Source organism: Rhodoplanes sp. P11 (assembly GCF_964266735.1).
Lineage (GTDB): Bacteria > Pseudomonadota > Alphaproteobacteria > Rhizobiales > Xanthobacteraceae > Rhodoplanes > Rhodoplanes serenus.
In genome coordinates, this window is the sequence record NZ_CAXWGY010000001.1 from 1130593 (window position 1) to 1188263 (window position 57671).

Annotated in this window: 43 protein-coding genes, 2 pseudogenes, 1 CRISPR repeat array and 1 riboswitch (2 of these 47 only partly in view); of the genes and pseudogenes, 17 read left to right on the top strand and 28 right to left on the bottom strand. The window is 70.3% G+C overall.

Features of this window, described 5'->3' with window-relative positions; translation table 11 throughout:
• Positions 1-414, top strand: the 3' end of a protein-coding gene (locus ACFQUV_RS05010; protein ID WP_129610987.1) for an NAD(P)/FAD-dependent oxidoreductase. It extends 594 nt beyond the left edge of the window; 414 of the gene's 1008 nt are visible here — the last part of the coding sequence; its start codon lies off the left edge, out of view; its stop codon occupies positions 412-414.
• 7 nt (positions 415-421) lie between these two features.
• On the opposite strand, the gene ACFQUV_RS05015 is transcribed toward ACFQUV_RS05010, so the two are convergent.
• From ACFQUV_RS05015 to ACFQUV_RS05040, 6 genes are all read right to left on the bottom strand, one after another.
• Positions 422-1204, bottom strand: coding sequence for a phosphatase PAP2 family protein (locus ACFQUV_RS05015; protein WP_244601716.1), 783 nt, complete (start codon positions 1202-1204; stop codon positions 422-424).
• A gap of 6 nt (positions 1205-1210) precedes the next feature.
• Entirely contained in the window at positions 1211-1456 is a 246-nt protein-coding gene (locus ACFQUV_RS05020; RefSeq protein ID WP_129610986.1) for a hypothetical protein, read from the bottom strand.
• 39 nt (positions 1457-1495) lie between these two features.
• Positions 1496-1978: an NUDIX hydrolase gene (locus tag ACFQUV_RS05025; RefSeq protein ID WP_129610985.1), complete on the bottom strand. Its 483-nt coding sequence runs from the start codon at positions 1976-1978 to the stop codon at positions 1496-1498.
• A gap of 92 nt (positions 1979-2070) precedes the next feature.
• Complete coding sequence (locus ACFQUV_RS05030; protein WP_165364147.1) at positions 2071-2646, bottom strand: NUDIX hydrolase; 576 nt, start codon at positions 2644-2646, stop codon at positions 2071-2073.
• 102 nt (positions 2647-2748) lie between these two features.
• Complete coding sequence (locus tag ACFQUV_RS05035; RefSeq protein WP_165364146.1) at positions 2749-3279, bottom strand: CvpA family protein; 531 nt, start codon at positions 3277-3279, stop codon at positions 2749-2751.
• Between the two features lie 109 nt (positions 3280-3388).
• The gene (locus tag ACFQUV_RS05040; protein WP_129610982.1) at positions 3389-3802 is read right to left on the bottom strand and encodes a hypothetical protein; all 414 of its coding nucleotides are present in this window, start codon (positions 3800-3802) and stop codon (positions 3389-3391) included.
• Positions 3803-4118: 316 nt separating this feature from the next.
• On the opposite strand from ACFQUV_RS05040, the gene ACFQUV_RS05045 reads away from it, so the two are divergent.
• The 3 genes from ACFQUV_RS05045 (at position 4119) to ACFQUV_RS05055 (ending at position 6818) form a co-directional block, all read left to right on the top strand.
• Complete coding sequence (locus tag ACFQUV_RS05045; protein ID WP_129610981.1) at positions 4119-4553, top strand: hypothetical protein; 435 nt, start codon at positions 4119-4121, stop codon at positions 4551-4553.
• A 75-nt stretch (positions 4554-4628) separates the two neighbouring features.
• Entirely contained in the window at positions 4629-5318 is a 690-nt protein-coding gene (locus ACFQUV_RS05050; RefSeq protein WP_129610980.1) for an ankyrin repeat domain-containing protein, read from the top strand.
• 234 nt (positions 5319-5552) lie between these two features.
• The gene (locus ACFQUV_RS05055; RefSeq protein ID WP_129610979.1) at positions 5553-6818 is read left to right on the top strand and encodes a tetratricopeptide repeat protein; all 1266 of its coding nucleotides are present in this window, start codon (positions 5553-5555) and stop codon (positions 6816-6818) included.
• A gap of 418 nt (positions 6819-7236) precedes the next feature.
• Here ACFQUV_RS05055 and thiC read toward each other — a convergent pair whose 3' ends face one another.
• The 4 genes from thiC to tsaA form a co-directional block, all read right to left on the bottom strand.
• Positions 7237-9117, bottom strand: coding sequence for a phosphomethylpyrimidine synthase ThiC (thiC, locus tag ACFQUV_RS05060; protein ID WP_129610978.1), 1881 nt, complete (start codon positions 9115-9117; stop codon positions 7237-7239).
• A gap of 40 nt (positions 9118-9157) precedes the next feature.
• Positions 9158-9289: riboswitch (TPP riboswitch) on the bottom strand.
• Positions 9290-9463: 174 nt separating this feature from the next.
• Entirely contained in the window at positions 9464-12190 is a 2727-nt protein-coding gene (locus ACFQUV_RS05065) for an EAL domain-containing protein (RefSeq protein WP_207211573.1), read from the bottom strand.
• 342 nt (positions 12191-12532) lie between these two features.
• Positions 12533-13192: a L,D-transpeptidase gene (locus ACFQUV_RS05070; RefSeq protein ID WP_207211572.1), complete on the bottom strand. Its 660-nt coding sequence runs from the start codon at positions 13190-13192 to the stop codon at positions 12533-12535.
• A 317-nt stretch (positions 13193-13509) separates the two neighbouring features.
• Positions 13510-14064, bottom strand: coding sequence for a tRNA (N6-threonylcarbamoyladenosine(37)-N6)-methyltransferase TrmO (tsaA, locus tag ACFQUV_RS05075; protein WP_378394295.1), 555 nt, complete (start codon positions 14062-14064; stop codon positions 13510-13512).
• Positions 14065-14369: 305 nt separating this feature from the next.
• On the opposite strand from tsaA, the gene ACFQUV_RS05080 reads away from it, so the two are divergent.
• From ACFQUV_RS05080 to metH, 3 genes are all read left to right on the top strand, one after another.
• Complete coding sequence (locus ACFQUV_RS05080; protein ID WP_129609733.1) at positions 14370-15365, top strand: metalloregulator ArsR/SmtB family transcription factor; 996 nt, start codon at positions 14370-14372, stop codon at positions 15363-15365.
• A complete protein-coding gene (metF, locus tag ACFQUV_RS05085) occupies positions 15365-16324 on the top strand; it encodes a methylenetetrahydrofolate reductase [NAD(P)H] (RefSeq protein WP_244601631.1) in 960 nt (319 codons plus the stop codon). The genes ACFQUV_RS05080 and metF overlap by 1 nt, the downstream gene beginning before the upstream one ends.
• Before the next feature lie 175 nt (positions 16325-16499).
• Positions 16500-20240, top strand: a complete 3741-nt coding sequence (metH, locus tag ACFQUV_RS05090; RefSeq protein WP_129609731.1) for a methionine synthase — start codon at positions 16500-16502, stop codon at positions 20238-20240.
• Positions 20241-20529: 289 nt separating this feature from the next.
• On the opposite strand, the gene ACFQUV_RS05095 is transcribed toward metH, so the two are convergent.
• The 3 genes from ACFQUV_RS05095 to dxs form a co-directional block, all read right to left on the bottom strand.
• Positions 20530-21768 (bottom strand): class I SAM-dependent RNA methyltransferase, encoded by a 1239-nt coding sequence (locus ACFQUV_RS05095; RefSeq protein ID WP_129609729.1) that lies wholly within the window; start codon positions 21766-21768, stop codon positions 20530-20532.
• Positions 21765-22544: a TlyA family RNA methyltransferase gene (locus ACFQUV_RS05100; protein ID WP_129609727.1), complete on the bottom strand. Its 780-nt coding sequence runs from the start codon at positions 22542-22544 to the stop codon at positions 21765-21767. Before ACFQUV_RS05100 ends, ACFQUV_RS05095 begins: the two co-directional genes overlap by 4 nt.
• A gap of 221 nt (positions 22545-22765) precedes the next feature.
• Positions 22766-24697, bottom strand: a complete 1932-nt coding sequence (gene dxs / locus ACFQUV_RS05105) for a 1-deoxy-D-xylulose-5-phosphate synthase (protein WP_111387600.1) — start codon at positions 24695-24697, stop codon at positions 22766-22768.
• Positions 24698-25333: 636 nt separating this feature from the next.
• Between dxs and ACFQUV_RS05110 the strand changes: the two are divergent.
• Positions 25334-25744 (top strand): annotated as a pseudogene (locus tag ACFQUV_RS05110) (DNA polymerase ligase N-terminal domain-containing protein); the annotation flags it as partial.
• Positions 25745-25797: 53 nt separating this feature from the next.
• Here ACFQUV_RS05110 and ACFQUV_RS05115 read toward each other — a convergent pair.
• Positions 25798-26028: a hypothetical protein gene (locus tag ACFQUV_RS05115; RefSeq protein WP_378394299.1), complete on the bottom strand. Its 231-nt coding sequence runs from the start codon at positions 26026-26028 to the stop codon at positions 25798-25800.
• A gap of 136 nt (positions 26029-26164) precedes the next feature.
• Between ACFQUV_RS05115 and ligD (ACFQUV_RS05120) the strand changes: the two are divergent.
• Positions 26165-26947: pseudogene (gene ligD, locus ACFQUV_RS05120) on the top strand (non-homologous end-joining DNA ligase); the annotation flags it as partial.
• Between the two features lie 325 nt (positions 26948-27272).
• Positions 27273-28367 (top strand): non-homologous end-joining DNA ligase, encoded by a 1095-nt coding sequence (ligD, locus tag ACFQUV_RS05125; protein ID WP_378394597.1) that lies wholly within the window; start codon positions 27273-27275, stop codon positions 28365-28367.
• Between the two features lie 13 nt (positions 28368-28380).
• Here ligD (ACFQUV_RS05125) and ACFQUV_RS05130 read toward each other — a convergent pair whose 3' ends face one another.
• The 7 genes from ACFQUV_RS05130 to ACFQUV_RS05160 form a co-directional block, all read right to left on the bottom strand.
• On the bottom strand, positions 28381-28632 hold the full coding sequence (locus ACFQUV_RS05130) for an exodeoxyribonuclease VII small subunit (protein WP_129609725.1): 252 nt from the start codon (positions 28630-28632) through the stop codon (positions 28381-28383).
• 133 nt (positions 28633-28765) lie between these two features.
• The gene (locus tag ACFQUV_RS05135) at positions 28766-30211 is read right to left on the bottom strand and encodes a cation diffusion facilitator family transporter (RefSeq protein ID WP_129609724.1); all 1446 of its coding nucleotides are present in this window, start codon (positions 30209-30211) and stop codon (positions 28766-28768) included.
• A 414-nt stretch (positions 30212-30625) separates the two neighbouring features.
• Positions 30626-31483: an aldo/keto reductase gene (locus tag ACFQUV_RS05140; RefSeq protein ID WP_244601630.1), complete on the bottom strand. Its 858-nt coding sequence runs from the start codon at positions 31481-31483 to the stop codon at positions 30626-30628.
• A gap of 249 nt (positions 31484-31732) precedes the next feature.
• Positions 31733-33115, bottom strand: coding sequence for an MFS transporter (locus tag ACFQUV_RS05145; RefSeq protein WP_129609722.1), 1383 nt, complete (start codon positions 33113-33115; stop codon positions 31733-31735).
• Positions 33116-33230: 115 nt separating this feature from the next.
• Positions 33231-34433 (bottom strand): 3-oxoadipyl-CoA thiolase, encoded by a 1203-nt coding sequence (gene pcaF, locus ACFQUV_RS05150; protein WP_129609720.1) that lies wholly within the window; start codon positions 34431-34433, stop codon positions 33231-33233.
• Positions 34434-34453: 20 nt separating this feature from the next.
• Positions 34454-35107, bottom strand: a complete 654-nt coding sequence (locus ACFQUV_RS05155; RefSeq protein ID WP_129609718.1) for a 3-oxoacid CoA-transferase subunit B — start codon at positions 35105-35107, stop codon at positions 34454-34456.
• A 26-nt stretch (positions 35108-35133) separates the two neighbouring features.
• Positions 35134-35811 carry a 3-oxoacid CoA-transferase subunit A gene (locus ACFQUV_RS05160; protein ID WP_129609716.1) on the bottom strand — a complete coding sequence of 226 codons (678 nt, stop codon included), beginning with the start codon at positions 35809-35811 and terminating at the stop codon, positions 35134-35136.
• A gap of 251 nt (positions 35812-36062) precedes the next feature.
• Between ACFQUV_RS05160 and ACFQUV_RS05165 the strand changes: the two genes are divergently transcribed.
• Together ACFQUV_RS05165 and ACFQUV_RS05170 are read left to right on the top strand one after the other, a co-directional pair.
• A complete protein-coding gene (locus ACFQUV_RS05165; RefSeq protein ID WP_129609714.1) occupies positions 36063-36923 on the top strand; it encodes an IclR family transcriptional regulator C-terminal domain-containing protein in 861 nt (286 codons plus the stop codon).
• A 184-nt stretch (positions 36924-37107) separates the two neighbouring features.
• The gene (locus ACFQUV_RS05170; RefSeq protein WP_129609712.1) at positions 37108-38046 is read left to right on the top strand and encodes a dihydrodipicolinate synthase family protein; all 939 of its coding nucleotides are present in this window, start codon (positions 37108-37110) and stop codon (positions 38044-38046) included.
• A gap of 280 nt (positions 38047-38326) precedes the next feature.
• Here the strand turns inward: ACFQUV_RS05170 and murD are convergent, their stop codons facing one another.
• Genes murD through ACFQUV_RS05190 form a run of 4 tightly spaced genes read right to left on the bottom strand, consistent with a single transcriptional unit; the run spans position 38327 to position 43713 of the window.
• A complete protein-coding gene (murD, locus tag ACFQUV_RS05175; RefSeq protein WP_129609711.1) occupies positions 38327-39718 on the bottom strand; it encodes a UDP-N-acetylmuramoyl-L-alanine--D-glutamate ligase in 1392 nt (463 codons plus the stop codon).
• A gap of 4 nt (positions 39719-39722) precedes the next feature.
• Complete coding sequence (mraY, locus tag ACFQUV_RS05180) at positions 39723-40808, bottom strand: phospho-N-acetylmuramoyl-pentapeptide-transferase (protein WP_111388600.1); 1086 nt, start codon at positions 40806-40808, stop codon at positions 39723-39725.
• Positions 40809-40813: 5 nt separating this feature from the next.
• Entirely contained in the window at positions 40814-42259 is a 1446-nt protein-coding gene (locus ACFQUV_RS05185) for a UDP-N-acetylmuramoylalanyl-D-glutamyl-2,6-diaminopimelate--D-alanyl-D-alanine ligase (RefSeq protein ID WP_129609709.1), read from the bottom strand.
• On the bottom strand, positions 42256-43713 hold the full coding sequence (locus ACFQUV_RS05190; protein WP_129609707.1) for a UDP-N-acetylmuramoyl-L-alanyl-D-glutamate--2,6-diaminopimelate ligase: 1458 nt from the start codon (positions 43711-43713) through the stop codon (positions 42256-42258). Before ACFQUV_RS05190 ends, ACFQUV_RS05185 begins: the two co-directional genes overlap by 4 nt.
• A 312-nt stretch (positions 43714-44025) precedes the next feature.
• Between ACFQUV_RS05190 and ACFQUV_RS05195 the strand changes: the two genes are divergently transcribed.
• A complete protein-coding gene (locus ACFQUV_RS05195; protein ID WP_129609705.1) occupies positions 44026-44418 on the top strand; it encodes a hypothetical protein in 393 nt (130 codons plus the stop codon).
• A gap of 319 nt (positions 44419-44737) precedes the next feature.
• Here ACFQUV_RS05195 and ACFQUV_RS05200 read toward each other — a convergent pair whose 3' ends face one another.
• Positions 44738-51592, bottom strand: coding sequence for a hypothetical protein (locus ACFQUV_RS05200; RefSeq protein ID WP_129609703.1), 6855 nt, complete (start codon positions 51590-51592; stop codon positions 44738-44740).
• 216 nt (positions 51593-51808) lie between these two features.
• Between ACFQUV_RS05200 and ACFQUV_RS05205 the strand changes: the two genes are divergently transcribed.
• The 3 genes from ACFQUV_RS05205 to ACFQUV_RS05215 all read left to right on the top strand — a co-directional run bounded on the left by ACFQUV_RS05205 (position 51809) and on the right by ACFQUV_RS05215 (position 53744).
• Entirely contained in the window at positions 51809-52123 is a 315-nt protein-coding gene (locus ACFQUV_RS05205; protein WP_207211513.1) for a hypothetical protein, read from the top strand.
• A gap of 487 nt (positions 52124-52610) precedes the next feature.
• Positions 52611-53012 (top strand): Hpt domain-containing protein, encoded by a 402-nt coding sequence (locus ACFQUV_RS05210; protein ID WP_129609701.1) that lies wholly within the window; start codon positions 52611-52613, stop codon positions 53010-53012.
• A gap of 411 nt (positions 53013-53423) precedes the next feature.
• The gene (locus ACFQUV_RS05215) at positions 53424-53744 is read left to right on the top strand and encodes a 2Fe-2S iron-sulfur cluster-binding protein (RefSeq protein ID WP_111386219.1); all 321 of its coding nucleotides are present in this window, start codon (positions 53424-53426) and stop codon (positions 53742-53744) included.
• 12 nt (positions 53745-53756) lie between these two features.
• On the opposite strand, the gene ACFQUV_RS05220 is transcribed toward ACFQUV_RS05215, so the two are convergent.
• A complete protein-coding gene (locus ACFQUV_RS05220) occupies positions 53757-54218 on the bottom strand; it encodes a thioesterase family protein (protein WP_244601629.1) in 462 nt (153 codons plus the stop codon).
• A gap of 129 nt (positions 54219-54347) precedes the next feature.
• Here ACFQUV_RS05220 and ACFQUV_RS05225 point away from each other — a divergent pair, with 129 nt between their 5' ends.
• On the top strand, positions 54348-55376 hold the full coding sequence (locus tag ACFQUV_RS05225; RefSeq protein WP_129609699.1) for an NAD(P)/FAD-dependent oxidoreductase: 1029 nt from the start codon (positions 54348-54350) through the stop codon (positions 55374-55376).
• 323 nt (positions 55377-55699) lie between these two features.
• Positions 55700-56511: direct repeats of the CRISPR family, unit length 37 nt; unit sequence GTCTGGCGACCCTCCGCGACGTGAAGCGGATTGAAAC.
• Positions 56512-56920: 409 nt separating this feature from the next.
• Here ACFQUV_RS05225 and ACFQUV_RS05230 read toward each other — a convergent pair.
• Positions 56921-57671, bottom strand: partial view of a [FeFe] hydrogenase, group A gene (locus ACFQUV_RS05230; protein ID WP_244601470.1) — the end only. The gene runs 1094 nt beyond the window's last position; 751 of the gene's 1845 nt are visible here — the last part of the coding sequence; its start codon lies beyond the right edge, outside the window; it ends in the stop codon at positions 56921-56923.

Below are 57671 nucleotides of genomic sequence, written 5' to 3' on the forward strand. Positions count from 1 at the left end.
GGCGTGGTGAACATCGGGATCGGCGGCAAGGCGAAGTACTTCCGCACGTCGGGCACCAACATTCACGATCACTTCCGCGCCTTCCTGGACGATCTCGTGCGCGAGGGCCGGCTCGACGCCGCCACCGTGGCCGATCTGAAGGAGACCGGGCACCCCTACTACCTGTTCTCGCGCGACGGCGCGGTACGCGACGGCCGTTGCCTGCTGATCGGCGACTCGGCCGGCCTCGCCACCATGGATCTCGGCGAGGGCATCGGCCCGGCGGTGGAGAGCGGCCTGATGGCGGCCGACGAGATCCTCGGCCGCGGCACCTATCACAAGGGCGAGGTGACGCTGTTCTCGCTGTCGGGCCTGACGCAGCGGCTGATGCGGCGGGCGAACCGCCGCCATCTGCCGACGCCGACCGCCGCGTGAGAGCGTCTCACGCCGGGTCCTGATCGGGTCGTGGCGCCTCGATGCGGCCGCGGCTCTGGAGCCACAGGCCGACCTGCCAGCACAGCATCGCCCAGGCGGCGCCGAGCGACCAGCCGGCCAGCACGTCGCTCGGCCAGTGGACGCCGAGATAGACGCGGCTCGCCCCGACCAGCAGCGTCAGCGTGATCGCGGTGCCGAGCACATACGCCTTTAGGCGACGACGGCCGAGCACCCGCCCCAGCAACGTGCCGAGCGTCAGGAAGGTGACGGCCGAGGCGGTCGCATGGCCGCTCGGGAAGCTGTAGGTCTGCACCTGCACGAGATGCGCCACGAGATCCGGCCGCGGCCGTGCGATGAAGAGCTTCACGGCATCGACCAGCAGGGCGCCGCCGGCGACCGAGACGAGCACGAACAGCGCCGCCGAGCGTTTGCCGTCGATCAGCAGATAGCCGAGCACCACCAGGGTGACGACGGTCAGCACCGTGATGCTGCCGAGCGCGGTGAGATCGCGGAACACGATCTCCAGCCAGGCCGGCCCGATCGGGTCGCCCGGATCGCTGGCGCTGCGCAGCGCCCGCAGGATCGCCTCGTCGAAGGCGTGCGTCTCGCCCTCGACGATCTCCTCGGCGATCGCCACGAAGCCGAGCAGGCCGGCCGCGACGACGAACAGCGTGGCGATTGGTCCCAGCTCGGCGAGCGTGCGCGGACGCAGCCGGCGGATGAGGCGGAGCGGGCGCGCCAGCCACCGCGACGGCGCGTCCGCATCGGAATGCGGCGGAGAGGTGCTCACGATGCGTCAGATCAGGCAGCGGCCGGCGCGGAACAGGCGGGTCTTGGCGCGGGTGGCTGCCGCGAAGCTCGGCAGCGGGCCGGTCAGCACCCGGTAGTCGTAGGGGAACGGCCGTGTCGGCAGGCCGAAGTTCCACACCTGGCAGATGCCGGTCGACCACTTGATCACCCGGTAGGCCGCATGAGCGGGCTCGGCCACCGCGACGGCGGCGAGCAGGGTGGCGGCGGCGATCGGCAGGCTCCAGCGCGTCATGGCGTGCTCCTCGTGTCTCCCCCCGGAGCCGAGGGTGTATCAGGCCGACCGGCGGCTCGACAACATCGACCCCGCGTCGGTTGCGGCGGACGCGAACAGGCGGCGCGGCCATCCCACCGCCGCCGTCACTTGCGCGGCGACGCTCTCCAGGAACAGCTTCTCGTGCAACTGGGTCAGGGTCTCGATGGCGCGCGGCAGCGGCAGCCAGGTGACGTCGCGGATGTCGGGTGTCGGCGGCTGGACGGCGCTCCCGATCGGCGTCATGCGCCAGAACCGGGCGATCTTGGGGGTGCCGAAGGACTGGTAGCTGATGACGCCGAGGAACTCGTGGACGGCGACGTCGTGTCCGGTCTCCTCCTTCACCTCGCGCACTGCCGCTTCGATCGGCTGCTCGCCGGCTTCGAGCTTGCCCTTCGGCAACACCCACACGTCGTCACGTCGGCGTTGAACGAGGGCGATCAGCGGCTGTGGGCCGCTGCGGGTGAGAATGCCGCCTGCGGCGGCGATCGGCGATCGGGTCATCGGTGTCGTCGTCGTGGGGATGCTCTTCCCGAGGCGAGCTTACGAGGTGCCGTTGTCACAATCCATCGTCACATCTGTCGCCTGATGCGGGCTCAGCCGCTGCGCGATGTCGTCCAGCCCTGGACGAAGCGGCGCAGCAGCCCGGGGGACGGCGCGCTCGCCGATCGGTCGCGCGGGGCGGCCGGCTCGACCACCATGGCGCGGAGCTCCGCCATCGCGTCGGTCGCGGTAATGCCGGGTCGGGCCCGCAGGCCGATGGTCGCAGCCGCCACCGCGCTCGGGCCGACGCCGCCGAGAAAAGCCTTTTCGTGCGGATTGGACAGCCGCGCCACCGCCTCGACCAGCGGCAGCCAGTCGACCGCGCGGATGTCGCGCGCCGGCGAGCGCACCGGCGCGTCGCCGGCCTGCATGCGCCAGAACTGCGACAGCTTGAGCGTGTCGTGGCCCTGGTGGGAGGTGACGCCGAGGAACTCGAACACCTCGACCTCGTGGCCGGTCTCCTCCATGGCCTCGCGCAAGGCGGCGGCGATCGGCGCCTCGTCGGGCTTGAGCTTGCCCTTGGGCAGCACCCAGCCGCGATCCTTGCGCCGCTGCACGACGGCGACCAGCGGCGCCGGCCCGTGCCGGACCACGATGCCGCCGGCGGCCAAGACGTGCATGCGTGCCATCGCGGCTCCCGGCAGACGTGAACGAGCAGATATGGGCGAATCGGCGCACAATAGCGCAACCGCATGTTGCGACGAAGACATGCCGACGGGTGCGCCGGTCTCTCACAGGCGCAGATCGCGTTTCAGCCGGTCGATCACGGCCTCCACCTCGGGCGGCAGCGTCTTCAGGCCGGCGGCACCGGCACTCGCCAGCACCGGACGCAGCCGCGAGTCGGCCAGGAAGGCCGGCTGGAGGTGAGGTGGAATCAGCCGCTCGAACACCAGCACGAGCACCACGGCGACGAGGCCGATGCGGCCGGCGCCGAGCAGCGCGCCGAGGAGCCGGTCCGGCAGCGAGACCAGCGGACCCGCGAAGGCCGCCACCAGCAGGCGGAGCACGCGCCCCAGCACCAGCCCGCCGACCACCACGAGCCCGGCGACCAGCGCGGCCGGCGGCACCGGCGGCGTGGCGGCCGGACCCGCCAGCATGGCGTTGATGGACGGGGCTGCCGCGACCGCCAGCGGCACGGCCGCCAGATAGCCCAGGACGGTCGCCAGGCTGCGCAGCAGGCCGCTGACGAATCCCATCAGGGCGGCGAGCAGCATCAGGGCGCCGATCACGGCGTCGAAGCTGTTGACGTCGATCGTGTTCACGTCTCGGTCTCGGTCGGTGGCGCGGGGCCGGTGGTCCGCGGCCGGCCGCATCCTAGCCGAGCGGTCGCCCCGCGGCGCCTGTGCGGTCGCGGCGATCTCCGAACAGGGTTTATGCGGGAGCGGCCGGCGAGCCCGGCGGATGGCGCAGCAGCAGCCATTGCACCAGCACCGCGCCAAGGGCCGGCAGCAGCACGGCGGCGTCGACGAACAAGGCGAGCGCCAAAGGCAGATGGCCCAGCGCGCCGGGCTGGACCAACATGAAGCCGGCCACCGTGAGGCCGAGGCCGAGCACCACCAGCACGGCGACGAGGGCGGCGGCGGTGCGGCCGATGCGGGTGGCGGTCCAGCCGCGCCATGCCACCACTCCGAACACCGCGGTGATCAGCGCCGCCAGCGGCACCAGGATCAGCAGCGCCGTATCGGCGTCGCCGTCGCCGAAGGCGGCGACGACGCCGCGCTGGGCGAGGGCGCCGAGCGCCACCGAGACCACGAAGCCGAGAGCGAGGCGAGCAGGGGCGCGCATGGTGTGCGGTCCGGGTCCGGCGGTGTCGGCGACGGCTGCGCCGCCGAGAGGGCTCGACCGTCAGGGCAGGGCGGCGGCCGGCTGGTTCTAGCGGGATGCGCCGCCGCGTCCGCAATGGTTAGCAGAGCCGAAACGCTATGCCACCGCCTTCGCGGGCCGTGCCGTCGCCGGAACGGCGAGCGTGCCGCTGTGATCGGCGGTGGCGCCGCCGTATCCTCGCAGCCGCCGATTCGCCGCGATGCCGTGATGGCACCCGGGCCATCGGAGCACGGCCGGGCACCCGCGCACGGGACCGCGCCGGACAAGGGGACGAACCATGCGACTGATCTCTGGACTGCGGATCGCGCTCGTCGCGCTGGTGGCCGTGCTGGGCACCGTTCCGGCGGCGCTGGCCGACAGCGGCTCGGTGTCGATCACCATCTTCAAGGGCGGCTGGTTCATCGGCGGCTCGGGCGGCTCCGGCACGCTGACTTTCCAGGGCCGGCGCTATCCGCTGTCGATCGGTGGCCTGTCGGCCGGCCTGGTGTTCGGCGCCTCGAAGGCGAACCTCTACGGCCGGGTCAGCAACATCCGCCGCCCTTCGGACGTCGCCGGCGTCTACGGTGCGGCGGGAGCAGGCGGGGCGCTCGGCCCGGGCGCCCAGGCCATCGTGCTGCGCAACGAGAAGGGCGCGGTGCTGGAGCTGCGCGGCCGCCAGGTCGGCCTGATCGCCAATCTCGACCTCAGCGGCATGGCGGTGGCGCTGCGCTGAAGCGGGCCGCGATGCTTGCATGACGTCGGCCGCGTCGCATCCGACCGGGTGCGCGGCGACAGCCAGGAGGGAGCGATGCGCGTGCCGACTGTGCTCGCTGTGGCCGCGCTGCTCGTCGCCGCCGAGACTCCGGGGGGCGCCCAGACGCCGCCCGCCACCGCCGAGATTGCCGGCTACACCGGCCTCCATGCGGCGGCCGCCGCCGGCGACGTCGCCGCCGTGGAGGCTGGGATCGCCGCTGGCGAGGCGGTCGACGTCCGTGATCAGAACGATCGCACGCCGCTGCATGTGGCGGTGTTCCGCGCGCACGCCGGAGCGGTGCGGGCGCTGGTGCAGGCTGGCGCCGACGTTCGCGCCCTCGACCGCCAGAGCTACGACATCGTCACCATCGCGGCGGTGGCGAACGACGTGCCGATGCTGCGCCTCGCACTCGCGCTGGGCGGTGACGCCCGGCTGGTGACCAGCCCGTATCGCGGCACGGCGCTGATCGCAGCCGCCCATCTCGGCCATACCGAGGTGGTGCGGCTGCTGATCGCCGCCGGCGCGCCGCTCGATCACGTCAACAATCTCGGCTGGACGGCGCTGATCGAGTCGATCGTGCTCGGCGACGGCGGCGCCGCGCACCGTGCTTGCCTCCGAGCGCTGCTCGATGCCGGGGCCGATCCGAACCTCGCCGACCGCGATGGCCGTACGCCGCTGGCGCTGGCGGAGGCGCGTGGCTACGCCGAGATGGCGGCTCTTCTGCGGGCCGCTGGCGGGCGGTGATCGCCGCCGGGCGTCGACCCGACGACGGCGGTCCTGGATGGGCGAGGCCGGCAGAGATCATCGGCGGAGCCGCTCGGCATCGCGAGCCGTCCCGCTCTCGCGTTGACATAGATTTGGTTCTGATCGTCGGCACGTCGGGCGTGCGAGCGTCGGACTTTTTCAATCTTCGATTGCGTCGACCATTTTCGTCGACTAAGAATACATATCGTTTCAAGCAGCATTGCAGGATTTCAGATGGCCTCCAAGACCTGTTTCGTCATTGCACCGATCGGCGACCCCGGCACCGACACGAGAACCGAATCGGACGCTCTGCTGTGGGTCATCAACAGCGCGCTGGATCGCTTCGGCTTCAAGGTCATCCGCGTCGACCAGATTGCCCGCTCGTCGATCATCACCAACGAGATCGTCCAGCTGATCCAGGAGGCCGACCTGTGCATCAGCATCCTGACGGACAACAACCCGAACGTCTTTTACGAGACCGGGCGCCGTCATGAAACCGCAAAACCATTCATCCAGTTGATCAAGAAAGATCAGACGCTTCCCTTCGACGTCGCTGGTATTCGGACCATCATTTACAACAACATCGATACCCTCGCCGGAGCGGCCGAAGCGATCGCCAATATTCGCGAGTTCGTGGAAGAGTTCGAAAAGTCCGGCTATGGGACGTCCGGAGCGGGTGTCTCGCTGGCCTCGCTGGCGTCGGCCATCGAGCGGATCGAGAGAAAGCTGAACGCGATGCCCTTGGCGCCGCACGCGACGGGGGGAGCGTTCGGAGGAGTGGGGTCCTCGGTCGGGCTCGAAAAGATGTTCCGGCCGAAAGAGGCTCTGATCGAGGCGCTGATGCAGGGGAACCTGAGCGAGGCTGCGGCCCTGTTGCCGTCGATCGTTCAGCGCTCCGGCAAGAGCGAAGACGTCTTGATGATGGCTGCGGTCCTCGCCAGCGCCGGCTTCGAGGTCGGCGTGAATGTCCTGTGGGATGCGCTCGGCAACCTCGACGGGCTGAAGTCCGAATTCATCGGTCAGCTCCTGGGGTCCATCGTTTCGTTCTATCTCGAGACCGACCGAGAGAAGGAGGTCATCGATAGGGTCCACGAGCTGGTGGAAGGGCTGATACGATCCCGCACGATCGGTGCCCAGGAGCTGGCTGCGATGTACAATCAGGAGCAGCGGCTTCTCTATGGTGCCGGCGATTACGAGAAGGCCCTGAGCGTCGCCGAGAAGGCCATCGAGCTCAGTCCCGGAAATTCATCATACCTCTACAATTGTAGCCTGATCTACGAGCGGCTGAAGCTGCCGAAACGAGCCGTGGAGTTCATCGACAGGGCGCTGTCCGTCGCCGACAAGGAAGATCCGGACCACCTGAGGCATGCGGTCGAAATGTATGTCGAGTGCGACCGCGCCGCAGACGCGCGAGCGGCATTCGAGAAGTTGGCACGGATCGCCTCTCACCAAGCCAGAATGCTTCTCCTCAACGACGAGGTCAGACGAGTCGTGTCCTGAGAGACTGTTTGGAAACGATCTCTGAGCGCTCTGTCGCCGCCGTGCGACCAGGCACGTCGGCGTGTCCGACGAGAGCATTTTCCGGCGAAGTGGACTCCGGTTCGCCGTCGAAAATGCGATCATGCAAAGACTTCTAGAGCGGCACACGATCCAGTTGGATCGGATTCCGCTCTAGAGCATTTTCCGGCGAAGTGGCCCCCGGTTGGCCGTCGAAAATATGATCAAATAAGGACTTCTGGAGCGGAGTCCGATTCCGTTGGGTCGCATTCCGCTCTTGCGCAACCTGACGTCCTGAACGCGGTGGCGAAGGGGATTGAGGACAGCGGGGCGGTCCCCAGCCACGCCGCGGGCCTTGCCCCGAGAAGCCCGCTCTCGCGGGCTTCTCGGGGCGGAAGGTTCCGTCGAAGGCGCGCCCGCCTCACAGGACCCGGTTGCTCGCCTTGACCTTGTCGGCGTCGACATAGACCTGCTCGCCCATCGCCCGGAATGTCTCCGACATCTTCGCCATGCCGTCGAGCGCCGCCCGCTCGTTGTCGCCGAGGCCGGCCGCGTAGTCGCGGACATCCTGGGTGATCTTCATGGAGCAGAACTTCGGCCCGCACATCGAGCAGAAATGCGCGACCTTGTGGGCCTCCTTGGGCAGCGTCTCGTCGTGGAAGGCGCGCGCCGTGTCGGGATCGAGGCCGAGGTTGAACTGGTCCTCCCAGCGGAACTCGAACCGCGCGCGCGACACCGCGTCGTCGCGGATCTGGGCGGCCGGATGGCCCTTGGCGAGATCGGCGGCGTGCGCCGCGATCTTGTAGGTGATCACGCCGGTCTTCACGTCGTCGCGGTCGGGCAGGCCGAGATGCTCCTTCGGCGTGACGTAGCAGAGCATGGCGCAGCCGAACCAGCCGATCATCGCGGCGCCGATGCCCGACGTGATGTGGTCGTAGCCCGGCGCGATGTCGGTGGTGAGCGGGCCGAGGGTGTAGAACGGCGCCTCGCCGCACTCCTTCAGCTGCTTATCCATGTTGATCTTGATCTTGTGCATCGGCACATGGCCGGGGCCCTCGATCATCACCTGGCAGCCCTTGGCCCAGGCGATCCGGGTCAGCTCGCCCAGCGTCTCCAGCTCGGCGAACTGGGCGCGGTCGTTGGCGTCCGCGATCGAGCCGGGGCGCAGGCCGTCGCCGAGTGAGAACGACACGTCGTAGCGCCGCATGATCTCGCAGATCTCGTCGAACCGCTCGTACAGGAACGACTCGCGGTGATGGGCGAGGCACCACTTCGCCATGATGGAGCCACCGCGTGAGACGATGCCGGTGACGCGGTCGGCGGTGAGCGGCACATAGGCGAGGCGCACGCCGGCGTGGATGGTGAAGTAGTCGACACCCTGCTCGCACTGCTCGATCAGGGTGTCCTTGTAGACCTCCCAGTCGAGCTTCACCGGATCGCCGTCGACCTTCTCGAGCGCCTGATAGATCGGCACCGTTCCGATCGGCACCGGCGCATTGCGGATGATCCACTCGCGGGTGTTGTGGATGTTGCGGCCGGTGGAGAGATCCATCACGGTGTCGGCGCCCCAGCGGATCGCCCACACCATCTTGTCGACCTCCTCCTCGACCGACGAGGTCACCGCCGAGTTGCCGATATTGGCGTTGATCTTGGTGAGGAAGTTGCGGCCGATGATCATCGGCTCGAGCTCGGCATGATTGATGTTGGCCGGGATGATGGCGCGGCCGCGGGCGATCTCGTCGCGCACGAACTCGGGTGTGATGAAGGGCGGGATGGCGGCCCCGAAGCTCTCGCCGTCGGCGAGCGCCGCCTCGGCGCGGTCCAGCATCCGCTTGCGGCCGAGATTCTCGCGCTCGGCGACGTAGATCATCTCCTTGGTGATCACGCCGGCCTTGGCCCATTCGTACTGGGTCACCGGGTGTCCGGGCAGAGCGCGCACCGGCACGTGGACGGTCGGGAAGGCGCGCGCGAGATGCTGGCCCGACACGTTGCCGTTGTCGACCGGCTTCACCTCGCGTCCGACATAGGTCTCGACACCACCGCGCTCGGCCACCCAGGCGGCACGGGTGCGCGACAGACCCTTCTCGACGTCGATCGCGGCGGCCGGGTCGGTGTAGGGGCCGGAGGAATCGTAGACAGGCACCGGCGGCTCGCCCGCCGCCTCGCTCAGCACGATCTCGCGCACCGGCACCGCCAGGTCGGGCGCCGCCTCGGGCGCCGTGTAGACCTTGCGCGAGCCGGCGATCGGGCCGGTGGTGACGGTCGGGATCGAGAGGGCGGTGGCGGGGGTGTGCTTGTTCATGCGGATCTCCCGTGATGGGCATCCGGTACCAGCATGCGTCGGTTGGGATGAGTCCCTGTCCCTTCGCCGGCATGACCCGGATCAGGTTCAAAGGGTTTCCGCGGTGCCGTCGCCCGGATGGGCGAAGGCCGGCGGTGTCTCAGCTCCTTCCGGAGCACCCCTCGGAACGAGCCGCCACTCTAGAGGATGACGGAGACGTGTCAACGCGAGGCGCCGCATGTCGCGCGGCGACGGGCGCGCCGGCGCCGGTGTTCGCCGTCGGGACGCGCGGCGGTGTGCTCGGAGTGGTGGGCGAGCACCGCGCGTGTCGTTCGGCGAAACAATGCGGTCGGCGCGATCCGCGCTCTCAGGCCGCGACTCCGCCGGGCGACGGCGCCGCGATGGACACGTCGGGCGGCGGCCCGAGTGCCCGGTCGAGCGACAGTGCGCTGGCGAAGCCGGGCCGGCCGAACAGCCAGCCCTGTGCCTCGCTACAGCCGGCGGCGCGCAGCAGCGCCACCTGGTCCCAGGTCTCGACGCCCTCCGCCGTGGTGGTCATGTCGAGCGCCTTGGCGAGGTTCATGACCGTGCAGACGATGGCGGCGCAGTCGGAGCGGCTCGACAGCTCGCTCACGAAGGAGCGGTCGATCTTGATCTTGCTGAACGGGAAGAGCTGGAGATAGCTCAGCGACGAGTAGCCGGTGCCGAAGTCGTCGAGCACGATGTGCACCCCGAGGGCGGCGAGCTCGTGCAGCACCGCGAGGGTGCCCTGATCCTTTTGCAGCAGCACCGATTCGGTGATCTCCAGCTCGAGCCGGTTCGGAGTCAGCCCCGAGGCCGCGATGGCGCCGCGCACCACCTCCACCAGGTTGCCGCTGCGGAACTGGACGGCCGACAGGTTGACGGCGAGGCGGATGTGCGAGGGCCACGCGGCGGCGACCCGACAGGCAGCGTCGAGAATCCATTCGCCGAGCGGGATGATGAGACCGATCTCCTCGGCCACCGGGATGAACTTGTCGGGCGGCACCAGGCCGCGCTCGGGGTGGCGCCAGCGCACCAGGGCCTCGACCGCGCAGGGCCGGAAGGTGGCGAGCTCGACGATCGGCTGAAAGTGCAGCTCGAACTCCTGCCGCACCATCGCCTCGCGCAGTTGGAACTCGAACTCGCGCTGCTGGCGCACGTCGGCGTCCATCTCGGGCTCGAAGAAGCGGAAGCAGCCGCGGCCGTCCGCCTTGGCACGGTAGAGCGCGAGGTCGGCACTCTTCAGGATTTGGCTCGGCTCCACGCCGTCTTGCGGCGCCACCGCGATGCCGATGCTGATGCCGATGACGATACGCTTGCCCTCGATCTCGTAGGGGGCGCGCAGCTCGCGCAGCAGGGTGGCGGCCAGCGTGGCGGCGCCAGTGCGTGGATCGCCCGCCGTCACGTGAATGACCGCGAACTCGTCGCCGCCGATGCGGCCGAGCGTGTCGGCCCGGCCGCCATGCCGCCGCAGGCGGTCGGCCACCGCCTCCAGCAGCGCGTCGCCGGCGGTGTGGCCGAGCGAGTCGTTCACCGACTTGAACAGGTCGATGTCGAAGATCAGCACCGCGAAGCCGACGCCGGTCGCCTCCATGCGGGTGATCGACTCCGCCATCCGCTCGCGCACCAGCGTCCTGTTGGCGAGGTCGGTGAGCGCATCGTGCCGCGCCATGTGGGCGATGCGGGCCGCGGCGCGGGTCCGCTCGGTGATGTCCTCGTGCACCGACACCCAGCCGCCGTCGCCGGTCGGGTCGTTGAGCACGGCGATGACGCGCCCGTCCGCCATCTCGCTGGTGAACTGGCCGGATCGGCGGCCCGAATTGGCCCGCATCACCTCGACGAGGGTCTGCTCGACATCACCCGAGAAGGTGCCGATGGCGCGCCTCTGTTGCAGCAGCTCGCGCAGCGTCGCGCCGGGCCGGGTGACGTCGCGGGACAGCCGATACATGGCGCGATAGCGATCGTTGCAGACCAGCAGGCGCCCGTCCCGGTCGAACATGCACAGGCCGTGCGACATGCTGTTGAGCGCCGCATCGAGGCGCCAATTGACCTGCTCGAGCTCGCGCGACTTCTCGTGCAGGCGGGTCTCGCGCTCGGCCAGCGACGCCTCCGAGGAGAGCACGCGGCTGAACTGGCAGGAGAGGGCGTAGAGCAGGATGGTGGCGCAGATGACTCCCAGCAGAGTCCCGCCGCCGATCACCATGGCATTGGCGCGCCACGATTCGAGCGCCGTCTCGAGGAGGATGGCGGTGCTCACCGCCATCGAGGTGCCGGGCACCGGGTGAACGGCCACGATGCGCGCCCGGTCGTCGGAAACGGTGCGGGTCAGGAAGCTGCCGCCGCCGGTCGCAATGATGTCGTACCAGCCGGTGTCGCGGGGAATCCACGGCCCTTCCAGGCCGGTGAGCTTCGGCTGGTTGCTCAGGATCGCGCCGTCCGTGCGCGAGACGATGAAGGAGCGGCCGTTGAAGGACGCGAAGGCGCTTTCGATGTGCTGGAGCAGCCGCAGGTCGACCCCGACCGACACGAAGCCGACCGGCTCGCCGGAGGCGTTGTGGATGCGCCGGCTCATGTAGAACAGGGTGATCCCGTGCGACGTGAACGGCCGGCTGACGATCAGCCCGCTGGCGTCCTGCACCCGGCCGGGTGCCGCGACGTCGTAGGCCGGACCGGGATCGACCGGGCCGGTCTTGTCGTGCACGGACGCCAGCGTGCCATCCACGGCACTGATGCGGATCACCTGGGCCGCCGGCACACGGACCAGGCGGTCATGGAAGAACTGCACCATGTGGGGCGTGGCGAAGTGTGCCCGCAGCTGCTCGGGCGTGACGATGCCGAGCTCCGGCGCCACGTCGCGAATTTCGATCAGCAGGCTGTCGATCGGCGCGATGGTGTCGATCAGCTCGGAGGTGATCAGCCGCGCCACCGTCATGCTTTCGCGCTCGGCGCCCCGAATGGACTCCTTGCGCAGGAAGTCGAGCGTGATGCCGACGGCGCCCGCCGCCACGCAGATGGCGAGGCCGGCCAGGGCGATGAGGATGCGGAACGAGAGCGGTGGCTTCGGAGCGATCATGACCGGGCGGCGCGGACCAATACTCCCTGCCATTTAGCTGAATTGGATTAATGGAAGCGAAAGCCGAAAGGTTTTTTCCAGGCTGCCGCACGTCGTTCTGCTTACTTATGCTTTCGGGCGAGGCTAGTCTATTTTGATGTGGCTAGTCGTCGGCGTCGCGCCTGCCGGCGGTCGCGCTCGCCGCGGCGTGGCGGCCAAGCAGAGAGCGCGGCGTTGCGGTAAAGAAAAAACGGCCGGTTCCGAGGCATTCGGAACCGGCCGAGATGGAGAGAGGCTCAGGGAAGTGGTGGAGCGAGAGGCCGGCGGAGGCGAGCCTCCGGTCGGCGTGACGATGGCGGCCGATCAGCCGCGGGCGTCGCGCGCCGTCTCCACATGGCGATCGCGCGACGGAAGAACGATGACCCGGGTGCCGACATTGACCCGGCCGTAGAGATCGATCACGTCGGCGTTGATCATGCGGATGCAGCCGGAGGACACCCGCGTCCCGATCGTCTCGGGCGCGTTGGTGCCGTGGATGCGATAGATGGTGTCGCCGAGATAGAGGGCGCGGGCGCCGAGCGGATTGTTGGGACCGCCGGCGACGAAACGCGGCAGATAGGGCTGGCGGCGCACCATCTCGGAGGGTGGCGTCCAGTCCGGCCATTCGGCCTTGCGGGTGACCGACTGGGTACCCGACCAGCGGAAGCCGTCGCGGCCGACCCCGATGCCGTAGCGGACGGCGCGGCCGTTGCCGAGCACGTAGTACAGATAGGTGTTGGGGGTATCGACGATGACGGTGCCGGCCGGCTCGCCGGTGCGATAGTCGACGATCTGGCGGCGGAAGCGGGCGGCCGGCTCGGCCGAGCCCTCGTGGCGCGAGATCACGCCGTCGGTCGTGGCGGCCGCCGGCGGCGGCGCCATCACGGGCGCGAACAGCATGAACGGATTGGCGGCGGCCGCCGTTGAGACGAGCGCGAACGCCGCTGCGGCGACGAGGACGCGACGAGACGATGTCCGTGTCATGATTCCACCCCCGTGTTCCCCGCCTTTATGTCGGCTCATCTCTTCAGGCGGTTCGAACACGGGCCGAGCATTTTTAATTGCAATTTAAGATATCTCCGAGCGCCCGAGCGGCAGGCCCCGCGGGCGCCCGCGAAACCTGGGCACACCCCCGATTTGCTGCGATTTTGTGCGGTTCGACGCAGGCGCGAGCCGGCGGAGGACGGTGACGAATCGTCAACCATGCCGACAGATCGCACGCCCCGGCCGTCATCCTCGGCGGTGCTGCGGCCGGCGGCCAATCGGCGCTCCCGGACGGCGCTCCCGCTCGGCGCTCGCGCTCAGCGCTCCGGCGTGGCGTGCCAGCCCACCACCGCGCCGGCAACCGCGTCGGTGGAGGCGAAGTAGGGCTTGATGTCGACGAGCGGTGTGCCGTTCAGGCAGTCGAGGCCGACGACGGAGAGGCGCGTGCCCTCGAGGCCGACGAGGCGCACCACGCTGGCGGCGACCGGGTTGGGCCGCACCGGCGAGCGCAGCGCGAAGGTGCCGCGCGCCGTGCCGTGACGGCGCGGCACCTGGACAACGAGGTCGCGGCGCGCCTCGTGCATCCAGTACAGCACCAGGAGATGGCTGCACGTCTCCACCCCGGCGAGGGCGGCGGCCCAGCGCGGATCGACCACCACGGTGCACACGGCGTCCGACTCGCGGGCGTTGCGCGGGCACGCGGCGCGATCCCGCCACGGGGTCTCGATATGGCCGATGAAGTAGAGGCCGGCGTCGAAGCGCTCCGGCAGCGGCACCGCGATCTCGCCCGGCCGCGGCGTGTCGGAGGTGTCGACGGCCGTCTCGGCAGGAGGTGGGGAGAGGCTGGTATCGGGGGCGGGCGGGTGAGCCATGGCGAGCCTCGGGGCGGATGGGATCGCGGAGCGGCAAGCGTCCGGCCGGCGGACACGGGGCCGCCTCGCTGGGCCGTAGCGTCGGCCGTCGCTGGTCGTGTTGCCGGAATATTAGCAGAATCCGGGTTTTTCGATGAGCGAGGCAGCCGATGCCGCCGCCGCCCGGACCTTCCCTGTTCAAGGCATAAAGATATCTTTATGTCTTTCGCGAAGTGTGCCTATATGCGGGGGTGCGGCCGGGCGCTCCGGCCGGCACATCCCGGTCCGGAGATCCCGGCTCGGACACCTCGAAGGACCGATCGGCCATGGGCCAGCGCCTGAGCTTCGACGCCCTCAACGCCGCCCTGAAGGCGGCGGCGGAGGAAACGCGGCTGCGCATCCTGGCGCTGCTCGCCGAGAGCGAGCTGACGGTCTCCGACCTCACCGACATCCTGCGCCAGTCGCAGCCGCGCATCTCGCGCCATCTCAAGCTGCTGGCGGAGGCCGGGCTGGTCGAGCGGTTCCGCGAGGGCTCGTGGGCGTTCTTCCGGGTCGCCGAGCAGGGCGAGGCGGCCGCGCTGGTGCGCGCCCTGCTGGCCCGGCTCGATCCGGCCGACCACACCCTGGGACGCGACCGCGAGCGGCTCGCCGCCGTGCGGGCGGCCCGCAACCAGGCCGCCCAGGAGTATTTCCGCCGCCACGCCGCCGAGTGGGACCGCATCCGCCGGCTGCACGCCGCCGACGCGGCGGTCGAACAGGCGATCGTCGAGGCGCTGGCGGAGCGCCCGTTCCGCTCGGCGCTCGATCTCGGCACCGGCACCGGCCGCATGCTGGAGCTGTTCGGGCACGAGATCGAGCGCGGCCTCGGCATCGACCTGTCGCGCGACATGCTGGCGCTCGCCCGCGCCCGGCTCGACCGTGCCGGCCTGCGGCACTGCTCGGTGCGCCACGGCGATCTCTACGATCTCGCCATGCCGCCGGATTCGTTCGATGTCGTCATCCTCCACCAGGTGCTGCACTTCCTCGACGACGGCGCCCGCGCGATCCGCGAGGCGGCGCGGGTGCTGCGGCCGCAGGGCCGGCTGCTCGTCGTCGACTTCGCGCCCCACGAGCTCGAGTTCCTGCGCGCCGAGCACGCCCACCGGCGGCTCGGCTTTCCGCGCGAGACCATCACCCAGTGGCTGGAGCAGGCGGGCCTGGAGCCCACCCTGCACCGCGTGATTCCGCCCGAGCCGGGCTCCGACGGAACCCTTGCGGTGACGCTCTGGCTCGGCCGGGACCCACGCATCGCCATCGCTGCCCAAACCCGAGAGGTCGCCTGATGTCGCCGCCGACCGAGCCCCGCCAGAGCCGCGTGTCCCACGAGCGCAACGGCATGCGGGTGTCCTTCGAGTTCTTCCCGCCGAAGTCCGACGAGATGGAGCGGACCCTGTGGGAGTCGATCGAGCGGCTGGCACCGCTGCGGCCGCACTTCGTCTCGGTTACCTACGGGGCCGGCGGCTCGACCCGCGAGCGCACCCACGCGACGGTGAAGCGCATCCTCGACGCGACGCCGCTGACCCCGGCCGCGCATCTCACCTGCGTGGCGGCGACCCGCGACGAGGTCGACGACGTGGTGCGCAGCTATGTGGTCGCCGGTGTCCGCCACATCGTGGCGCTGCGCGGCGATCCGGTCGGCGGGCTCGGCACCGCCTATGCGCCGCATCCGGGCGGCTATCTCAACGGCGCCGATCTGGTCGGCGGCATCAAGCGGCTCGCCGCCGTCGAGCACGCCGACATCGAGGTGTCGGTGTCGGCCTATCCGGAGCGCCACCCCGAGAGCCCGTCCGACGCCGTCGATCTCGACATGCTGGCCGCCAAGGTCGATGCCGGCGCGAGCCGCGCCATCACCCAGTTCTTCTTCGACAACGATCTCTACTTCCGCTACCTCGACCGCGTCCGCGCCCGCGGCATCACGATCCCGATCGTGCCCGGCATCCTGCCGGTGCAGAACTTCAAGCAGACTCGCGTGTTCGCCGAGCGGGCGGGCGCCTCGATCCCGTCGTGGCTGGCCGATCGCTTCGCCGGGCTCGACGACGATCCGGCGACCCGCAAGCTGATCGCGGCGGCGGTGGCGGCCGAACAGGTGTTCGACCTGGTCGATCGCGGCGTCACCGAGTTTCACTTCTACACCATGAACCGCGCCGATCTCGTCTACGCGGTGTGCCATCTGCTCGGCCTGCGGCCGGTGGCCTCGCCGGCGTCCGCCGGCGCTGCCGCCACGGCCGAGGCGGCGGCGTGAGCGGACGTCGTTGTCGTGACGCGAGGCGCCGACTCTCCCTCTCCGGGTTCTCCCTCTCCCAGCGTGCGGGGAAAGGGTCGGGGTGAGGGGCTCCTTCGGTGCTCGAGAACCGGAACTGATTCACCTGTTCAGCCTTCAACGAACCCGCTCCGCCGCGGGAGAGAAAGCCGAAAGAATGACCAAGCCCGTCGCCGCTCCGTCTGAGACCGAGACCGCCCTTCGCGCGCTGGCGCGTGAAAAAATCCTGGTGCTCGACGGCGCCATGGGCACCCAGATCCAGGAGCTGAAGCTCGACGAGGCGGCGTTCCGCGGCGAGCGGTTCGCCGACACGCCGCGCGACCAGCGCGGCAACAACGATCTCCTGATCCTGACCCGGCCGGACGCCATCCGCGACATCCATCTCGCCTATTTCCGGGCCGGCGCCGACATCGTCGAGACCAACACCTTCTCGTCGACCCGCATCGCCCAGGCCGATTATGGGCTCGAGGACGTCGTGTTCGAGCTCAACCAGCAGGGCGCCCGGCTCGCCCGCGAGGCCGCGGTGCTGGCCGAGAAAGAGGACGGCCGCCGCCGCTTCGTCGCCGGCGCCATCGGCCCGACCAACCGCACCGCGTCGATCTCGCCCGACGTGTCCAACCCGGCGTTCCGCGCCGTCACCTTCGACGAGCTGCGCCTCGCCTATGCGGAGCAGGTGCGCGGCCTGCTCGCCGGCGGCGCCGACCTGCTGCTGATCGAGACGGTGTTCGACACCCTCAACGCCAAGGCCGCCATCGTGGCGATCGAGGAGATCGCCGAGGAGACCGGCCGCCGCGTGCCGCTGATGATCTCCGGCACCATCACGGATCTGTCCGGACGCATGCTGTCGGGCCAGACCCCGGAGGCGTTCTGGAACTCGGTGCGCCACGCGCGGCCGCTGTCGATCGGTCTCAACTGCGCGCTCGGCGCCAAGGAGATGCGCGCCCATATCGCCGAGATCGCGCGGGTCGCCGACACGCTCGTCTGCGCCTATCCGAACGCCGGCCTGCCCAACGCCTTCGGCCTCTACGACGAGAGCCCGGAGTTCATGGCGGAGCTGATCGCCGAGTTCGCCGATGCCGGTCTTGTCAACATCGTCGGCGGCTGCTGCGGCACCACGCCGGCCCATATTCGTGCCATCGCGGCGGCGGTCGCCGGCAAGGCGCCCCGGGAGGTGGCGCGGCCGAAGCCGTTTCTGAGGCTGTCGGGGCTGGAGCCGTTCACGCTCACGCCGGAGATCCCGTTCGTCAATGTCGGCGAGCGCACCAACGTCACCGGCTCGGCCAAGTTCCGCAAGCTGATCAAGTCCGGCGACTACGCGGCGGCGCTCACGGTGGCGCGCGAGCAGGTCGAGAACGGCGCCCAGGTGATCGACGTCAACATGGACGAGGGCTTGCTCGACGCCCACGCCGCGATGACCACCTTCCTCAACCTGGTCGCCTCGGAGCCCGACGTCGCCCGCGTGCCCGTGATGGTCGACTCGTCGAAGTTCGACGTCATCGAGGCCGGGCTGAAGTGCATCCAGGGCAAGGCGATCGTCAACTCGATCTCGCTCAAGGAGGGCGAGGAGGCGTTCGTGCAGAACGCCCGCACGGTGCGCCGCTACGGCGCTGCCGCCGTGGTGATGGCGTTCGACGAGCAAGGCCAAGCCGACACGGTCGCCCGCAAGACGTCGATCTGCCGGCGGGCCTACGACATCCTTGTGAACAAGGTCGGCTTTCCGCCCGAGGACATCATCTTCGATCCGAACGTGTTCGCGGTGGCGACCGGCATCGAGGAGCACGACCGCTACGGCCTCGACTTCATCGAGGCGACCCGCTGGATCAGGCAGAACCTGCCGGGCGCCCATGTGTCGGGCGGCGTCTCCAACCTGTCGTTCTCGTTCCGCGGCAACGAGCCGGTGCGCGAGGCGATGCACTCGGTGTTCCTCTATCACGCCATCCAGGCCGGCATGGACATGGGCATCGTCAATGCCGGCCAGATGGCCGTCTACGACGATCTCGATCCGGAGCTGCGCGACGCCTGCGAGGATGTGATCCTGGCCCGCCGGCCGGATGCCTCGGAGCGGCTGCTGGCGCTCGCCGAGCGGTTCCGTGGCCAGACCCGCGAGGCCGAGAAGGCGACCCAAGAATGGCGTGGCTGGCCGGTCGAGAAGCGGCTGACGCACGCGCTCGTCCACGGCCTCACCGAGTTCATCGCCGAGGATGTCGAGGAGGCGCGCCGCGCCGCCGCGCGTCCGCTGGACGTGATCGAAGGTCCGCTGATGGACGGCATGAATGTCGTCGGCGACCTGTTCGGCGCCGGCAAGATGTTCCTGCCGCAGGTGGTCAAGTCGGCCCGCGTGATGAAGCAGGCGGTCGCCTGCCTGATGCCCTACATGGAGGAGGAGAAGGCGCGGTCGGGCGGCGGGGGCCAGAGCGCCGCCGGCAAGATCGTGCTCGCCACCGTGAAGGGCGACGTCCACGACATCGGCAAGAACATCGTCGGCGTCGTGCTCCAGTGCAACAACTACGAGGTGGTCGATCTCGGCGTGATGGTGCCGGCCGCCAAGATCCTCGATGCGGTCGAGGCCGAGAAGGCCGACATCGTCGGCCTGTCGGGCCTGATCACGCCGTCGCTCGACGAGATGTGCCATGTCGCCGCCGAGATGGAGCGGCGCGGCCTCGACGTGCCGCTCTTGATCGGCGGGGCGACGACCAGCCGGGTCCACACCGCCGTCAAGATCGATCCCAACTATCGCCGCGGCCAGGCGGTGCATGTCAACGACGCGAGCCGTGCGGTCGGCGTGATGGCGTCGCTGTTGTCGAAGGAGCAGCGCGGCTCCTACGTGGCGGAGATCCGCCGCGAGTACGAGAAGCTCGCCACCGCGCATGCGCGCGGCGACGCGCAGAAGCGCCGGCTGTCGCTCGCCGACGCGCGCGCCAACCGCCTCGCGCTCGACTGGTCGGGCGCCTATGTGCCGCCGCGGCCCGGCTTCCTCGGCCGCCGCGTGTTCGAGAGCTACGATCTCGCCGAGCTGGTGCCCTATATCGACTGGACGCCGTTCTTCTCGACCTGGGAGCTGGCCGGCCGCTATCCGGCGATCCTCGACGACGCCATCGTGGGCGAGGCGGCGCGGGCGCTCCATGCCGACGCGCGCAAGATGCTCGACACCATCGTGCGAGAAGGCTGGTTCAAGGCCGCCGGCGTGGTCGGCTTCTGGCCGGCGGCGTCGCAGGGCGACGACATTCTCGTCTATGCCGACGAGGAGCGCGGTGCGCCGATCGCCACGTTGCACACGCTGCGCCAGCAGCTCACCCGCCGCGAGGGCCGCGCCAACTTGGCGCTCGCCGATTTCGTCGCGCCGGTCGGGAGCGGCCTGCGCGACTACGTGGGTGGCTTCGCGGTGACGGCCGGTCTCGGCGAGGACGCGGTGGCGGACCGTTTCAAGGGCGCCAACGACGACTACTCGTCGATCATGGTCAAGGCGCTCGCCGACCGGCTGGCGGAAGCGTTCGCGGAGCGCATGCACGAGCGGGTGCGCCGCGAGCTGTGGGGCTACGCGGCCGACGAGGCGCTGTCCAACGAGGCGTTGATTGCCGAGCAGTATCGCGGCATCCGGCCGGCACCCGGCTATCCAGCGCAGCCCGATCACACCGAGAAGGGCACGCTGTTCGGCCTGCTCGATCCCGGCGCCCTCGGCCTGACGCTCACCGAGAGCTTCGCCATGTGGCCGGGCTCGTCGGTGTCGGGGCTCTATTTCAGCCACCCTGAGGCGCACTATTTCGGCGTCGGCAAGATCGAGCGCGACCAGGTCGCCGATTACGCGGCCCGCAAGGGCTGGTCTCTCGGCGAGGCGGAACGCTGGCTGGCGCCGATCCTCAACTACGTGCCGGCGGCGCGCGAGCCGGCCGCCGCCTGATCGGCGCTCCGCCGCCGCGTGTCGCGCCGGCGCTCCCTCGCCCCGCGAAGCGGGGAGAGGGTGGGGGTGAGGGGCTGCGGTGGCCTCGGTGTCTCAATGGCGGTGACGCCCCCTCACCCGCCGCGCTTCGCGCGTGGACCTCTCCCCGCCCGCGGGGAGAGGTGGTGCTGGGGGTGGCCCGCCAGCCATGCCCATGCACCCGCTCCAGGTGGATCGGCTGTCGCTCTAGAAGTCCTTGCGTGACCGCATTGTCGACGGCGAACCGGCGTCCACTTCGCCGGACAATGCTCTAGCGAACGAACCGCGCCACGATCTCGACGTGGTACGAGAAGCGGAACTGGTCGACCGGCGTCACGTCGGTCAGCCGGTAGCCGCCCGCCACGAGGATCGCGGCGTCGCGCGCGAAGGTGGCGCTGTTGCACGAGACCGCGACCACCACCGGCACCTTGCTCTGGGCAAGCGCCCGGGCCTGCGCCTCGGCGCCCTGGCGCGGCGGATCGAACACCACCGCATCGACCTTGCCGAGCTCGGCGGCGACCAGTGGCCGGCGAAAGAGATCGCGCGCCTCGGCGGTCACCGGCTTGAGGCCGGACGTGGTGGCGGCCGCCCGCGTCAACGCCGCCACGCTGGCTGCATCGATCTCGGCGGCGCGGACCCGCATGCGCTCGGCGAGCCGCAGCGTGAACGGCCCGAGCCCGGCGAACAGGTCGACGACGCTCTTCGCCTCGCCGACATGGCGGTCGACCAGGCGAGCGAGCTGGCGCTCGCCCTCGGCGGTCGCCTGGAGGAACAGGCCGGGCGGCAGCGCCACGGTGGCGCGCCCGATGGTCACGGTCGGCGCCGTGCGCTGCACCACCAGCTCGCCGTGGCGGGTGAGGCGGGCGAGCCGGCGGGTCTCGGCCACCGCGGCGAGCGCCCGGGTGCGGCCGGGCGTCAGCGGGCCGGAGCCGCGGACGTCGACGTCGAGGCCGCCGTCGGTGGCGGTGATCTGGATATCGAGCGGCTTCTTCAGCGGCTGCACCGCCTCGGTGATGGCCCAGGCGGTTTCGATGGCGCCGGCGAGCGCCGGGGCGGTCACCGGGCAACGATCGATGGGCACGATGTCGTGGGCGCGCTGGGCCGAGAAGCCGACCTCCAGGATGTCGTGGCTGCCGCGGCGGGCATGCAGCACCACCCGGCGGCGACCTTCGCCGTGGGCGTCGATCAGGTCACCGACCGCGGCCTCGAGCCCGGCGGTGCGCAGCGCCTCCACCACCAGCCCGCGCTTCCAGTCCCGGTAGAGGTCCCAGCCGAGATGCTGGGTGGCGCAGCCGCCGCAGACGCCGAAATGCGGGCAGATCGGCGCGATGCGCGCGGGACTCGCGGTCTCCACCCGCACCAGCCGGCGGCGGTCCGGATGGCCGGGGATCGGCTCCACCGTCACGGTCTCGCCGGGCAGCGCGAACGGCACGAAGACGGGCTCGTCCGGCAGGTCGACGACGCCGTCGCCGCGGCGGCCGAGGCGGTCGATGGTGAGGCGCTCGGTCATGAGTCACTCGCGGGCGTCGAGGCCGCCGGCGTGCCGCGGCGGGCCACCAGCAGGAATTCGTGGTTGCCGTCGCCGCCGGTGATCGGCGAGGGCAGCAGCGGGCCGACGACGCAGCCGAGCCGACGCACCAGCAGGGTGACGCTGTCGCACACCGCCGCATGGACGGCGGGATCGCGCACCAGCCCCTTCTTCACATGCTCGCGGCCGGCCTCGAACTGCGGCTTGATCAGCGCGACGAGGTCGCAGTCCGGCGCGGCGAGCGCCAGGGCGGCCGGCAGCACCAGAGCGAGCGGGATGAACGAGACGTCGACGGCTACCAGCGACGGCGGTGCGTCGAAGGCGGTGGGGACGAGGCTGCGGATGTCGGTGCCCTCCAGCGACACCACCCGGGGATGCTGGCGCAGCCGCGGGTGGAGCTGGTCGCGCCCGACATCGACCGCATAGAGCTTGCGGGCGCCGCGCGAGAGCATCAGCTCGGTGAAGCCGCCCGTCGAGGCGCCGACGTCCAGGCACACCCGTCCGGCGGGGTCGATGCGGCCGGCATCGAGCCCGGCGGCGAGCTTCAGCGCCCCGCGGGACACGAACGGATGGGCCGGTGCGGCCTCGATCACGGCATCGGGGCGCAGCATGTCGGAGGGCTTCGCCACCCGGGCACCATCGGCGGAGACGAGGCCGGCCGCGATCGCCGCCTGGGCGCGGGTGCGGCTCTCGAACAGGCCGCGATCGACCAGCAGGCGGTCGGCGCGCAGGCGAGGGGCGCGCAAGCGAAGGGACATGGGCAGCGGTCTCGTTCGGTCGGCGGAGTCGCCCGGGGGCAGGGCGAAACGCCGCGTCGGAGCGGATGCTGTTCTTGCGGGGGACGGGAGGCCGGGTCAAGCCCGTGCGTCGCACGGTGGCGCGGGGCGAACGACGAGCCGAAAACGACGACGGCCGGGCGAGCCCCGGCCGTCCGGAGAATTGCCGGGCGAGGCACCGGCCGGTGCCTCCGCCATGCGGATCAGGCGCTGCTCTTCACCGTCTCCTTGGCCATGTCCTTGCCGAGCGCCTCGAACACCTTGGCGACGATGCCGCGGCGGTCGAGCCCGGCCACGGCGTACATGGCCGCCTGGGTGTCGTGATCGATGTAGATGTCGGGCAGCACCATGGCGCGCACCTTGAGGCCGCGGTCGAGGGCGCCGTGATCCGCCAGGGCCTGGAGGCAGAAGCTGCCGAAGCCGCCGACCGAGCCCTCCTCGATGGTGATCAGCACCTCGTGCTCGCGCGCGAGGCGGAGCAGGAGGTCGGTGTCGAGCGGCTTGGCGAAGCGCGCGTCGGCGACCGTGGTGGAGAGGCCGAGGGCGGCCAGCTCGTCGGCGGCGGCGAGACACTCGGCCAGCCGCGTGCCGTAGGAGAGCAGCGCCACCTTGTGGCCCTCGCGCACGATGCGGCCCTTGCCGATCTCCAGCGGCTGGCCTTCGAGCGGCATCGGCAGGCCCATGCCCTCGCCGCGCGGGTAGCGCAGCGCGGTCGGGTGGTCGTCGACGGCGACCTGGGTGGCCACCATGTGGACGAGGTCGGCCTCGTCGGCGGCCGCCATCAGGATCATGTTGGGCAGGCAGCCGAGATACGCCACGTCGAAGGAGCCGCCGTGGGTGGCGCCGTCGGCGCCGACCAGCCCGGCGCGGTCCATGGCGAAGCGCACCGGCAGCTTCTGCAAGGCGACGTCGTGGACGACCTGATCATAGGCGCGCTGAAGGAAGGTCGAGTAGATGGCGACGAACGGCTTGTAGCCCTCGGTGGCGAGACCAGCCGCGAAGGTGACGGCGTGCTGCTCCGCGATGCCGACATCGAAGCAGCGGGTCGGGAACAGGTTGCCGAACAGGTCCAGCCCGGTGCCGGACGGCATCGCCGCCGTGATGGCGACGATCTTGGAGTCCTTGCGGGCCTCCTGCACCAGCGCCTCGGCGAACACCTTGGTGTAGGACGGCGCCTTGGCGTTGGACTTGACCTGCGCGCCGGTGGCGACATCGAACTTGACGACGCCGTGATATTTGTCGGCCGACACCTCGGCGGGCGGATAGCCCTTGCCCTTCTGGGTCACGCAGTGGACCAGGATCGGCCCCTTGCGCTTGGCGTCGCGCACGTTCTTCAGCACCGGCAGCAGGTGGTCGAGATTGTGGCCGTCGATCGGCCCGACATAGTAGAAGCCGAGCTCCTCGAACAGCGTGCCGCCGTGGGTGATCATGTTGCGCGCGAACTCCTCGGCGCGCACCGCCTGCTCGTGCAGCCGGCGCGGCAGATGAGCGGCGACCTGCTTGCCGATCTCACGCAGCGACAGATACGACTTTCCGGTCATCAGCCGGGCCAGATAGGCCGACAGCGCGCCGACCGGCGGCGCGATCGACATGTCGTTGTCGTTCAGCACCACGATCAGGTTGGAGTCCATGGCGCCGGCATTGTTGAGCGCCTCGTAGGCCATGCCGGCCGACATGGCGCCGTCGCCGATCACCGCGACGACGTGGTTCTTCTTGCCGCCGAGGTCGCGTGCGATCGCCATGCCGAGGCCGGCCGAGATCGAGGTCGACGAGTGGCCGGCTCCGAACGGGTCGTAGTCGCTCTCGCTGCGCTTGGTGAAGCCGGAGAGGCCGCCGCCCTGGCGCAGCGTGCGGATGCGATCGCGCCGCCCGGTGATGATCTTGTGTGGATAGGCCTGATGGCCGACGTCCCAGATCAGGCGATCCTCGGGTGTCGAGAACACGTAGTGGAGCGCGACCGTCAGCTCGACCACACCGAGCCCGGCACCGAGGTGCCCGCCCGTCTGGGATACGGCCGCAATCATCTCCTGGCGCAGCTCGTCGGCGAGCTGACGCAGCTCGCTCGTCTCCAGACGACGCAGGTCCTCCGGGAAGATCACGCGATCGAGCAACGGAGTATTGGATGACTGGGGCAAATGACTACCTCCCGCGGGGGTCGACAACGAATTCCTGTCAAGGGCTTACACCAGATCGGCGCAGTCTGACAAACGGCGCCGGCCAGTTCCGTCGGCGACCGAAGTCGCCGCGGAGGGGCGGAACCGGGTGCCACTATTCAGCGTTCACCCTCGTCCTCATGTCAACAGCTGTTGACATGAGCTCTCCGATCCCAGGTTCGCGTTTACGAGAACCGCGCCGACCCGGGCTCGCCGTCCTCGATGTTCTTCTCGACGTCGAAGTGATGATCGTCGGGACCTTCCGAAACTCACGTGCGCCCGCACCTTCGCTTCCACTTCACGGCAACCCGGGTTCGAGATGGCTCTACGTGCATATTGGACGGGTTACCTGACGTACTCCTCGGTGTCCTGGGCGGCCGCCTTGGTTCCGGTCGTCTCCACATTGCAGCGCATCCGTTTCAACAGTGTTAGTCGCACGACAGGCCATCGGGTTCGCACCGACTTGGTCGACGCGGAAACCGGCGATCCGGTTCCCGAGGAGGATCGGATCAAGGGTTATCCGCTTGCGCGGGGACGCCGCATGCGCCCGTGTCTCGGTCGATGAAGAAGGTCGGCTGAGGCGCCGCCGGCGGCGACACGAGTGGGAGTACGTCGGACATGGCGCTCGACGTCTATCGGAGAAAGCGACAGTTCGACGTGACGCCGGAGCCGCGCGGCCGCAAGGCGCGTCGCCGCGGCGACAGCTTCGTGGTGCAGAAGCACGCGGCGCGGCGTCTGCACTACGACTTTCGTCTGGAGCTCGACGGCGTGCTCAAGAGCTGGGCGGTGACCCGTGGCCCCAGCCTGGTGCCGGGCGAGAAGCGGCTCGCCGTCGCGGTCGAGGATCATCCGCTCGACTACGGCGGCTTCGAGGGCACCATCCCCAAGGGTCAGTATGGCGGCGGCACCGTGATGCTGTGGGACCGCGGCCGCTGGGTGCCGGACGGCGACCCGCATGCGGGGCTCGCCAAGGGCCATCTCGGCTTCACGCTCGAAGGCGAGAGGCTGAAGGGCCACTGGAATCTCGTGCGGATGGCGCCGCGCCGGGGCGAGCGCACCGAGAACTGGTTGCTGATCAAGAGCTACGACGCCGCGGCGCGCACGCCGTCCGATCCGGATCTGCTGGAGGAGGCGACCCTGTCGGTGGCGACCGCGCGCTCGCTCGACGAGATCGCGGCCGGCGCGAAGCCGAAGCGGCGATCGGCCGTGAAGGCCGCCGCGGTGTGGCACTCGTCGCGCCGCGAGGCGTCGCCCGACACCGAGCCGGCGCCGGCATCGGCGCGCCCTGGCGCGAGCCCACCGCGGCGACCCAAGACGACCCCGCCGCCGAAACGCTCGTCGCGCGCGGCGCGAAAGGCGGGCGCCGACCCGCTGCCCGATGTCGTGCCGCCGTGTCTCGCGACGCTCGTGGCGGCGCCGCCGGACGGGCCGGGCTGGATTCACGAGATCAAGTTCGACGGCTACCGCATCCAGGCGCGGCTGGACCACGGGCGCGTGACATTGCTGACCCGCAAGGGGCTCGACTGGACCCGTCGGTTCTCCGCCGTCGCCCGTGCGGTCGCGGCGCTACCGGCCGAGACGGCGCTGATCGACGGCGAGGTGGTGGTCGAGAACGCGGCGGGGCTGTCCGACTTCGCGGCGCTTCAGGCATCGCTCGAAGCCGGGCGCGACGACTTCGTCTACAACGTCTTCGACCTTCTGCATCAGGACGGACGCGACCTCACGGGGCGACCTCTGGCGGAGCGCAAGGCGGCGCTCGCGGCGCTTCTCGGCGCGGCGCCGGTAGACGGTGTGCTGCGCTTCAGTGATCATCTCGCCGACTCCGGCGCCGTGGTGCATGCCCATGCGTGCCGCATGGGTCTCGAAGGCATCGTGTCCAAGCGCGCCGACGCGCCGTACCGCTCCGGGCGCGGCCACGACTGGATCAAGAGCAAGTGTGCGGACCGCCGGGAGCTGGTGGTCGGCGGCTTTCGTCTGGCCACCGGCTCGACGCGCGCGGTCGGGGCGCTCGCGGTGGGCGCCTACGAGAACGATGCCCTGCGCTATCTCGGACGGATCGGCACCGGCTACACCGAGAAGACGGCGCGTGAGCTGTTCCGCCGCCTCGATCCGCTGCGGCGGAAGACCATGCCGTTCGCCAGCCTGCCGGGCGACGAGCGCCGTCGCGACATGGTGTGGGTCGAGCCCGCGGTGGTGATCGAGGCGGAGCTGCGCGGCCGCACCGGCAGCGGCTTGGTGCGCCACGCCGCCTTCAAGGGATTGCGCGAGGACAAGTCTCCGCACGAGGTGGTGGTGGAGACGCCGGTCACGGCGTCGCCGGTGCCGGCGACCGAGGTGGAGGATGTGATGGCATCATCGAAGTCGGCGTCGTCGCGGGACGGGACGACAGGTCGTCGGCCTGCCAGCAGATCGTCGTCACGGTCCTCGTCTGTCTCCGCGGAGCCCCGGCGGTCTTCACCTCTCCCCGCGGGCGGGGAGAGGGAGAGCCGCGGCCGTGCTTCCCGTCCTGACCTCTCCCCGCGAGCGGGGAGAGGTCGACCGAGCGCAGCTCGGTCGGGTGAGGGGGCGCCTCCGCATCGCCACATCTCGCCCCCTCACGAGATCTGGGGGCCCCCCCCCCCCCCGCCCCCCCCCCCGCCCCCCCCCCCCCCCCCCCCCCCCGCCTCCGCATCGCCACATCTCGCCCCCTCACGAGATCTCTGCCCCTCACCCCGACCCTCTCCCCGCAGGCGGGGAGAGGGAGAGCCGCGGCCGTGCCGCGGGCACGAGCGGGAAGAGGGAGAGCGGCGGCCGGGCCGCGTCGGCAGGCGCCCCCAAGCTCACCAATCCGCAGCGGGTCTACTGGCCCGACCTCGACATCACCAAGCAGGACCTCGTCGACTACTACGCCACCGTGTGGGACTGGATGGCGCCCCATGTGGTGCGGCGGCCGCTGGCGCTGCTGCGCTGTCCGAGCGGCGTCGGCTCCGAATGCTTCGTGCAGAAGCACGCCCATGCCACCTTCGACCGCAGCCGCATCCTTGCGGTCGACGACGGCGGCGAGGAGCTGATCGCCATCGACAGCCTCGACGGCCTCGCGGCGTTGGTGCAGGCCGGCGTGCTCGAGGTGCATGTGTGGGGGTCGACCATCGACCGTGTCGACGTCTGCGACCGGCTGGTGTTCGATCTCGATCCCGGCCCGGAGGTCGGCTGGCCCGCCGTGATCGATGCCGCCAAGGAGGTGCGCGACCGCCTCGCCGCCGACAAGCTGGAGAGCTTCGTCAAGACGTCGGGCGGCAAGGGCCTGCATGTCGTGGTGCCGTTCGATGGGGCCGACTGGAGCACCGCCAAGGCGTTCTCCAAGCGGCTCGCCGAGGCGATGGCGACGGACGCGCCCGACCGCTACGTCGCCAAGATGACCAAGAGCATCCGCACCGGAAAGATCTTCGTCGACTATCTGCGCAACGGGCGCGGCGCCACCGCGGTGGCGGCGTTCTCGCCGCGGGCGCGGCCGGGGGCCGGCGTGTCGACGCCGGTGGCGTGGCGCGAGGTGACGGCGCGGCTGTCGCCGGCGCGCTGGACGCTGCTCAATCTCGGGGACCGGCTGAAGCGCCTGAAGGCCGATCCGTGGTCGGGGTTCGGCGCCGTGCGGCAACGCCTGCCGGGGACGTGAAGCGCGCGCCCGATCAGCCGATATCGAGCGGCTCGGTGCCCTTGGGCTTGCCGGCGGCGTCCAATGTGATCTTCTGCACCCGCGCCTCGGCCTGGCTCAGCAGCTCCTCGCAGCGGCGCTTGAGCGCCTCGCCGCGCTCGTACATGGCGACCGATTCCTCGAGCGGTACCGCGCCGCTCTCCAGGCGTCCGACGATTCCCTCCAGCTCGGCGAGGGCGCGCTCGAACGACAGCGTGGCGACGTCGGCGGGCTTCTTTTCGCTCATGGGCGGGCGACTCCGGAAGGACGGACGGGCAGGCGACCGGGATGGGCGGGAGGAGCCGGCCGGATGGGGCGGAGAAAACCCCGACCCGCGGAAAATGTCCACCACCAAGCCCCCCGCCGCGGCGGGCCTCGCCTCAACCCGCCGGCCGCCCGGCCGCTTGGTCGGCCGTTCGTCCGGCCGCCTGGCCGGCCGGCACCGAGGTGTCGGCGTTGAACGGCTCGGCATGGCCGATGGCGCGGCGGACCTGCGGCTGCACCCGGCGCAGATCGCGCTCCAGCTCGTCCACCGCCCGATGCGCGGCGAGCACGCTGCGGGTCGGATCGACATGACAGTGGAACACCACGAGGTCGCCGTCCGGGGTCTCGCGCAGCCGCACATCGTGGATGTTGCGCAGCGCCGGATGCTGCCCGACCAGCGCGCCGAGCGTGTCGGCCACCGCTGCGACCCGGGCGGGCGGGGCCTCGCGTCCCTCGGTCAGGGGCGCCTGCAACGGCTCGATGTGGGTCTCCACCTCGACCGCGGGACCGAGCTCGGCCACGATGGCGTCCTCCAGCGCGGTCGCGATCTCGTGGGCGGCGCCCATCGGCATGTCGCCGTCCACTTCGAGATCGAGGGCGACGGTCAGTCGCTCGCCGATCGACTGGACGGTGAGGTGATGCACCGCGAGCCCGCGGTTGCGGGCGATCACCATGATACGCTCCTGCACCGACTCGTCGTCGAGCGCCACCGGCGTGGTGCTGATGGTGACGTCGGCCTCCGCGTCGTCGAGGGCGCTCGCCACGGCGGTGTGCAGGCGGGTCTTGAGGGCGGCGACGCGATCGAGCGGCAGGGTCCGCGGCACCGCGAGCGCGACGTCGACGAAGTGCCGTGCGCCCACGGTGCGGACCCTCAGCCGGTCGACGCGCACGATCCCCGGCATCGCCGTGATGGTGCGGGCGACACGGTCGCGCACGCCCGGCGGTGCGGTGTCCATCAGCGACTCGATGGTGCGGCGGCTCATCCGCACGCCGAGCGCCGCCACGATGACGGCGACCGCCAGTGCGGCGGCGGGGTCGCCCCACGCCTGGCCATAGGCGGCGAGCACCAGCCCGATGATCACCGCGACCGAGCCGTAGAGATCCGAGGCGAAGTGGAGCGAATCGGCCTCCAGGGCGTGGCTGCCGGTCTCCCGCGCGGTCTTGCGCAGCACATGGGCGCGCCAGCCGTTGACCACCATCTCGACCGCCAGCACACCGAACGGAATCCACGAGAACACCGGGGTCGAGCCGCCGTGAATCAGCCGCTGCACGCCTTCGACCGCGATGCCGCCGGCGAGCAGGAACAGGAGCGCCGTCTCGGCCAGCGCCGCCAGGCTCTCGACCTTGCCGTGGCCGTAGTGATGGTTGGCGTCGGGCGGCCGATCGGAGACGCGCACCGCGTACCAGGTGACGAGCGTGGCGCCGAGATCGATCAGGCTGTGCAGGGCGTCCGAGATCAGGGCGAGGCTGCCGATCGCGATGCCGATGGCGAACTTGGCCAGGGCGAGGCTGCCGCTCGCAAGCACCGAGACCGCGGCGACCCGCTCCTTCTTGCTCAACATGAGAACGATCCTTCGCGACGGTCCTGCGTGCGACGGCTCCGCGTGAGGTGGTCCCGCGCGGACGTCGCCTCCTCGTCCGCCGCAGCGGCAGGCTCACCAGCAGACGCGCCCGCGGAGGTCCGGCGAGCGCGCGACGCCATGGCGGCAAGATAACCGAAACGGGCTGGAAAAAATACGGCGGCCGCCCACGCCCGCCGTGACCGTGCCGTTGGGACCTCGGGATGAGACGGCAGCGGATACGGACGAGCGAGGCGACCGCCCTACAATCGTCTCGCCTGCAATTGCGGCATCAACGTGCCGCGCCACTGCGACTTCACGGCAATTTCGGTGCGACATCCGACCGATTCGATCGCCCCGCGGGGTCCAACCTTTCCGCATATTTCGGAACGACGGGGCGAAGTCGGCGGTCTTGCCTCACAGCATCTCGAGCGGCACCTTTCGTCGCGGCGGCGGGAACGCTTGGTCCAGCGCCGCGAGATCGTCGGCGTCGAGGTGCAGATCGAGGGCGCCGCGGTTCTCCCGCACATGCTTCTCGTTGCCCGAGCGGGGAATCGCGATGACGTCGTCCCGTCGCAGCACGAAGGCGAGCGCCACCTGGGCCGGGGTCGCGCCGTGCCGGTGGGCGACGGCGGCGAGCACGCGATGCTTCAGCACCCGGCCCTGCTCGATGGGCGAGTAGGCCATCACCGGGATGTGGCGCTCGGCGCACCACGGCAGCAGGTCGAACTCGACGCCGCGGCGAGCCGGATTGTAGAGAATCTGGTTGGTGGCCACGGCGTCGCCGCCGGCGAGCGCCGCCAGCTCCTCCATGTCGTCGACATCGAAATTGCTGACGCCCCAATGGCGGATCTTGCCGGCCGCCTTCAGGGTCTCGAACGCCTCCAGGGTCTCGGCCAGCGGAACATGGCCGCGCCAGTGCAGCAGGTAGAGGTCGATGCGGTCGGTGTCGAGGCGCACCAGGCTCGATTCGCAGGACGCGATGGTGCCGGTCCGGGTGGCGTGGTCGGGCAGCACCTTGCCGACCAGGAACACCTCGTCGCGGCGTCCCGCGATGGCCTCGCCGACGATCTCCTCGGCGCGCCCCTCCGCATACATCTCGGCGGTGTCGATCAACGTCATGCCGAGATCGAGACCGAGCCGCAAAGCGGCGACCTCGCGGTCGGCGGGGCGCAGGTTCTCGCCCATGCCCCAGGTGCCGAGCCCGAGCACCGGGACGGTCTCGCCGGAGGGCAGGAGGGTGGTGGGAACCGGAGAGGCGGGAACGGACGGCACGGTGGGACTCGCGGCACGGAACAACCGGACGCCTCCTGTACAGCACCGGCCGCCGCCCGGCCAGACTTGGAGGCCGGGGGCCGTTCCCCGAAAGCCGGGCCGTGCCATGGTCCGCATGGCCGGATCGCCGCCGTCGCATGGCGCCGGCTCGGGCCGGGTTCGGCGGGCTCCTCCCGACCCGTGCCGGAAAACCGAAGAGGGCGCCGTGGCGCCCCGCTCCGTCGTGCGTCCGATCGGTGCGCCGCCGCCTCAGGCGGGACGTGCCGCCTCGGCCGTCTTGTCGGACGCCGCCTGCGCGGCCTTGGCCAGCACGCTGCGGCGTTCGCGATGGATCATGTAGAGGGTCGCCAAGGCGCCCAGGATGCTCGTCCCGATGCCGAGATACCAGATGCCCAGGAACTCGGTGTAGAAGGCGCCCCCCTTGACCGAGTAGGTGGCGGCCATGAAGCCGCTGACCGACAGCGCCGTGGCGCCGGCGAACTGTCCCACCATGTTGATGATGCCCATGGTGAAGCCGGCCGAGCGGACCGACCAGATCTCGGCCGCCGAGGCATTGACCAGCGGGAAGATGTTGATGATCACGCCGGCGAAGAAGGCGAGCAGGCCGAGCGAGATGGTGTTGGGGATGTGCAGCGTGAACAGGAAGAACACGCAGGCGATGATGGCGAGCCCGGCGGCGATCACGGCGGCCCGCGGGATGCCGCGCTTGAGCAGCCGGTCGGAGATCCAGCCGACGCCCGGGGTGCCGACCACGCGGCCGATCACGTACATGGTCGCCATGCCGCCGCCGGCGATGATGGCGGCCTCCTTGGTCAGGCCGTACTCCTGGATGTAGAAGTCGGTGGCATAGAGCGGCAGCCAGCCGGGCACCAGGCGGGTGGCCACCATGTAGGCGGACCACACCAGCGACATGATCCACAGTGCCGGGTCCTTGGCGATGATGCCGAGAGTCTGGCGATAGGGCAGGGTCTGGTGCTCGTCCTTGTCCTCCTGCTTCTCGATCGAGGGCAGGCCCAGGTCGGTGGGCGAGGAGCGCAGCATCAGCAGGGCGAGCATCGCGAACAGGAACACGACCATCGCCATCAGCAGGGTGGAGGCCCGCCATCCGGTGACGCCGAACAGGCCGCCCTTGGCGAGCACCACGGCGAAGATCGGGATGAGCAGGAAGGTCAGCACCTCGCCGAGCCCGCCGCCGGGCCCGGAATACATCTCCATCGCGAAGCCGCGCTCCTTGATGGAGAACCACTTCGCCAGCGCCGAGGTGATCGGCACATAGCCGGCGGCCGCCACCACGCCCATGGCAGCCCGCCAGATCACCGCTTCGGTGAAGGTGCCGCTGAACGCGAAGCCGGCCAGGAACAGGGACAGGATGCCGATGCCCACCGGGATGACCCGTCGGGTGCCCCAGACATCGGCGGCGGTCCCCCATGGGATCTGGGCGACCGCGTAGGCATAGAAGAAGGCGGAGCCGAGAAGGCCCAGCTCCGGCTTCCCGATGTGGAGGTCCTCCATCAGATATTTGGTGATCGAGGCGTAGTTCCAACGCACGAGCTGCGACGTGCAGTAGACCAGCATGCACGCCAGCAGAATGACCCAGCGATAGTTCGCTTTGTTCTTCAGGAACGTCGTCATGGGAAGGTACTCGATCTGCGTCGAAGGGATGGATGGTCGGTGAGCAGGTTCCCTCGTTTTTCGTAGGTCGGGGCTTTCGGTAGAATCCTCCCGGATCGAAGCGGCTGATCGGTCGTCACACCCGCTCGATCAGCATGGCCAGTCCCTGGCCGACGCCCACGCACAAGGTGCACAGGGCGTAGCGCCCGCCCGTACGGGCGAGCTGGTGCACCGCGGTGGTCGCCAGCCGGGCGCCGCTGGCGCCGAGCGGATGGCCGAGCGCGATGGCGCCGCCATAGGGGTTCACCCGCGGATCGTCGTCGGCGATCCCGAGCTGGCGCAGCACCGCCAGGCTCTGGGCCGCGAACGCCTCGTTCAGCTCGATCACGTCGATGGCCGCGAGGTCGACCGACAGGCGGGCGAGCAGCTTTTGCACGGCCGGCACCGGGCCGATGCCCATGACGCGCGGCGCGACGCCGGCCGACGCCATGCCGAGGATGCGGGCGCGCGGCGTCAGGCCATGCCGTTGCGCGGCCGCCTCGCTCGCCACCAGCAGGGCGCAGGCGCCGTCGTTGACGCCGGAGGCATTGCCGGCCGTGATGGTGCCGTCCGGCCGCACGATCGGGCGCAGCTTGGCGAGCGCCTCGATGGTGGTGGCGCGCGGATGCTCGTCGCGCTCGACGCGCAGCGGCTCGCCCTTCTTCTGCGGCAGCTCCACCGCGACGATCTCGTCGGCGAGCGTGCCGTTCTCCTGGGCGCGCGCCGCCTTGTCCTGGCTGCGCAGGGCGAAGCGATCCTGGTCGGCCCGCGACACCGCGAAGTCGGTGGCGACGTTCTCGGCGGTCTCCGGCATCGAGTCGGTGCCGTACTGCTTCTCCATGCGCGGATTGACGAAGCGCCAGCCGATGGTGGTGTCGTAGACGCGGGCGTCGCGCGCGAACGGCGTCGCCGCCTTGCCCATCACGAAGGGCGCGCGCGTCATGCTCTCGACGCCGCCCGCCACCGCGAGGTCCATCTCGCCGCACGCGATCGCCCGCGCCGCCTGGCCTACCGCCTCGAGGCCCGAGGCGCACAGGCGGTTGACGGTGACGCCCGGCACCGTCTCGGGCAGGCCGGCGAGCAGCGCCACCATGCGGGCGACGTTGCGGTTGTCCTCACCGGCCTGGTTGGCGTTGCCGTAGAAGACGTCGCCGACCGCCGCCCAGTCGACCTGCGGATTGCGCCGCATCAGGGCGGTGATCGGCGTGGCGCCGAGATCGTCGGCACGCACCGACGCGAGGGCGCCACCATAACGGCCGAACGGGGTGCGGATGGCGTCGCAGATGAAGGCGGAAGTCATGGACGTCTCCTCTTGGCGGGTCAGGTGCCGCGTCGCAGCGGCACCCCGCACAGTTTTTCGAGTGCCTCGAAGGTGAGGCCGGGGACCAGGTCGTGGGCGACGGTCCCCTGCGGCGTGATGTCGAAGATCGCGTGGTCGGTGTAGACCCGCTTGACGCAGCCGATGCCGGTGAGCGGGCTGGTGCAGCGTGACACCAGCTTGGATTTGCCCGCCTTGGTCAGCAGGTCCATCATCACGAAGACGGACTTGGCGCCGATCGCCAGGTCCATGGCGCCGCCGACCGCCGGGATCGCGTCGGCGGCGCCGGTGTGCCAGTTGGCGAGATCGCCGGTGATGGAAACCTGATAAGCACCGAGCACGCAATAGTCGAGATGGCCGCCGCGCATCATCGCGAAGGAGTCGGCGTGGTGGAAATAGGCGGCGCCCGGATTGGCGGTGACGTACTGCTTGCCGGCGTTGATCAGATCCGGGTCCTCCGCGCCGGGGGGCGGGGTCGGTCCCATGCCGAGCAGGCCGTTCTCGGTGTGCAGGATGATGGTGATGCCGGACGGCAGGCAGTTCGCCACCTCGGTCGGCGCCCCGATGCCGAGATTGACATAGGAGCCGTCCGGAATGTCGGCCGCGATGCGGGCGGCGATCTGCTTGCGGGTCAGGCGCTGGATGACATCGCTCATGCTGGCGGTCTCCGCGGGGGATGCGGTCAGGCGCGGGGGTGGTCGGGCTTCACCGCGACCACCCGCTTGACGAAGATGCCGGGGGTGACGACGGCCTCGGGATCGAGGTCGCCGACGGCGACCACCTCGGCGACTTGCGCGATCGTGCAGGCGGCCGCCGTCGCCATCACAGGACCGAAGTTGCGGGCGGTCTTGCGGTAGACGAGATTGCCGAGCGGATCGGCACGGTCGGCCTTGATCAGCGCGTAGTCGGCGGCGATCGGATATTCGAGCACGTAGTTGCGGCCACCGATCTCGCGGGTCTCCTTGCCTTCGGCCAAGAGCGTCCCGTAGCCGGTCGGCGTGAAGAAGGCGCCGATGCCGGCACCGGCCGCGCGGATGCGCTCCGCCAGATTGCCCTGCGGCACCAGCTCCAGCGTGAGCTCGCCCGACAGATAGCGCTCGTCGAACGCCTTGGAGTCGGCCTGGCGCGGGAACGAGCAGACGATCTTCCGCACGCGGCCGAGCCCGATCAGCGCCGCGATTCCCTGATCGCCGGTGCCGGCATTGTTGGAGATGATGGTCAGCTCCTTGGCGCCTTGCGCGATCAGGGCATCGATGGCCTCGAACGGCACGCCGGCATCGCCGAAGCCGCCGATCATGATCGATGCGCCGTCGGGCACGTCGGCCACCGCCTCGCCCAGCGAGTGGCAGATCTTGTTCATGGAACCTCCCCAAGAACCGGAAGCATACAGATATCGAACGATCGTGCGATAACCGCGCAAGCGTGCGCCGGCTTGTGCCCCACGTCAAGTGCTGTAATCGCACGACTGTGCGAAATACCGCGGTCGCGTGTGTGCGCCGCTCGATGCGCGTGCTGGCGATGGCGGCTGGAACCCGCTAGTACGGTGCGCGATAATCGAACGATCGAGCCGCGGGGTTGGAGAGACCCCGTCGGCTGCAACCGGGCTTCCAGATGCGACGAGACGCGGCGGCGACCACGAAGGCGAGGACGGGGACGCGGGGCGATGCGCCGGCTGCCGATCCGGAGCTGGGTGGCGGGGGGCCGGACGGGGTGGTGCCGTCCGATCCCAACATCATGACGTCGCTGGTGCGCGGCCTTCAGGTCATTCAGGCGTTCTCGCGCGACACCCCGGCGATGACCATCGCCCAGCTCAGCCAGAGGACCGGCATTCCGCGCGCGGCGGTGCGGCGGGTGCTCTACACCTTGCGGGCGCTCGGCTTCGCCGATGCCGAGGACGATCGCCGCTACGTGCTGCGGCCGCGCATCCTGGCGCTCGGCCATGCCTATCTGGGGGCGCTGCCGCTCACTCGCGTGGCGCAGCCGGTGCTGCGGCGGATCAGCGATGCGCTCGGCGAGTCGTGCTCCGTCGCGGTGCTCGATGGCGACGACATCGTCTATGTGGCGCGCGCCTCCGCGTCGCGGATCATGAGCATCGACCTGCATGTGGGCAGCCGGCTGCCGGCGGCTTTCACGTCGATGGGGCGGGTGCTGATCGCCTTCCGGCCCGACGATCTCGACGCGCGGCTCGGCCGCATCACGTTCACACCGTTCACCCCCAACACGCTGCGCGACGCGGCGGCGCTGCGGGCCGAGATCGCCCGCGTGCGCGAGACCGGCTATTCCGTGGTGGACCAGGAGCTGGAGCTCGGCCTGCGCTCCATCGCGGTGCCGGTGATGGCCCCGAGCGGTGTCGCGGTGGCGGCCGTCAATGTCGGCGTGCATGCGTCGCGGATGTCGGTCGCCGATCTCGTCGAGCACATCCAGCCGCGGCTGCGCGAGGCCGCCGCCGAGCTGTCGCTCTGCATCGGCTGAGCGGCCGCAGAAGTGCCGCACCGCGCCGGGCAGGGAGCGGCCCTGCGCCGGCGGCGGAACGCCCTCGCTGGACCTCGGCGTTCCGCGAGGCGACAATCCAAACCGCCTCTACGGTTCGCGTCCGCCGACCGTTCCGCCGACCCACCCCCGCCACTACCGCAAGCTGTAAAGCGAGGAGATCATCGTGAGTCTGACCGCAGCCATCAAGGGCGTCATCCCGATCTCGCCGACGCCGTTCCACGCCGACGGTCGCGTCGACGAAGCGTCGATGGACCGGCTGACCGACTACTTCACCGGCTGCGGTGTCGACGGCATCACCATCCTGGGGCAGCTCGGCGAGGCGCCGAAGCTGGAGTTTGCCGAGGCGCGCGCCATCGTGGCGCGCGTCTGCAAGCGCACCACGGTGCCGATCGTGGTCGGTGTCTCGGCGCCCGGCTTCGCCGGCATGCGGGCGCTCGCCCGCGAGGCGATGGAATGCGGCGCCGCCGGTGTGATGATCGGCCCGCCCAACACGCTGCGCACCGACGACCAGATCGTCGGCTACTACCGGCAGGCCGCCGAGGCGATCGGCGCCGACGTGCCCTTCGTGCTCCAGGACTACCCACTCACCTTCTCGGTGGTGATGACGCCGAACGTCATCAAGCGGATCGTCACCGAGAACGCCTCCTGCGTGGTGCTCAAGCATGAGGACTGGCCCGGTCTCGACAAGATCACGACGCTACGCGGCTTCGAGGCGGACGGCTCGATGCGCCACATCGCCATCCTGGTCGGCAATGGCGGCCTCTTCCTCGACTTCGAGATGGAGCGCGGCGCCGACGGCGCCAACACCGGCTACGCCTTCCCGGAGATGCTGGTCGATGTCGTGAAGCTGTCGGCGGCCGGCCATCGCGACGCGGCGCACGACCTGTTCGATGCGCATCTGCCCTATCTGCGCTACGAGCAGCAGCAGGGCTCGCTCGGTCTCGCGGTGCGCAAGTACGTCTACATGCGCCGCGGCCTGATCAGCTGTGACGCGCAGCGCAAGCCGTCGGTGGCGCTCAACGCTCACGCCAAGCAGGAGGTCGAGTACCTGCTGGCGCGCATCGCCCGCACCGACAAGCGGGCGGTGCTGAAGGCGGTGTGATCTGACGAAACGTCATGCGCGGGTGCAGACCCGCGCATCGACTTGTTCGCATGATGGATGGCCGGGTCGCGGCGCTCTGCGCCGGCCCGGCCATGACGGAAGATGCAGTCCGAGAGTGCTGCCGTGGTCATTCCGGAAGCCGCGAAGCGGCTGTCCGGAATCCAGCCGAGAGCTCCGGGTTTGCCGCTGGATTCCGGGCTCGCCGCTGCGCGGCGCCCCGGAATGACGGCGCACTGATCACCCGAAAACAGTATGACGCGCAGCGCCCGGGCCGCGCGGTCTACTTCACCCCGGGCAACGCCTGGACCAGCTTGCGGAAGGCGTCGCCGCGCACCTCGAAATTCTTGAACTGGTCGTAGGACGCGCAGGCGGGCGACAGCAGCACCACGGCGTGCTGGAGGCCGGCCGCGGCGGCGTCCTCGGCGGCCTGCGCCACCGCCTTGTCCAGCGTGCCGGCGATCGTCCACGGCGCCTTGCCGTCGAGCGTGCGCGAAAACTCCTCGGCCGCCTCGCCGATCAGATACGCCTTGCGGACGCGCGGGAAGAAGCTCTCCAGCGGCGTGATGCCGCCGGCCTTCGGTCGTCCGCCGGCGATCCAGAACACGTCCGAGAAGCAGGCCAGCGCCCGTGCGGCGGCGTCCGCGTTGGTGGCCTTGGAGTCGTTGACGAACAGGATCGAGCCGTAGCGGCCGACCTCCTCGATGCGGTGGGCGAGGCCCGGATAGGTGCGCAGGCCCGCCTGGATCGCCTTCGGGTCGGCGCCGAGCGCCAGCGCGGCGGCGGTGGCGCAGGCGGCGTTCTGGGCATTGTGGGTGCCGCGCAGGGTGGCGATGCCGCCGAGCAGCGCGATCTCGCGGCTGGCGGCGTTCTCGGCCTGCACGATGCGGCCGCCCTCGACGAAGAGGCCGTCGGCCAGCGGCCGGCGCACCGAGACGCGGACCACCCGGGTGCCGGCGCGTGCCACCCGGTCGGCGGCGGCCTGCGACCACGCGTCGTCGACGCCGATCACCGCGGTGCCGCCCGGCTGCACGCCGGCGACCAGCCGCTCCTTGAGCCCCGCATAGGCCGCCATGGTGCCGTGGCGGTCGAGATGGTCCTCGGTGACATTGAGCAGGATGCCGACGGACGGATCGAGGCTCGGGGCGAGATCGATCTGGAACGACGACACCTCGATGACGTGGACGAGCCCCGGCTGCGGCGGCTTCAGCGACAGGATGGCGGTGCCGATATTGCCGCCGATCTGCACCTCGCGGCCGGCGGCGGCGAGCAGATGCGCCGTCAGCGTCGTGGTGGTCGACTTGCCGTTGGTGCCGGTGATGGCGACGAAGTGAGCATTGGGGGCGTGGGCGGCGCGCTCGCGGCAGAACAGCTCGATGTCGCCGATCACCTCGACGCCGGCCGCGCGGGCGAGCCCGACGGTCCAGTGCGGCGCCGGGTGGGTGAGGGGGACGCCGGGAGCGAGCACCAGCGCGGCGATGCGCGACCAGTCGATGCCGCGCAGGTCGGCGGTCGGGATGCCGGCGCTCGCCGCGTATTCGATGCGCTCCGGGCTGTCGTCCCAACCGACCACGTCGGCACCGCCGGCGAACAGGGCGCTCGCGGTGGCCAGCCCCGAGGTGCCGAGCCCGAAGATCGCGACCTTGCGGCCTTTGAGCGTGGTGACGGGAACCATGGCCTCACCTCAGCTTCAGGGTCGACAGGCCGGCGAGCGCCAGCACCACCGAGATGATCCAGAAGCGGATCACGATCTGCGGCTCGGTCCAGCCGAGCTGCTCGAAATGATGGTGCAGCGGTGCCATCTTGAACACCCGCTTGCCGGTCAGCTTGAACGACACCACCTGGACGATCACCGACACCGCCTCCAGCACGAACAGGCCGCCGATGATGCCGAGCACCACCTCGTGCTTGGTCACCACGGCGACGGCGCCCAGCATGCCACCGAGGGCGAGCGACCCGGTGTCGCCCATGAACACCGAAGCGGGCGGCGCATTGAACCACAGGAAGCCGAGCCCGGCTCCCAGGATGGCGCTGCACAGCACCGCCAGCTCGCCGGCGCCGGGCACGAAGTTGAGCTGGAGATAGTCGGCGAACACCGCGTTGCCGACCACCCAGGAGATGCCGCCGAAGCTCGCCGCCGCGATCATCACCGGCACGATGGCGAGGCCGTCCAGCCCGTCGGTGAGGTTCACGGCGTTGCCGGCCCCGACGATGATGAAGGCCCCGAAGGCGAGGAAGAACCAGCCCAGATCGACGACCAGGTCCTTGACGAACGGGAAGGCGAGCGACGTCGTCAACGGCGCGCGGCCGAGATTGGCGAGGGCGAAGCAGGCCATCACGGCGATCAGCGTCTCCAGCGCCAGGCGGGTCTTGCCCGAGAAGCCCGCATGGGTCTGCTTGGTCACCTTCAGGTAGTCGTCGTAGAAGCCGATCATGCCGAACCCGAGGGTGACGCCGAGCACCACCCAGACATAGGGGTTCGCCGGGTTGGCCCACAGCACCGTCGACACCACCAGGCCCGACAGGATCATTAGCCCGCCCATGGTGGGGGTGCCGACCTTGGTGACGAGATGCGATTTCGGCCCGTCGGCGCGGATCGGCTGGCCCTTGCCCTGCTTCACCCGCAGCAGCTTGATGATGGTCGGTCCGAACAGGAACACGAAGGCGGCCGCCGTCACGATCGCGCCGGCGGCGCGGAACGTGATGTAGCGGAACACATTGAAGGCGCTGAACAGGTCCGACAGATCGGCGAGCCAGTAGAGCATGCGGGTCAGCCTCGCACCGGGAGGTCGTCGCGCGCCGCCGCAGCGGCGTAGCGGCGCACCAGGGACTTGACGATCGGCCCCATGCGGGACCCGAGAGAGCCTTTCACCATCACGGCGTCGCCGGGATGGACCGCGGCCAGCACCTGCGCCTCCAGCTCCTCGGCCGAGGCGGCGACGCCGCCGTGCCGCTCGGCCGGCAGCGCCTCCCACAGGTGGCGCATCAGCGGCCCGGCACAGAAGACGAGGTCGATGCGGTGCTCGATCACGGCCTCGGCGAGGCCGCGATGCAGCGCCTCGGCGGTGGGGCCGAGCTCCAGCATGTCGCCCAGCACGGCGATGCGGCGGCCGCGCGGGCCGACCGGCGCCTGGCCCAGCACCGCGAGGGCGGCGCGCATCGAGGTCGGGTTGGCATTGTAGCTCTCGTCGATCAGCAGCGCCTCGCCGGTTCCCATCGCGAGGGTGAGGCGGGTGCCGCGGCCGGCGGCCGGCCGCTGCGCGGCGAGCGCCAGGGCGGCGAGCGCCAGGTCGGCGCCGAGCAGCGTGGCGGCGGTGAGCACGGGCAGCGAGTTGAGCACGAAGTGCCGCCCCGGTGCGCCGATCCGGTAGTCGACGAGGGTGCCGAGGATCGACGCCTCGGCGGTCGAGCCGTCGTCCTGGAGCGCGTGGCGGACGAGCCGCGAGTCGGCCTCGGCGTGCTCGCCGAAGGTCACCACGCGGGCGACCCCGGCCTCTTCGGCGCGTTGCTTCAATTGCTGCCAGTACGGATTGTCGCGGTTGATCACGGCGGCGCCGCCGGGCTCCAGGCCCAGGAAGATCTCCGCCTTGGCATCGGCGATGCCGGCGACCGAGCTGAAGTTCTCGAGATGCACGGCCTCGACCGTGGTGACGATAGCGACGTGCGGGCGCACCAGCTTCACCAGCGGGGTGATCTCGCCGGCATGGTTCATGCCGATCTCGAACACGGCGTATTCGGCCGTCTCGGGCAGGCGGGCGAGGGAGAGCGGCACGCCCCAGTGATTGTTGAAGGAGGCGAGCGAGGCGTGGGTCTCGCCGTCGGCGCCGAGCGCGATGCGCAGCGCCTCCTTGGTCGAGGTCTTGCCGACCGATCCGGTGACCGCGACGATGCGGGCGGGCGAGCGGGCGCGCGCCGCGACGGCGAGATCGCGCAGCGCCGCCAGCACGTCGTCGACCACCAGCAGCGGCGCATCGGTCGGAGCGGCATCGCGCCGCGCGGCCGACACCACGGCGAGGGCGGCGCCGTTCGCCAGCGCCTGGCCGACGAAGTCGTGGCCGTCGAGCCGGTCGCCCGTGATGGCGAAGAACGCCTCGCCGGCCGACACGGTGCGGCTGTCGATGGAGAGGCCGGTCACGGCCGCGGGCAGCGGGCCGCCGCGCGCGGCGCCCATCGCCTCCGCCATGGCGGCGACGGTCCACAGGGGCGGTGTGGTCATGCGTTGATCTCCCGCAGGGCCGAAAGGACCGCCTCGTGGTCGCTGAACGGCAGGGTGGTGCCCTGGATGGTCTGGCCGGTCTCGTGGCCCTTGCCGGCGACCAGCAGCACGTCGCCGTCGGCGAGCGACGCGATGGCGACGTGGATGGCACGGCGGCGGTCGCCGATCTCGACGGCGCCCGGCGCCGCCTGAAGGATCGCGGCCCGGATGGCGGCGGGGTCCTCGCTGCGCGGATTGTCGTCGGTGACGATGACGCGGTCGGCCTTCTCGGCCGCGATCGCGCCCATCAGCGGGCGCTTGCCGGTGTCGCGGTCGCCGCCCGCCCCGAACACCACGACGAGCTTGCCGCGGGCATAAGGGCGCAGGGCGTCGAGCGCCTTGGCGAGGGCGTCCGGCTTGTGGGCGTAGTCGACGAAGATCGGCGCGCCGCAGCGGTGGCCGACCAGCTCCAGCCGGCCTTTGGCGCCGGTGAGCCCTTCGAGCTGCTCGAACACCGCCGTCGGCTCGTCGCCCGTCGCGATCGCCTGGCCGGCCGCGACCAGCGCGTTGTCGACCTGGAAGGCGCCGACCAGCGGCAGCCGCACCCGACAGGTGCGGCCCGCATGCGCGATGGTGACGGTCTGCGAGAAGCCGTCGATGTCGACCGCCGCGGCCCGGATGTCGGCGCCGGCCCTGCGGCCGACGGTCAGTACGCGGACGCGGCGGGCGCGGGCGGCGGCCACCACGGCGTCGGCATGGTCGTGGTCGATGTCGATCACGGCGGTGCCGTCGGCGGCCAGCAGCCGCTCGAACAGGCCGAGCTTGGCGGCCAGATACGCCTCGAAGGTGAGGTGATAGTCGAGGTGGTCGCGGGTGATGTTGGTGAAGCCGGCGACCGCGACCCGGACGCCGTCGAGCCGGCGCTGCTCGATGCCGTGCGAGGAGGCTTCGAGGGCCAGATGGGTGACGCCTTCGCCGGCGACGCGGTCGAGCGTCATGTGCAGCGCTACCGGGTCCGGCGTGGTGAGCGAGCCGTACTCCTCGGTGTCGGGGGTGACGAGCCCGATGGTGCCGATCGAGGCGGCGCGATGGCCGAGCCCGGTCCAGATCTGGCGCGTGTAGGCGGCCACCGAGGTCTTGCCGCTGGTGCCGGTGACGGCGGCGACGACGGCGGGCTGGCGCGGGTGGAGGCGGGCGGCGGCGACCGCCAGCGCCCGGCGCACATCGTCGACCAGCACCAGCGCCACCGTGTCGGGCAGGGGGGCGGACGGGGGGCGCTCGGCCAGCACGGCGGCGGCGCCCTGGGCCACCGCGGCCGGCACGAAATCGAGCCCGTCCGCCCGGGTGCCGGGCACCGCCGCGAACAGGGCGCCCGGCGTCACGGCGCGGCTGTCCGCCGTCACCGCCGTGATCGGCCGCTCGCCCTGCGGCGCTTCGACCCGAGCGCTCGGTTCGACAAGATCGCTCAATCGCATGGTGGTTCCGCCGTGCTCTTGCCGGAGCACCGCTCCGGCCGCCCGGAGCTCTGCTCCGGCGGCTCCGGTTTAGCATGTTCGCCCACGGGAGAAAGCAAGGCGGCCGATCGAATGCTGCGACGCAACATCAGGAATTCGTCCCAAGCCTCGGAGCCTAAAGATTGAGCGGGATTTCGATGTGCTCAATTCGCCATCACGATCGACTTCTGGTAGCATTCCGGCGGGATCGCGCCGGACGTCACGCGGCCGACCCGGGGGAAGCGCGGCCGAGGAGACTTTCAGTCGAAGAATTTGAGTTGAGGAGTTCGAGACATGGCGACGCTCGCGACCGCGACTTTGACCGGACGGTCGGGCTGCGAATATCCGTTCCTGGCCTATGCGCGCGACACCGAGTTCAAGGCGATGGGGGCCGTCTACGTGGTGGCCATCCGGTACGAGGCGCCGATCGGGCCGACCTATCGCTACGTGTATGTGGGCGAGACCCGCGACCTGTCCGACAATCCGCTGACGCATTGCCGCACCGGGTGCTTCGAGCGCATCGGCGCCAACAGCCTGTTCGTCCGCATGGAGGGCAATGCGCAGCGCCGCGCCGAGATCGTCCAGGATCTGCGCGAGCAGTACGATCCGTGCTGCAACAGCAACGGCCGCGGCATCTGCGATTACCCGACGATCGAGTGCCCGCTGGTCTGGCCGCTGGGACTGTAGGGGGATATCGCGTCCGGCGCCGGCGAGGGCGGGCGTGCTTCTGGAGCCTGTCGTCCGGAGCGAGCGTAGCAAAACCCGGTCTACTGCCCGAGCGCCGCGCCTCTGATGCCAACGGCAGCGCGCTCGGACTGCATCCTCGGTCATGGCCGGGCTTGTCCCGGCCATCCACGTCCTTGTCGCTGCTCGGCGTAAAGTCGTGGATGCCCGGCAGGCCGGGCCTGACTCCCGCGCAGCCTCGTCGGCATTTTCTCTGCTCGCCAAGCAAGAAGGGCGGCGCCCGGAGGCGCCGCCCTGTGGCGTGGTCCTGTTCTTCTGACGCCTATTCGAACCGTCCGGCCGCGTGGGCCAGCATGGTGTAGACCTTGCCGGTCTCGGAGGTCAGGTAGGTGCGGGCCACCACCTGGCCGCGATCGTTGCGCGACACCTCCTCGAGCAGCCGCTCGAACTCGTCCACATAGCGGTCGACGGTCTGCTTGAACTCCCGGTCGGCCCGGTAGCGCTTGCGGATCTCGTCGAAGGTCTTCTGGCCCTGCATGGTGTAGAGCCGCCGGGTGAAGACGTTCCGCTCGCCGCGATTGTAGCGGTCCCACAGCTCGGCCGCTGCATCGTGGTCGATCATGCGGGCGATGTCGACCGACAGGGCGTCGAGCGACTCGATGGTGTAGCGCGCGGCCCGATCCTCCCCACGGCCGTCTCCACGCCCGTCCTGGCGCGAGCCCTCGCCGCCGCGCGGCAGGGTCTGCGGCTGGCTCTGGTCGTCGTCGTCCCGCGAGGCGCGGCTGAGCAGGTCGGAGAGCCAGCCGCCACGGCCGCCCTTGCCGTCGGTCGGTGCGGTCGGCGGTGCCCCGGTCGGCGGCTCGGGCAGACGCTCGACCACCCGGCGCGGTGCCGGCGGCGGGGCGGGCGGCCCCATCGGCATCTCGGCCCGCGGCGGTGCCTCGCGCATCGCCTTGCGCGATCCACCCTCGCCACGTCCACCCTCGCTGCGTCCGCCGCCGACGGCGGCGACCGCCGGCTCCTCCCGATAGGTGCGCCGCGCCGGCTCCACCGCCGCCGTGTCGAGGCTGCGGCCGTGGCGGGCGACGATGCGGTTCAGCTCGGCCAGCGCCTCGATCTGGTCGACGATGACGCGCCGCATCTGGGCCGCGCTCTCGGCGGTCTCCTGCGGCAGCTCGAGGATGCCGCGGCGCAGCTCCTGCCGGGTGCCCTCCAGCTCGCGCTGCATCTCCGCCGTCATCTGCTTCATGCCCTGGAGCACCTCGGTGAAGCGCGTGCTGGCGGTTTGCAGCATCGACTCCGCCTCGTTGGCGGTCTGCCGGAACAGGGCATGCGCCTCGTTCGACGCCTGCTCGTAGACGCCGCGCAGGCTCTCGGCGGTGCGCTGACGCTCCTCCTCGGCGGTGAGGCGGACGCGCTCGTGGTTCTCGGCGATCGAGCGTGCCCCCTGCGAGCTCGCCTCGGCGACCAGCCGGGCGATGTCGCGGGCGCGGCCCTCGGCGGCGCCGAGCGACTCCTCCAGGAGATCGGAGAAGCGCTTGAGCCGCTGGTCGAGATCCTCGGTGCGGCCGTCCAGGGTGGTGACGATCGCCTCGAGGTCGGCACGCCGGTCGGACAGCACCTCCTCGCTGCGCCGGTTCGAGCCCTCGATCAGCTCCACCATGTCGGCGAGCGAGCGGCCGTGGCCGTCGAACTGGGCGACGATCTCGCCGAGCTCCGACATCACCTTGCCGCTGATGTCCTGGAACGACACGATGTGCTCGTTGACGCGGTCGGTGGTCTGGCTGGTGCGGGCCAAGAGCTCGTTCATGGTGGTGACGAACTCGCCGACGCGCGACGACAGGCCCTGCTCGATGGCGCCGAGATTCTCCTGGGCGCCGCCCAGCACCTCCTGGATGAGGCCGTTGGCCTCGCGCAGCCGCTCGAACAGCGCCGTGGTGTCGGAGCGCAGCATGCCGTGCGTCTCCAGGATCTCCGACACGGTGGCGACGGCGGTCTGCTTGGACTGCTCGATCGCTCCCTCGGAGACCTTCTGAAGCTCCTCGATCCGCTCGAGGATCGAGGCGGTCGACTGCTCCACCGCGGCCCGGGTCGCCTGCTGAAGCTCCTGGGCGCGCTGGGCCAGCACGGTGCCGGACTGGCCGACCGTGCGGGTGGTGGCGTCCTGAAGCTCCTGGGTCTTCTGGGCGAGCAGGGCGGCCGACTGGCCGACCGTGCGGGTGGTGGCGTCCTGGAGCTCCTGGCTCTTCTGGGCGAGCAGGGCGGTCGACTGGCCCACCGCGGTCTTGGTGGCCTCCTGGAACTCCTGCGCCTTCTGGGTGAGGGTCGCGGCCGACTGCGCCACCGTGCTGCGGGTGGTCTCCTGGAGCTCCTGGAGCTTCTGGGTGATGCCGGCGGCCGACTGGGCGACCGTGCTGCGGGTGATCTCCTGCCAGTCCTGCATCCGCTTGGTCAGCGCCGCGGCCGACTCGGTCACCGCGCTGCGCGAGGTGTCCTGGAGGTCCTTGAGCGACTTGTTGACCGAGTCGGTGGCCTTGACGCTGGCCTCGGTGATGACCCGGGCGAGCTCGTTGGAGTTGTCCATCATGGTCTGGGTGAAGGCGAACGCCTTCGCCTCGATGGACTTCACGGCGTGGTCGGTGACCCGGCTCATGCCGGCCGTGAACTCGTTGCCCTTGGCGGTCATCGCCGACAAGAGGCCGCTGCTCTTCTCGTCGAGCACATGGTTGAGCTCGCCGGAGCGCTGCTCGATCGCCTGGGCGATCTCCTCGGCCTTGCCCACGAAGGTAGCGGCGACCTCGGTGCCGAGGCCGACCAGCGTCTGCTGCACCTCGGCGGCGTTGCGCTTGAGCGTCTCGGCCACGTTGGCGCCGACCGCCGACAGGGTGCGCTCCACCTCGGCGGCGTCGCCCCGCAGGGTGCCGCTCACCTCGTTGGAGAGCCCGGTCAGGGCGTGCTCGATTTCGGCGGTGTCCTGGCGCAGGCGGCCGCTGATGGTGCCGGCGACCGTGGTCAGGGTGCGCTCGAACTCGCTGGTGTCCTGGCGCAGCGTGCCGCTGACCCCCTCGACCGCGCCGGAGAGCAGCCGCTCCACCTCGGCGGCGTCCTGCCGCAGCGTGCTGCTGAGACCGGCCGACAGCGCGCGCAACAGGCGCTCGATCTCGGCCGCATCCTGCTTCAGCGTCCCGCTGACGCCGGACGAGGTGGTGGTGAGCAGGCGCTCCAGCTCGGCGGCGTCCTGGCGCAGCGTGCCGGTCATGCCGGACGACACCGTGGCCAGCAGCTCCTGGATCTCGCCGATCACCTCGCGCAGCGTGTCGGTCGACACGCCGGCGGCGCGCAGGATGGTGGTCTCGGCGTCGGCGGTGGTGCCGCGGATGGCGCCGGTGGCCGAGGCGGTGACGCGCTCGATCGCGACCTCCGCCTCGGTGGTGTGGGTCTTGACGGCGTCGGCGAGCTGCTCGATGCGGCCGGCGAGCGTCTCGGTGGTGGTCCGGCTGCGGCTCTCGACGTCGCGCACCGCCGCGTCGAGCCGGGTGGCCAGCATCTCGGTGACGGCGTTGCTGCGGGTCTCGAGGTCGCGCGAGGCGGTGTCGAAGCGGCTCGCCAGCAGCGCGGTGGCGGCGTCGCTGCGGACCTCCAGCGACCGGGCGGCCTCCTCGGCACGGGCGACCAGGAGGGCGGTGGCGGTGTCGGTGCGGCTCTCGATCGCGTGAGTGACCGAGACGGCCTGCTCGGCCAGCGTCGCGGCGAGGCCGGTGGAGCGGCTTTCCATCTCCGACCCGAAGGTCTCCATCCGCTCGCTGAGGAACGAGGCGGCGGTGTTGCTGCGCACCTCGATGTCGCGGGCGAAGCCGTCGAAGCGCTCGAACAGCGACGTCGCCGTGCTGCCGGAGCGGGCCTCGATCTCGGCGGCGAGCCGATCGATGCGGGCCGCGAACGTCTCGGCGGCGGTGCCGGTGGACAGGGTGATGTCCTGGGCCAGCGCGGCGGTGCGGGCGACGAGCTCGTCGGCGGCCGTGCGGGTGCGCACCTCGATCTCGGCGGTGACGCTGTCGGCGCGACCCAGCAGGGCGTCGGCGGCGGCGCGGCTGCGCGTCTCGACCTCGGCCGAGGCCGCGCCGATGCGCTCCACCAGCGTGCCGGCGGCGGCGAGCGTCCGCGTCTCGACGTCGCCCGTCACCGCGACGGCGCGATCGAGCAGCAGATCGGCGACCGCCTGGGTGCGGCTCTCCAGATCCGTGGTGGCGGTGCCGATGCGGCCCACCAGGCTGCCGACCGCGGCCTCGCCGCGAACCTCCAGGTCGGTGGTGGCGCCGGCGAGGCGGTCCACCAGGCTGGAGACGACGGTCTGGCTGCGGCCTTCGAGGTCCGCGGTGGCGATGCCGATGCGGCCCGCCAGGGTGTCGACGGCGGCCTCGCCGCGGGTCTCCAGGTCGGCGGTGGCGCCGGCGAGGCGGTCCACCAGGCTGGCGACGACGGTCTGGCTGCGGCCTTCGAGCTCGATCGTGGCGCCGGCGACGCGATCCACCAGGGTGGTGACCACCGCCTGGCTGCGGCCTTCGAGGTCCGCGGTGGCGGTGCCGATGCGATCGACCACGGTCGCCACGGCGGCCTGGCTGCGGCCTTCGAGTTCGGCGGTGGCGGTGCCGATGCGGTCCGCCACCGTCGCGACGACGGCCTGGCTACGGCCTTCCAGCTCGGTGGTGGCGGTGCCGATGCGGTCCACCAAGCCTGCGACCACGACCTGACTGCGGGTTTCGACCTCGCCGGTCAGGGTCTCGACCCGGCCCAGCAGCGCGTCGGCCGCGGTGCGGGTCCGCATCTCGATCTCGTGGGTGACCGCCTGGGTGCGATCGAGCAGTGCGTCGGCGACCGCCTTGCTGCGGTTCTCGATGTCGCCGGTGAGCTGCTCGGCGCGGCCGAGCAGCAGGTCGGAGGCCGCCTTGCTGCGCGCTTCGATCTCGCCCGTCAGGGCGACCGCGCGGGTGACCAGCAGATCCTCCAGGCGCGCGATGCGGCTGTCGAGGGTGGCGGCGACCTCGGTGGAGCGGGCCGCCAGCGCGCCGTCGATCTCGCCCATCTTGCTGCCGATGGTGTCGACGAACTGCTGACCGCCCGAGTTGATCAGGTCGGTGATGGCGTCGACCCGGCGCTCCAGCGCGGCGACGACCTCCTTGCTGCTCTCCCCGACGGTCTTGCCGATATCGGCGACGCGGCTCGTCAGGGTCTCGCCGATCGTCAGCGTGCGCTGATCGAGGGCATCCTGGAACCGCATCAGGCGGCTCTCCAGCAGGTCGGCGACCTCGGTGGACTTGGTGCCGACGCGGCTGTCGAAGCCGTCGAGATAGATCTTCAGGGTGTCGTTGACCTCCTGGGTGCGCTGGCCGATGCGCTCCACCAGGTCGCCCCCGTAGGTCTTCACAGTGCGGTCGAACTCGGCGAGGTGGCGGGTGATCAGGCTCGCCAGCGTGGCGCTGTCGCGGCCGATGCGCTCGGCCAGCTCGCTGCCGCCGGTGGTGAACATCTCCTCGAAGGCGCGCAGACGCTCCGACAGCATCTCGCGCACCTGGTCGCCGCGCGAGCCGAGCTGATCGGCCAGCTCGCCGGAGCCGGTGGTGAGGATCTCCTCGAAGGCGCGCAGGCGCTCCGCCAGCAGCTCGCGCACCTCGTCGCCGCGGTTGCCGACCGTGTCGGCCAGCGCCTGGGCGCTGTCGGTGAGGGTGCGGGTGAACAGCTCGCCGCGGTTCTCGAGGGTGTCGGTGATGTGCGATCCGGTCTCCTCCAGCTTGGAGACGATGTCGCCGCCGCGCAGGCTGAGATCGAGGACGATCGAGTCGCCGGTCGCCTTGAGGGTGTTGTTCACCTCGTCGACCCGGGTCGCGATGGTGTCGGCGATCTGGCTCGAGGTGTCGACCAGCGTGCCCGCGATGGCGTCGGAATGCTCGATCACCATGGTGGTGATCTCGCGCGAGCGGGTCTCCATCAGCTCGACCAGCGAGATGGTCTTCTGGGCGAACTCGTCGGCCACGTTGTCGAGGCGGCCGCCCAGCATGTCCCGCATGTTGTCGGCGATCTCGATGATGGCGTCGTTGAGATGGCCGGTCTTGAGGTTGAGCCCGTCGGTCAGGCGGTCGCTGACCGCCTCGATGGCGCGGGTGGCCTCGTCGCTAGTGCGCTCCAGACGCTCCAGCAGATCGCCGCCGCGCTCGCCGAGCGCCGCGATCATCGAGTCGCCGGCCTGGCCGAGCGCCAGGGTGATGTGCTCGCCCTTGTCGGCGAGCGCCCGGGTGATGCGCTGGGCGACCTCGCCGACCCGGTCCCCGACCACCTCGCTGACGGTGAACAGCTCGTGCGACAGGTCGAGATGGACGCTCGAGATGGCGTTGCGCACCTGCTCGGCCTCGCTGACCAGCGTCTCGCGCTGCTGGGCGATGCCGTCGAGCAGGTTGCGGATGCGCACCTCGTTGTCGTTGTAGGCGCGTTCCAGCGCCGCCACCTCGTTGTTGACGAGGGTTTCCAGCTCGACCGCGCGGGCGATGGCACGCTCGACGCCGTCGCCCATGGCGGCGACCTCGCGGCGGATCGCCTGGCCGACATTGACGACGCTGTCGTAGGCCACGGTCTCGGGCTCGGCGAACCGCATGGCGGCGCGCGCCATCGCCTGGGCCACGATGCGCAGCTCCTGCGAGCGCGCCACCATGTGGGCGAGGACGAAGAAGAAGACGATGGGGGCGGCGATGCCGGAGACGATGCCGAAGACGAGCGGCACCGCGACGGCGCCCTGGCTCATCAGCGCGCCGATCTCGCCCGCGTAGCCGAGCACCAGGCCGAGCGCCGAGATCGCCCACGCGGCACTGAACAGGGCGGCCACCAGGTAGGGGGTGCGGGCCGGGCGGCGCTGGAGCGACTGGAGCACCTGGCCGATGGTCTCGCGGTCGTCGTTGGCGGGCAGGGCCAGCGTGTCGTCGAGGCGCCGCGGCGGCGTGTCCGGGAAGTCGGGCAGGGGGTCGGTCGGGCGCGCCAGCGGGCGGTCGACCCGGACGTCGGTCGGGTTCGCAGGACTGTCCGAAGTGGTCTGCGTCGACGGCTCAGTGCCGCCGACGTTGAGGGCCTCCTGGATCGCCGACAGAGCGACCTCGGTCGGGTCCTTGGCCTTTTTCGGATAGTTCGCCATGTCGATCGTCGCCTCGTGCGCTACGCTGAACAGGACTGAGGCCCTGTGGATAAGGTGGCCGGACGGGCGATCACACGATCCCGTGACCACGCTCCGCAGGTGGGAATGACAATGCCGCTGGGATTCCCCCCCGTGGTGAGGCTATCCTAACGGCCTGCTAGCCCCGAGGAAACCAAGTTTGGTAACCCAATTTTAATCATCGTTAACGGTGCGCCCATGCCCGCCACTCCCGTACGCACGGACGACCGCCTGCCTCTGAGCCCTCTTCATCATGAGGGCGACAATGCGGCGTCTCTGCGGCCGTCCGAGCCGCAGCGGCGCTACCTCCTGCGCGGCCTGGACGAGCCCGGGGGCAAGCTCCCCCTGTTCGACGCCGATGGTCGCGCGGTGCCGCGCAAGACCGTCGAAGCCTGCGTGGCCCATGGTTGGGCCCGGCCGTGGTTCGACAATCCGCTGAAGCCCGATTGGCTGGTCTGCCGGCTGACCGCCGACGGCTACCGGGCACTCGGCCGCGAGCCACCGACCCGCTGACGCGGCAGCGCGTTCGCGACGCCGAGCTGCGCCCGGCGGCGCCACCCGCGTGCTCGTGCGTGCGTCGTTGCTCAAGCTTGGATCGTTGCTCATGCTTGGGTCCCCACCCGTCGCGCTCTCCCCGCGTCTCCGCGCGCCACATCCGGTTGCGCCAGGGTGGCGTCGGCCGGCGCGCTGCGGCGATCCTCGCCGTGATCCCGTCCCCCATGACGGAATGCTCATGTTTTCAGGGTCATAGCGCGAAGCGTCAAGGCGCGGTCGCAACCGTGGTCGAGAAAGCCTCGCCAAGTTGGCTCGAATTGTAGCGATCCCGCCGGGCCGGCGCGGCGGGCCGGCCAGATCGCCTGGGGTCCGGCTTCGCCGGGATCGCGGCTCCGGAAGCGCGATCGCGGCGGCTTGCGATCCGGGTGTTTACCCGGCGGTGACGGACCCGGCCGCACACTCGGGCAACAAAAGAACGTGCGGCCAGAAAAGACCGGGGCGTCACATGCACAAGCTGTCCGTTTGGGACCTCGATGTCCCGCCGGCGTCGCCGACCATCGCGACGGAGCCGATCGATCGCGTTCACCTGTTCCGGATGACCCTGGGCGACGCCCGGCTCCAGGCCGAGGTGCTCGCCCTGTTCGATCAGCAGATCGAGCTGCTGGTCGGTCGGATGGACACCGCGCCACCCGCGGTGGTGGCAACGCTGGCTCACACCCTCAAGGGCTCGGCCCGCGGGGTCGGCGCCTGGGCCGTGGTGGAGGCCACCGACGCCATCGAGACGGCGGTCGCGGCCGGGGCCACCTTGTCGGGGCCGATGGCGGCGCTGGCGCAGGCCGGGGCCGCCGTCCACGCCGCCATCGCACGAATGCGGCAGAGTGAAGCGGGCGAGGGGACCGGCTTGTAACCGGCGCCCGCGACCCCATCTAGGGGAGGAAGCTGGACGAGCCCCCCTCCCCCCCTCACAATCGTCCGGCCGACAGTGGCCCCGGTCCAAAAGCCGGGGCCATCTGGTCTCCGAGGCCCCGGTCGAAAGCCGGGGCCATCGGATGTTCGGCCAGGGTGATTCCTGGCCACGGGATCGAGATCGCCTCGTGCAGGCGACGGCCGCGCCGATGTGGCAGGTCGGTTTGCAGCGCAGGTCCGGACTTCGGTCCGAGACGGCGCGCAGCCGGGCCGCCCGTCCGGCACCGTGGCTGGCGCTGCACGAGGCGACCCTCTATAGAGGGCCGCCGGTCATTCCATTCGATCGTTTCCCTCCCCCGGCGGCGTGGGCCGCGCCCGCGCCGCGAGCATTCGAGCGACCCGTACGGCTTCCATGGTCAAGATCACCTTCGTCAGCGTCACCGGATCGTCCCAGACGGTCGAGGCCCAGCCGGGCGCGACCGTGATGGAGACCGCCATCAAGAACCGGGTGCCCGGCATCGAGGCCGAGTGCGGCGGCGCCTGCGCCTGCGCCACCTGCCACGTCTATATCGACGAGGCGTGGCGCGAGGTGGTCGGGCCGCCGACCGCCATGGAGGAGGACATGCTCGATTTCGGCTACGACGTGCGGCCGAATTCGCGCCTCTCCTGCCAGATCAAGGTGCGCGACGAGCTGGACGGGCTGGTGGTGCAGACCCCCGAGCGGCAGGCCTGAGCGGGCCGCGCGTCAGTCGATTTCGGGCACGGCCCCATCGCCGGCGCGCAGCCGCGCCGCCAGGTCCTCCGGAAGCGGCCGCGGCCGCCGCGTCTCGCCGTCGATCAGCACCACCGTGCTGTCGGCCAGCGCCGTGCAGCGATCATTCACGAACAGCGCCTGCCCGAAGGTGAGCGAGCTGGTGCCGAGCCGCGCCACCCGGGTGCCGATGGTGACGTCGGCGGGCCAATGCATCTCGCCCAGGAAGTCGATGGCGAGCCGCGCCTGCACCCAGGACGCGCCCGGCACCAGCATGGCGTGCCGCGGCCCGCGCAGCAGCACCACCCGGCCGGCCTCGAAGAAGGTGGCGAACACCGCGTTGTTGACGTGGCTCTGCAGGTCGAGATCGCGGTAGCGGATCGTCTGCACGACATGGTGCGGGAAGTCGTCCGGTCGCGGCGGGGAGCGGCGGCGCGCGGTGGTGTCGTCGGTCACGGGTTGCGGTCCTCGGGAGGGTGCCGTAAGGGGCGGGGAACATCGAGCCTGCGCCGTTAGACGACGCGCTGCCGGCCGCCGCAAGCCGGGCCGACCGTCGCCGACGCGCATCAGCAGCGGAACCGACCCATGTCCGACGTCATCGCCACCGACGCCCTCGTCATCGGGGCCGGGCCGTGCGGCCTGTTCGCCGTGTTCGAGCTGGGCCTGCTCGACATCAAGGCGCATGTGGTCGACGTGCTCGACAAGGTCGGCGGCCAGTGCGCCGAGCTCTATCCCGAGAAGCCGATCTACGACATCCCGGCGGTGCCACGCATCACCGGGCAGGGGCTCACCGACGCCCTGATGGAGCAGATCGCGCCGTTCGGCCCGACGTTCCGGCTCGGCGAGATGGTGGTGTCGGTGGAGAAGATCGGCGATCCGCTGTTCCGCTGCGTGACCGACCATGGGACGGTGTTCCAGGCCAAGGTGGTGGTGATCGCGGCGGGCGGCGGCTCGTTCCAGCCCAAGCGGCCGCCCATCAAGGATATCGAGGCGTTCGAGGACACCTCGGTGTTCTATGCGGTGCGCCAGATGGAGGTGTTCCGCGACAAGCGGCTGATGATCGTCGGCGGCGGCGACTCGGCGCTCGACTGGGTGGTCAACCTGCACCCGATCGCCCACCGCATCACCCTGGTGCATCGGCGCGACGAGTTCCGCGCCGCGCCCGACACCGTCAACAAGATGCGGGCGCTGGTCGAGCGCCGCGCCATGGACCTGATCATCGGTCAGGTGATGGCGGTGGAGGGCGAGGGCGGCGCCCTGGAGGCGGCGCTGGTGAAGACCAACGACGGCCGCATGATCGAGGTCCTGTGCGAGGCGATGCTGCCGTTCTTCGGCCTCACCATGAAGCTCGGGCCGATCGCCGACTGGGGCGTCGCGCTGACCGACGGCCTCGTCGCGGTGGATACCGAGAAGTTCGAGACCAGCGTGCCGGGCCTGTTCGCCATCGGCGACATCAACACCTATCCGGGCAAGCTCAAGCTGATCCTCTCCGGCTTCCACGAGGGCGCCCTGATGGCGCAGGCCGCCGCCCGCTACGTGTTCCCGGATCGCCGCCCGGTGTTCCAGTACACGACCTCGTCGACCAGCCTGCAAAGGAAGCTCGGGGTCGAGTGACGGAGAGCATCGTCCGCCGACGTGGGCTCCGGTTCGCCGTCGAGAATGCGATCCAATATGAACTTCTGGAGCGCGAGGCCCCGGGCGCGCCTCGCGGAACCCGGGACGGGCGCGCAGGTGCGCGCCGGCAGAGCCCTTGTTGTTTCAGGGGTTTTTCGTGGGACCCATGCTGGAAAATCGCCAAGTCCATGATGTAAAAGGCGAAAACGCCCTGCGATGGGGGCTCGTTCCGGGTTTGTGCAAAACCCCTTGACGGCTTCGGCCGGGGCTTGCTGGAAACGCCACCCAATTCCTGAGCTTGACGCGAGGGTTGCAGAGGATCAGTCTGGCGACCCTCCGCGACGTGAAGCGGATTGAAACCTTCGTGGGCGAACGTGAGGCCCAAGGCCTCGGCGTCTGGCGACCCTCCGCGACGTGAAGCGGATTGAAACACGCGGCCGGAGTAGGGGTTCACCTCGTAATCGGCGTCTGGCGACCCTCCGCGACGTGAAGCGGATTGAAACCTTCGTGGGCGAACGTGAGGCCCAAGGCCTCGGCGTCTGGCGACCCTCCGCGACGTGAAGCGGATTGAAACACGCGGCCGGAGTAGGGGTTCACCTCGTAATCGGCGTCTGGCGACCCTCCGCGACGTGAAGCGGATTGAAACTCCCAGTAGAAGTTGGGACGATTTCCTCCTGCGTCTGGCGACCCTCCGCGACGTGAAGCGGATTGAAACCTTGGCGGCCTTGTTCACCAGCTCGGCGAGGAGGTCTGGCGACCCTCCGCGACGTGAAGCGGATTAAAACGCCGCTGCCATTGTGGCGAGCGCGATAGCCTGTCTGGCGACCCTCCGCGACGTGAAGCGGATTGAAACCGGCGGGGGGTGGCGGGGGTGGCGCCGGGGGCTGTCTGGCGACCCTCCGCGACGTGAAGCGGATTGAAACCCTTTCTCATGAATCCCATGACCGACGATCGTCTAGCGACCCTCCGCGACGTGAAGCGGATTGAAACGTTCAAGAACGGGTCCATGGTGGTCTCCTTGGTCTAGCGACCCTCTGCGACGTGAAGCGGATTGAAACTGTTCGTCGCGGCATCGACGCACGACGCCGTCTCGTACCAGTCTGGCGACCCTCCGCGACGTGAAGCGGATTGAAACGCTCACCCCCAGCATCATGCGCCGCATCCGAACTCGGTCTGGCGACCCTCTGCCCAATACCAACGGCAGCACTCTCGGACTGCATCCTCCGGCACAAGGCCGGGCACGACGAGTCAGCATCAGCGGCTATCGGTATGAGAGAGTATGTCGCGAGGCCTCGTGCCCCGGACGCGGCGCGCAGTGCCGCGAGCCGGGGCCCAGAGCCGCAAGCGCCGTGATCGCCGCTCCTGGGTCCCGGGTCTCTGGCGCGTCGCGCCTGCGCCCGGGACACGCGGGATGCGACCAGATAGCTCGAGTCTGCCAGCCCTCCGCGACGTGACGCGGAGGGTCGCCCGGCGTGGCTCGCGCAGCGGGATGGCCGGGACGAGCCCGGCCCTGACGAAGAGAGCGGTCGGAAACCGCTGCCCGGTCAGTACACCTTGCCGATCATCTTGATGTCGGCCCACACCTCGCGGACCGTCTGGGTCATCTCGATCTTGCGGTCGGTATACCAAGTGTGCAGCAGGTGGTGCGCCTTCTCGGAGTTGGGCGCGCCGAGATAATCGCGATAGAGCGCCTGGACCTGCTCGTTGCGGTGCGACTGGCGCACCGGGCGGTCGCGGTCGATGCCGAACAGGGTGGCGCGCCGCTTGAGCGCGTGCGGCAGATACGCCTTCTTGGAGCGCAGCGTGCCGCCGCCGTCGACGCAGCCGCCCGGGCACGCCATCACCTCGATGAAGTCGTAGTCGGCGGTGCCGGCCCGCACCGCCTCGACCACCTGGCGGGTCGGCTTGAGGCCGTGGCACATCGCCACCTTCACGGTGCCGATGTCGCCGCCGAGATGCACCTGGGCGGCCCGCATGCCGTCGAAGCCGCGCAGCTGCTCGATCTCGGCCTGCTCCAGCTCGCGGCCGTTGACGACGAAGTACATGGTGCGGATCGCCGCCTCCATGACGCCGCCGGTGGTGCCGAAGATGGCGCCGGCGCCCGAGTACTCGCTCATGTACGGGTTGTCGAAGGTGGACGGCGGCAGCGACTTGAGGTCGATGCGCTCGCGTTGCAGCAGGCGGGCGAACTCGCGGGTCGACAGCACCACGTCGACCTCCGGCACCCCGTCGTGGATGAGCTGCCGCCGGGCGATCTCGTCCTTCTTGGCGATGCACGGCATGATCGAGATGACC

What these genes read in the sequence shown, in the direction of transcription:
- ACFQUV_RS05020 (WP_129610986.1), bottom strand. Translation starts at nt 1,456, where the DNA reads ATGACGCGCTGGAGCCTGCCGATCGCCGCCGCCACCCTGCTCGCCGCC.
- ACFQUV_RS05025 (WP_129610985.1), bottom strand. Translation starts at nt 1,978, where the DNA reads ATGACCCGATCGCCGATCGCCGCCGCAGGCGGCATTCTCACCCGCAGC.
- ACFQUV_RS05030 (WP_165364147.1), bottom strand. Translation starts at nt 2,646, where the DNA reads ATGGCACGCATGCACGTCTTGGCCGCCGGCGGCATCGTGGTCCGGCAC.
- ACFQUV_RS05040 (WP_129610982.1), bottom strand. Translation starts at nt 3,802, where the DNA reads ATGCGCGCCCCTGCTCGCCTCGCTCTCGGCTTCGTGGTCTCGGTGGCG.
- ACFQUV_RS05045 (WP_129610981.1), top strand. Translation starts at nt 4,119, where the DNA reads ATGCGACTGATCTCTGGACTGCGGATCGCGCTCGTCGCGCTGGTGGCC.
- ACFQUV_RS05050 (WP_129610980.1), top strand. Translation starts at nt 4,629, where the DNA reads ATGCGCGTGCCGACTGTGCTCGCTGTGGCCGCGCTGCTCGTCGCCGCC.
- ACFQUV_RS05055 (WP_129610979.1), top strand. Translation starts at nt 5,553, where the DNA reads ATGGCCTCCAAGACCTGTTTCGTCATTGCACCGATCGGCGACCCCGGC.
- thiC (WP_129610978.1), bottom strand. Translation starts at nt 9,117, where the DNA reads ATGAACAAGCACACCCCCGCCACCGCCCTCTCGATCCCGACCGTCACC.
- ACFQUV_RS05065 (WP_207211573.1), bottom strand. Translation starts at nt 12,190, where the DNA reads ATGATCGCTCCGAAGCCACCGCTCTCGTTCCGCATCCTCATCGCCCTG.
- ACFQUV_RS05070 (WP_207211572.1), bottom strand. Translation starts at nt 13,192, where the DNA reads ATGACACGGACATCGTCTCGTCGCGTCCTCGTCGCCGCAGCGGCGTTC.
- tsaA (WP_378394295.1), bottom strand. Translation starts at nt 14,064, where the DNA reads ATGGCTCACCCGCCCGCCCCCGATACCAGCCTCTCCCCACCTCCTGCC.
- ACFQUV_RS05080 (WP_129609733.1), top strand. Translation starts at nt 14,370, where the DNA reads ATGGGCCAGCGCCTGAGCTTCGACGCCCTCAACGCCGCCCTGAAGGCG.
- metF (WP_244601631.1), top strand. Translation starts at nt 15,365, where the DNA reads ATGTCGCCGCCGACCGAGCCCCGCCAGAGCCGCGTGTCCCACGAGCGC.
- metH (WP_129609731.1), top strand. Translation starts at nt 16,500, where the DNA reads ATGACCAAGCCCGTCGCCGCTCCGTCTGAGACCGAGACCGCCCTTCGC.
- ACFQUV_RS05095 (WP_129609729.1), bottom strand. Translation starts at nt 21,768, where the DNA reads ATGACCGAGCGCCTCACCATCGACCGCCTCGGCCGCCGCGGCGACGGC.
- ACFQUV_RS05100 (WP_129609727.1), bottom strand. Translation starts at nt 22,544, where the DNA reads ATGTCCCTTCGCTTGCGCGCCCCTCGCCTGCGCGCCGACCGCCTGCTG.
- ACFQUV_RS05130 (WP_129609725.1), bottom strand. Translation starts at nt 28,632, where the DNA reads ATGAGCGAAAAGAAGCCCGCCGACGTCGCCACGCTGTCGTTCGAGCGC.
- ACFQUV_RS05135 (WP_129609724.1), bottom strand. Translation starts at nt 30,211, where the DNA reads ATGTTGAGCAAGAAGGAGCGGGTCGCCGCGGTCTCGGTGCTTGCGAGC.
- ACFQUV_RS05145 (WP_129609722.1), bottom strand. Translation starts at nt 33,115, where the DNA reads ATGACGACGTTCCTGAAGAACAAAGCGAACTATCGCTGGGTCATTCTG.
- pcaF (WP_129609720.1), bottom strand. Translation starts at nt 34,433, where the DNA reads ATGACTTCCGCCTTCATCTGCGACGCCATCCGCACCCCGTTCGGCCGT.
- ACFQUV_RS05155 (WP_129609718.1), bottom strand. Translation starts at nt 35,107, where the DNA reads ATGAGCGATGTCATCCAGCGCCTGACCCGCAAGCAGATCGCCGCCCGC.
- ACFQUV_RS05160 (WP_129609716.1), bottom strand. Translation starts at nt 35,811, where the DNA reads ATGAACAAGATCTGCCACTCGCTGGGCGAGGCGGTGGCCGACGTGCCC.
- ACFQUV_RS05165 (WP_129609714.1), top strand. Translation starts at nt 36,063, where the DNA reads ATGCGACGAGACGCGGCGGCGACCACGAAGGCGAGGACGGGGACGCGG.
- murD (WP_129609711.1), bottom strand. Translation starts at nt 39,718, where the DNA reads ATGGTTCCCGTCACCACGCTCAAAGGCCGCAAGGTCGCGATCTTCGGG.
- mraY (WP_111388600.1), bottom strand. Translation starts at nt 40,808, where the DNA reads ATGCTCTACTGGCTCGCCGATCTGTCGGACCTGTTCAGCGCCTTCAAT.
- ACFQUV_RS05185 (WP_129609709.1), bottom strand. Translation starts at nt 42,259, where the DNA reads ATGACCACACCGCCCCTGTGGACCGTCGCCGCCATGGCGGAGGCGATG.
- ACFQUV_RS05190 (WP_129609707.1), bottom strand. Translation starts at nt 43,713, where the DNA reads ATGCGATTGAGCGATCTTGTCGAACCGAGCGCTCGGGTCGAAGCGCCG.
- ACFQUV_RS05195 (WP_129609705.1), top strand. Translation starts at nt 44,026, where the DNA reads ATGGCGACGCTCGCGACCGCGACTTTGACCGGACGGTCGGGCTGCGAA.
- ACFQUV_RS05200 (WP_129609703.1), bottom strand. Translation starts at nt 51,592, where the DNA reads ATGGCGAACTATCCGAAAAAGGCCAAGGACCCGACCGAGGTCGCTCTG.
- ACFQUV_RS05205 (WP_207211513.1), top strand. Translation starts at nt 51,809, where the DNA reads ATGCCCGCCACTCCCGTACGCACGGACGACCGCCTGCCTCTGAGCCCT.
- ACFQUV_RS05210 (WP_129609701.1), top strand. Translation starts at nt 52,611, where the DNA reads ATGCACAAGCTGTCCGTTTGGGACCTCGATGTCCCGCCGGCGTCGCCG.
- ACFQUV_RS05215 (WP_111386219.1), top strand. Translation starts at nt 53,424, where the DNA reads ATGGTCAAGATCACCTTCGTCAGCGTCACCGGATCGTCCCAGACGGTC.
- ACFQUV_RS05225 (WP_129609699.1), top strand. Translation starts at nt 54,348, where the DNA reads ATGTCCGACGTCATCGCCACCGACGCCCTCGTCATCGGGGCCGGGCCG.